Genomic DNA, 57,671 nt, shown 5'->3' on the forward strand with positions numbered 1-57,671 from the left:
CCGGCACCTCCACCCCGGTCAGGCACTGGGTCGAGGTGCTCGACGAGGCGCTCGAGGCCCGGCCCCCGGTCCGCCCCTGAGCGGGCCGGCAGATCCGTTTTCCCATCTCTTCCTCCGCCTCCATGAACCACAACCCCATCCGCTCGCTGCTGATCGCCAACCGCTCCGAGATCGCGATCCGCGTGATGCGCGCCGCCTCCGAGATGCGCATCCGCACCGTGGCGATCTACTCGCAGCAGGACCGCCACGCGCTGCACCGCTTCAAGGCCGACGAGAGCTACCTCGTCGGCGAGGGCAGGAAGCCGCTGGCGGCCTACCTCGACGGCGAGGACGTGCTGCGCATCGCGCGCCAGGCAGGCGTGGACGCGATCCACCCGGGCTACGGCTTTCTCTCCGAGAACCCGGACTTCGCCGAGGCCGTCATCGCCGCCGGCATCCGCTGGGTCGGCCCCTCGCCCGAGGTGATGAGGACGCTCGGCAACAAGGTCGCCGCGCGCCATGCGGCGGTGGAGGCCGGCGTGCCGGTGATGCCCGCGACGCCCCCGCTGCCGCGCGAGCTGGATGCGTGCATCGCGATGGCCGAGCTGATCGGCTTTCCCGTGATGCTCAAGGCGAGCTGGGGCGGCGGCGGGCGCGGGATGCGCGTGATCGAGTCGGCAGCCGAGCTGCCCGTGGCGCTGGAGGCCGCGCGCCGCGAGGCGCTGGCCGCCTTCGGCAACGACGAGGTCTACTTCGAGAAGCTGATCCGCCGCGCACGCCACGTCGAGGTGCAGATCCTCGGCGACCTGCACGGCAACGTCGTGCACCTGCACGAGCGCGACTGCACCGTGCAGCGGCGCAACCAGAAGGTGGTCGAGCGCGCGCCCGCGCCGTATCTCGATGCGCCAGCCCGCGCCCAGCTGTGCGACCACGCGCTGCGCCTGATGCGCCGGGTCGGCTACACCCATGCCGGCACGGTCGAATTCCTGATGGACGCCGACACGGGCAAGAGCTACTTCATCGAGGTCAACCCGCGCATCCAGGTCGAGCACACCGTCACCGAGATGATCACGGGCGTGGACATCGTCAAGGCGCAGATCCGCATCACCGAGGGCGGGCACATCGGCGTGGCCGAGGGCGCCAACGGCGAGCTGCACCCCACCGGCGTGCCGGTGCAGGAGGCGATCCCGCTCAACGGCCACGCGCTGCAGTGCCGCGTCACCACCGAGGACCCGGAGAACGGCTTCCTGCCCGACTATGGGCGGCTCGCCGCCTACCGCAGCGCTTCGGGCTTCGGCATCCGGCTCGACGCGGGCACGGCCTACGGCGGTGCGGTCATCACGCCCTACTACGACTCGCTGCTGGTCAAGGTCACGGCCTGGGCGCCGACCGCGGGCGAGACCGTCTCGCGCATGGACCGGGCCCTTCGCGAGTTCCGCATCCGCGGCGTCGCGACCAACCTGCAGTTCCTCGAGAACGTGATCAACCACCCGGCCTTCGCCGCCGGGGACATCACCACGCGCTTCATCGAGAACACGCCCGAGCTGCTGGAGTTCACCGCACGGCGCGACCGCGCCACGAAGCTGCTGAGCTTCCTCGGCGAGGTGGCGGTCAACGGCAACCCGGAGGTCAAGGGCCGCGTGCTGCCTGCCCTGCCCTTGCCGAAGCCCGTGTTGCCGAAGCCGGACCTCAACGCGCCGGTGCCCCCCGGCACGCGCGACCGGCTCAAGGCACTCGGCCCCGAGAAGTTCGTGCAGTGGATGCTCGAGGAGCGCCGCGTGCTGGTGACGGACACGACGATGCGCGACGCGCACCAGTCGCTGCTGGCCACGCGCATGCGCACCGCCGACATGCTGCCGATCGCGCCGCACTACGCCCGGGAGCTGTCGCAGCTGTTCTCGCTGGAGTGCTGGGGCGGCGCGACCTTCGACGTGGCGATGCGCTTCCTGAAGGAGGACCCCTGGCAGCGCCTGGCGCAGCTGCGCGAGCGCATCCCGAACGTGCTGTTCCAGATGCTGCTGCGCGGCTCCAACGCGGTGGGCTACGCCAGCTACCCCGACAACGTGGTGCGCCACTTCGTGCAGCAGGCCGCCAGCCAGGGCATCGACCTGTTCCGCGTCTTCGACTCGCTCAACTGGGTCGAGAACATGCGCGTGGCGATCGACGCGGTGCGCGAGGCCGGCGCCTTGGCCGAGGGCACGATCTGCTACAGCGGCGACCTGTTCGACGCCACGCGGCCGAAGTACGACCTGAAGTACTACGTCGGCATCGCGCGCGAGCTGCAGAGGGCGGGCGTGCACATCCTCGCCATCAAGGACATGGCCGGCATCTGCCGCCCGAAGGCCGTGGCCGCGCTCGTGAAGGCGCTCAAGGAGGAGACCGGGCTGCCGCTGCACTTCCACACCCACGACACCAGCGGCATTGCGGCAGCCTCGGTGCTGGCCGCCATCGACGCGGGCTGTGACGCGGTGGACGGCGCGCTCGACGCGATGAGCGGGCTGACCTCGCAGCCCAACCTCTCGTCGATTGCCGCAGCGCTCGCCGGCACCGAGCGCGACCCGGGCCTGAGCCAGCACGCGCTGCACGAGGCCTCGACCTACTGGGAGGGCGTGCGGCGCTTCTACGCACCCTTCGAGTCCGAGATCCGCTCCGGCACCGCCGACGTCTACCGCCATGAGATGCCGGGCGGCCAGTACACCAACCTGCGCGAGCAGGCCCGCGCGCTCGGCCTGGCGCACCGCTGGAGCGAGATCTCGCAGGCCTACGCGGACGTGAACCAGATGTTCGGCGACATCGTCAAGGTCACGCCCACCTCCAAGGTGGTCGGGGACATGGCGCTGATGATGGTGGCCAACGACCTCACGCCCGCCGACGTGTTGAGCCCCTCGCGCGAGGTGGCCTTCCCGGAGTCGGTGGTGTCGCTCTTCAAGGGCGAGCTGGGCTTCCCGCCCGACGGCTTCCCGCCCTCGCTCGGCCGCAAGGTGCTCAGGCTCGGCCCCAACGACATGCCGCCCCGGCCCTACCGCCCGGGCGACTGGCTGGAGCCCGCGGACCTGGAGGCGGTGCGCGCCCAGGCCGAGCGCGAGTGCGGGCAGCCGATCGGCGACACCGAGCTCGCCTCGTACCTGATGTACCCCAAGGTCACGCGCGACTTCCTCGCCCACCAGCGCCAGTACGGCGACACCTCGATCCTGCCCACGCCGGTGTTCTTCTACGGGCCGCAGCCGCAGCAGGAGATGGCGCTGGAGATCGACCCGGGCAAGACGCTGCTGGTGGCGCTGCAGACGGTGGCGCCCGACGGCGACGCGGCGCACAAGGTGCAGTTCGAGCTCAACGGGCAGTCGCGCACGGTGCGCGTGGCGCGGCCCGAGGCTGCGGGGGCCGCGAAAGGGCGGCCCACCGCCGATGCGACCAATCCCTGGCATGTCGCGGCACCGATGCCCGGCGCCATTGTCAGCGTGGCGGTGCAGCCCGGGCAGCGCATCAGTGCGGGCGCGACGCTTCTGGCGCTGGAGGCGATGAAGATGGAGACGCACGTGACGGCCGAGCGCGACGCGGAGGTCGAGGCGGTGCTCGTCGCGCCCGGCGACCGTGTCCAGGCCAAGGACCTGCTCATCGTGCTGCGGGCGCCCGCCCCGGGGGCTTGAGAGCCCGGCCACAGGACGCCCCGGCCGCGGCGGTGCGAAGCCGCTTCGCCCCCCCTCACTCACAGGGTGCCGGTACCCCCGAAGACGGGCGATCCTTCGTTCGCCACCTCTCCTGGGTGTGCTCCAGTCAGTGAGAAGCGTTGAGCCCCGGCACCCGCCGGGGCTTTTTTTTCGCCATCCCGGGCCCCGCCGGGATCGCGCCACGGGCGCCGCCTGCGTGGGAGGCGCTCAGCTCAGCGGCACCGCGGTGTCGGACGAGGATTCCTGCAGCCGCGCGCGGGCGGCGCGTTCCCGCAGGCCGAGCCATTCGTTGCCCACCAGCGCCGCGAGCACCAGCGTGCCGCCGCCGAGCACCGCGAGCGAGGGCTCCTCGCCGGCGCCGAGCCAGGCCCAGGCCACGCCGAACACCACCTCCAGCAGCGACAGCAGCGCGATCTCCGGCGCGGGCAGCACGCGCGCGAGGCGTACCGCGATCAGGCAGGGGATCGCGAGCTGGAACACGCCCAGGCCGGCGAGCAGGCCGAGGTCGTGCGCGGAGGCCTGCAGCGGCCAGGCGAGCGGCAGGCTCGCAAGCGAGGACAGCACGGCGCCGATCAGCACCGCCGGCAGCAGGTCCGGCGGCCGGGCGCCACCGGCCCGGGCGGAGGACGCGTGGTGGCTGATGTGCTGCGTAATGGTCCAGTTCACCGCGGCAGCCAGCGGCACGCCGAGCGCGACCAGCGTGCCGAGCAGGTGCCGGGCGTCGCCGCCGCCCGCCTCGCGGCCGTACATCCATGCGATGCCGAGCCCCGCCACCGCGATAGCGCCCCAGGTCCGCGCCGGCAGCCGGTGGCCGAGCGCGGCGCGCGCCAGCAGCGAGGTCGCCAGCGGCGCGAGCGCCATCGTCACGAGCACGTTGGCGACCGTCGTCAACGACAGCGCCAGCATGAAGCACGTGAACATCACGCCCCAGCAGGCGCCTGCCGCCCACACCGGCCAGCCGCTGCGGAACAGGCTGCGCCACAGCCCCCGACCCTGCATCGCGCCGAGCGCGACGACGAGGAAGGCGGCGTTGAAGAAGCTGCGCCAGAAGGTGATCTCGAAGCTACGCGCCGCCTCGAGCTGGCGCGTCACCAGCCCCGCGATGCTCCACAGCAGCGTGACCCCGACCATGGCCCAGACGGCATGCCGATGGGAAAGCGACGGCGAAGAAACCCTGTCCACATCCGACCCCCGGAAAACGAAACGGCCCGCCGACTGCAAAGCCGGCGGGCCGCCACGGGAAGGGGGAGAGGCGCTGCGCACCCCTGCCCCGACTCGACGGGAAACGCGCTTACGCGGCTTCGCGCTGTGCGCGCTTGCGCTCGTGCTCCGCCAGGAAGCGCTTGCGCAGGCGGATCGACTTCGGCGTGATCTCGACCAGCTCGTCGTCCTCGATGAACTCGACGCCGTACTCCAGCGTCAGGTCGATCGGCGGCGTGATCTTGATCGCGTCTTCCTTGCCGCTGACGCGGAAGTTGGTCAGCTGCTTGGTGCGCGTGGCGTTGACGACGAGGTCGTTGTCGCGGCTGTGGATGCCGACGATCATGCCTTCGTACACCGGGTCGCCCGCCTTGACGAACATGCGGCCGCGATCATCCAGCTTGCCCAGCGCGTAGGTGAAGATCTCGCCCGCGTCCATCGAGATCAGCACGCCGTTCTTGCGGCTGGCGATCTCGCCCTTGTGCGGCTCGTAGCCGTCGAAGATGTTGGAGATCAGGCCCGAGCCGCGCGTCAGGTTCAGGAACTCGTTGCTGAAGCCGATCAGGCCCCGCGCCGGGATGCGGTACTCCAGGCGCACGCGGCCGCGGCCGTCCGGCTCCATGTTCACGAGCTCGCCCTTGCGCTCGCCGAGCGCCTGCATCACGCCACCCTGGTGGCCTTCCTCGATGTCGGCGGTGACCATCTCGATCGGCTCGCACTTGACGCCGTCGATTTCCTGGAACACCACGCGCGGCTTGGAGACGGCCAGTTCGTAGCCCTCGCGGCGCATGTTCTCCAGCAGGATGGTCAGGTGCAGTTCGCCCCGGCCCGAGACCTCGAAGACGCCGTCCTCGTCGGTCTCCTTCACGCGCAGCGCGACGTTGTGCTGCAGCTCCTTCTGCAGGCGGTCCCAGATCTGGCGGCTGGTGACGAACTTGCCCTCGCGGCCGGCGAGCGGCGAGGTGTTGACGCAGAAGTTCATCGTCAGCGTCGGCTCGTCGACCTTCAGCATCGGCAGCGGCGTCGGGTTGGCCGGATCGGTCACGGTCACGCCGATGCCGATCTCGTTGATGCCGTTGATCAGCACGATGTCGCCGGGGCCGGCCTCGGTGACCTGCACGCGGTCCAGGCCCTGGAAGGTCAGCACCTGGTTGACGCGACCCTTGACGGACTTGCCCTCCGGGCCCTCCATGACCAGCACGTCCATGCCGGGCTTGACGGTGCCCGCGCTGATGCGGCCCACGCCGATGCGGCCGACGAAGGTCGAGAAGTCGAGCGCGGAGATCTGCAGCTGCAGCGGCGCCGCCGGGTCGCCCTGGTGGGCCGGCACGTGCTTCAGGATGGTGTTGAACAGCGCCGACATGTCGGGGCCCCACTGCTCGCCCGGCGCGCCCTCTTCCAGCGAGGTCCAGCCGTTGATGCCCGAGGCGTAGACCACGGGGAAGTCGAGCTGCTCGTCGGTGGCGCCGAGCTTGTCGAACAGGTCGAACGCGGCGTTGATCACGGCGTCGGGCTTGGCACCCGGCTTGTCCACCTTGTTGACCACGACGATGGGCTTCAAGCCCAGCGCGAGCGCCTTCTTGGTCACGAAGCGCGTCTGCGGCATCGGGCCTTCCTGCGCGTCGATCAGCAGCACCACGCCGTCGACCATGGAGAGCGCGCGCTCGACCTCGCCGCCGAAGTCCGCGTGCCCCGGGGTGTCGACGATGTTGATGTGGGTGCCTTCCCAGCTCACGGCGCAGTTCTTGGCCAGGATCGTGATGCCGCGCTCGCGCTCGATGGCGTTGTTGTCCATCACGGTGTCGACCACCTTCTCGTGGTCGGCGAAGGTGCCCGACTGCCGCAGCAGCTGGTCGACCATGGTGGTCTTGCCATGGTCGACGTGGGCGATGATGGCGATGTTGCGAATCTGTTTGCTCATGGGATGGCTCTGTGGCCCGGGCCGTTTCAGGCGTCGGGCGCGGTGTCGAATCCAGGGGGTGAATCGGGTCGAGTAAGGAGGCCCTGGACCTCCAGCGGACTCAACAGCCGCGTTGAAATCAGTTCTCCGGCCCGCACGCTCGCGCTGCCGAGGAAGGCCCGGGGCTCGGGGCCGTAGACGCGCACCTGCGCCGCATCCGGCAACGCCACGCGCCGGCGCATGCCGGACAGGAAGCGCCCCGCCTCCTCGGCCGACAGCCGCAGCTGCGGCCAGTCGGCCAGCAGTGCGTCCGGCGGCAGCAGCAGCGCCTCGCGCCCGGCTTCGCTCATCGCCTCGAGGGCCTCCAGCGTCACTGCGCCGGCCAGCGTCAGCGCGCCGCTGCCGGTGCGGCGCAGCGCGCTCAGATGCGCCCCGCAGCCTAAGGCTTCCCCGATGTCCTCGGCGAGCGTACGGATGTAAGTCCCCTTGCTGCACAGGACGTCGATCACGAGGCGTTCATCCTGCCACTCGACGATGTCGATGCGATGAATCGTGACGCGCCGCGTCTCGCGCTCGAGCTCGATGCCGGCGCGCGCGTACTCGTAGAGGGGCTTGCCGTCGCGCTTGAGCGCCGAGTACATCGGCGGCAGCTGCTCGATCGGGCCGGTGAAGCGCGCGCAGGCGGCGTCGATCGCCTCCCGCGTCGCCGCGACCGGGCGCGTCCTCAGCACCTCGCCCTCGGCGTCGCCGGTGGTCGTCGTCTCGCCGAGCTTCAGCGTGGCCCGGTAGGCCTTGTCGGCGTCGAGGCTGACCTGCGAGAACTTGGTCGCCGCACCGAAACAGAGCGGCAGCAGGCCGGTGGCCATCGGGTCGAGCGTGCCGGTGTGCCCGGCCTTCTCGGCGCGCAGCAGGCGCTTGGCCTTCTGCAGCGCGTCGTTGCTCGACAGGCCCAGCGGCTTGTCGAGCAGCAGCACGCCGTGCAGCGCGCGGCGCGGCACGCGCGGGCGCTGCGGCTGCGAGCCCTTCGGCGCACGCGCACGCGGCTGCGCCGCGGCGGAAGCCTCGGCTCCGGTCGCGGGCGAATCCTGCATCGGGCGTGCGTCGTCCATGCTCACTGCCTCACTGCTCGTCGGCGTCGCGGGCGCGCGTGGCGTTGGCGCGGTTGATCAGCGCATTGAGGTCCGCCGCGCGCTCGGTGGTGCGGTCGAACACGAAGTGCAGCGTCGGCACGGTATGGATCTGCAGCCGCTTGAACAGGCTGTTACGCAGGAAGCCGGCCGCCTCGTTCAGCGCCGTCTCGGTCTCCTCGGCATCGCCGACGAGCAGCGAGAAGAAGATCTTGGCATGCGCGTAGTCGGGCGTGACCTCGACCGCGTTGATCGTGACCATGCCGACGCGGGGGTCCTTGAGGTCGCGGATCAGCTCGGCCACGTCGCGCTGGATCTGGTCCGCGACGCGGAAGCTGCGGTTGGGAGTCGATTTCTTGTGTCGCATCTCACACCTCTCGCTGGAGAAGGGAGCCCTGAAAGCGACCGGACCCCGCCCTTTTCATGGGGCGGGGTCCGGTCGCTTCGCAGGACTGGGCGCCGCCTTACAGCGTGCGTGCCACTTCCTTGATCTCGAAGAACTCGAGCTGGTCGCCTTCGGCGATGTCGTTGTAGTTGCGGATGTTCAGGCCGCACTCGAAGTTCTCGCGCACTTCCTTGACGTCGTCCTTGAAGCGCTTGAGCGAATCGAGCTCGCCCGTGAAGACCACCACGTTGTCGCGCAGCAGGCGCAGGCGCGCCGTGCGGCGGACGATGCCGGAGGTGACCATGCAACCCGCGATCGCGCCGACCTTCGACGAGCGGAAGACCTGGCGGATCTCCGCGGTGCCGATGACCTCCTCGCGCTGCTCGGGCGCCAGCATGCCGGACATCGCTGCCTTCACGTCATCCACGGCGTCGTAGATGATGTTGTAGTAGCGCAGGTCGACGCCGTTGTTCTCCGCGAGCTTGCGTGCACCCGCATCGGCGCGCACGTTGAAGCCGACGATGACCGCCTTCGACGCGATCGCGAGGTTGACGTCCGATTCGCTGATGCCGCCGACCGCGGCGTGCACCACCTGCACCCGCACCTCGTCGGTGGAGAGCTTGAGCAGCGACGAGGCCAGCGCCTCCTGCGAGCCCTGCACGTCGGCCTTGATGATCAGCGGCAGCGTCTGCACGTCGCCCTGGCCCATCTGCTCGAACATGTTCTCGAGCTTGGCGGCCTGCTGCTTGGCCAGCTTCACGTCGCGGAACTTGCCCTGGCGGAACAGCGCGATCTCGCGTGCCTTGCGCTCGTCGGCCAGCACCATGAACTCGTCGCCGGCCTGCGGCACCTCGGTGAGGCCCTGGATCTCGACGGGGATCGACGGGCCGGCTTCCTGAGTCGGCTTGCCGTTCTCGTCGAGCATCGCCCGCACCCGGCCGTAGCTCGAGCCCGCCAGCACGATGTCGCCGCGCTTGAGCGTGCCGGACTGCACGAGGACCGTCGCGACCGGGCCGCGGCCCTTGTCGAGCTTGGCCTCGATCACGAGACCCTTGGCCGGCGCGTCCTTCGCCGCGGTCAGCTCCAGCACCTCGGCCTGCAGCAGCACCTGCTCGAGCAGGTCGTCGATGCCCTGGCCGGTCCGCGCCGACACCGGCACGAAGGGCGAGTCGCCGCCGAAGTCCTCGGGCACGACCTGCTCGGCCACCAGCTCGCTCTTGACGCGCTCGACGTTGGCGTCGGGCTTGTCGATCTTGTTCATCGCGACGACGATCGGCACGCCGGCCGCCTTCGCGTGGTGGATCGCCTCGCGCGTCTGCGGCATCACGCCGTCGTCGGCCGCGACCACCAGGATCACGATGTCGGTGGCCTTGGCACCGCGGGCGCGCATCGCCGTGAAGGCGGCGTGGCCCGGGGTGTCGAGGAAGGTGATCGTGCCGCGCGGCGTGTCGACGTGGTAGGCGCCGATGTGCTGCGTGATGCCGCCCGCCTCGCCCGCTGCGACGCGGGAGCGGCGGATGTAGTCCAGCAGCGAGGTCTTGCCGTGGTCGACGTGGCCCATCACGGTCACGACCGGTGCGCGCGGCAGCTGCTCGTAGTCCTGCGCCTTCTCGTCTTCCTCGAGGAAGGTCTCCGGGTCGTCCAGCTTGGCCGCGAAGGCCTTGTGGCCCATTTCCTCGACGAGGATCATGGCCGTTTCCTGGTCGAGCTGCTGGTTGATGGTGACCATCTGGCCCAGCTTCATCAGCTTCTTGATGACCTCGGAGGCCTTGACCGACATCTTGTGCGCGAGGTCCGCGACGCTGATGGTCTCGGGGACATGCACCTCGTAGACCTGCGCCTCGGACGGGGCGACGAAGTTCGACGCCGAGTCGTTGCGGTCGCCACGGCGGCCGCCAGCGCGACCGGCCGGTGCGCGCCAGCCACCCGGACGCGCCCCGCCCGTGTCGCCACGGGTCTTGAGCGCGCCGCGCTTCTTGGCGGCGTCGTCGGCCCAGCTCGACGACAGCTTCTCGGACTTGACCGACTTCTTGTCGCCGGGCTTGGCGGCACCGGCCGGCGCGGGCGCGGCTGCGCCCGGCTTCGGCGCGGCACCGGGAGCGGCGGCCGGCTTGTGGATCGTGCCCTTGATGCCTTCCTTGGGCGCCTCGGGCTTCTTCTCCTCTTCCGGCTTCTTCGCGACCATCACGCCCTTGCGGGGCGTGGCCATCATCGCGCGGATCGCCGCGGCCTCGGCCTCGGCGGCCTTGCGGCGGCGCTCCAGGTCGGCCAGGCGCTGCGCCTCGGCGGCCTCGACCTCGGCGGCCTTCACCACGCGCACGGCGGGCTTGGGCGGCTCGGCCGGCTTCGCGACCGGGGCGGGTGCGGGCGGCGGGGGCGCGGCGGGACGGCCGTTGTCGCCGCCCACGGTGGCGGTGGCGTTCTGCTTGGCGCGCGCGGCAGCGGCCTCGGCGGCGGCACGCGCGGCGGCCTCAGCGGCGGCGCGCTCGGCAGCCTCGCGCTCACGGCGCGCCTGCTCCTCGCGCTCGCGGCGCTCCTGCTCCTCGCGCTGGCGGCGCTGCTCGGCGAGCGCCTCCTCCTGCGCACGCAGGCGTTCGGCTTCCATGCGGGCCTCCTCTTCCTGGCGACGCAGCCGCTCCTCGGCTTCCGCCGCGGCCGCTTCTTCCGCCGCGAGGTCGGGCGCGCCGACGCCGCCGGCCACGGCCGGCTCGTCACGCTTCACGAACACGCGCTTCTTGCGCACCTCCACGGGGATGGTGCGTGCGCGACCGGTGGCATCGGCCTGCCGGATTTCTGTGGTCGATCTCTTGGTCAGGGTGATCTTCTTGCGATCGGCACCGCTGGTGCCGTGGGCGTTGCGTAGGTATTCGAGCAGACGTTCCTTGTCTGCATCTGTCAGCGAATCCTGCGGGGAAGCCTTCGCCACCCCGGCGGACTTGAGCTGCTCGAGCAGCGTCGTCGCGGGGCGGTTCAGCTCGGCAGCGAACTGAGCGACGGTGGTGACGGCCATTGTGTAGTCCTTGGCGAGCGGTGCTGTGTGCCTGTTGCGTGGTTCCGGGGGCGACGTCGTGCCGTTCAGGCGGTGAACCAGTGTTCACGCGCCTTCATGATCAGCGCCTTCGCCTGGGCGTCGGGCACCCCGGTGATCTCGGTGAGCTCGTCCACGGCCAGATCGGCGAGGTCGTCGCGGGTATGGATGCCCGCGCCCGCCAGCTTGGCGATCAGCTCCCCGTCGAGCCCGTCGAGATCGCGCAGATCCTGCGACACCTCGTCGAACCGCTCCTCTTTTGCGATTTCCATCGTCAACAGCACATCCTTGGCACGGTTGCGCAGTTCGTTGACGGTGTCCTCGTCGAAGGCTTCGATCTCGAGCATTTCCTGCAGCGGCACGTAGGCCACTTCCTCGAGGCTGGTGAAGCCTTCCTCGATCAGGATGTCGGCGACCTCCTGGTCCACGTCCAGCTTCTCCATGAAGAGCTGGCGGATGGCCCCGCTCTCCTCGGCCTGCTTGGCCTGGGATTCCTCGGCGGTCATGATGTTGATGCGCCAGCCGGTCAGCTCGGACGCGAGCCGAACGTTCTGGCCGCCTCGACCGATGGCGATGGCGAGGTTCTCCTCGTCCACCACCACGTCCATCGCGTGGCGCTCCTCGTCGACGACGATCGACTGCACGTTCGCCGGCGCGAGGGCACCGATCACAAATTGGGCCGGATCCTCGGACCACAAGACGATGTCGACGCGTTCGCCGGCCAACTCGTTCGTGACGCCGTTGACGCGCGAGCCGCGCACGCCGACGCAGGTGCCGATCGGGTCGACCCGCTTGTCGTGCGACAGCACCGCGATCTTGGCGCGCGAGCCGGGATCGCGTGCGCAGTTCTTGATCTCCAGCAGGCCCTGCTCGATCTCGGGAACCTCCTGGCGGAACAGCTCGATCATGAAGGCCGGGGCGCTTCTCGACAGCACGATCTGCGGGCCGCGCAGCGTCGGGTCGACCTCGAGGATGACCGCTCGCACGCGGTCGCCGGTGCGCAGGTTCTCCTTCGGGATCATCTCGGTGCGCTTCAGGCGCCCCTCGACGCGGCCCGACTCGACGATCAGGTCGCCCTTGTCCAGGCGCTTGACGGTGCCGACGAAGATCTTGTCGCCGCGGGCCAGGAAGTCGTTGAGCAGCTGCTCGCGCTCGGCGTCGCGGATCTTCTGCAGGATCACCTGCTTGGCGGCCTGCGCGCCGATGCGCCCGATCGGCACCGACTCCACCGATTCCTCGATGTAGTCGTCCACCTCGATGTCCGGGATCTGCTCGGCGGCCTCGAACAGCAGGATTTCCGACTCGGGCAGTTGCAGGCCGGCCTCGTCCGGCACCACGTGCCAGCGGCGGAAGGTCTCGTACTCGCCGGTGTCGCGGTCGATGGCGACGCGAATGTCCACCTCGCCCTCGTACAGCTTCTTGGTCGCGGAGGCGAGCGCCGCCTCCACGGCCCCGAACACCACCTCGCGGTCCACGCTCTTCTCACGCGAGATGGCGTCGACCAGCATCAACAGTTCGCGGTTCATTGCTCTTGACCTCCGTCTTTTTCTGCATCCGGCGCGGCAGCGTCGTCCGCCGCAGGCGCTGCGGTCGGCGGTGTCTGGAAGCGGCGGCCCTTGAAATCCACCACCGGCACGAGGCGTGCCTCGCGCACCTCGTCGAGCGTGAAGCCGAGCGCCTGCTCGACCTTGCCATCGGTCCAGACCAGGCGCCAGCCCTCGTCGGCCGCTTCCAGCACGCCGCGGTACTTCTTGCGATTCTGGAACGACTGCTTGAGCGTCACCTCGACCTCCTGGCCGACGAAGCGCTGGTAGTGCTCCGGCCGGCGCAGCGGCCGGTCGAGCCCGGGCGAGGACACCTCGAGCCGCTCGTAGGGCACGCCCTCGACTTCCAGCAGGTACTGCAGCTGGCGGGTGACCTTCTCGCAGTCGTCGACGGTGATGAACTCACCGTTCGGGTCGTCGGGCAGGCGGTCGATGAAGACCTGCAGCAGCCCGCGGCCGCTGCGCACGCAATCCACCAGGTCGTAGCCCAACCCGGTCACGGTGTTCTCCACCAAGGTTTGCCAACCCATGCGCTGCCCCATCCCCTGATCAGCCGGCGACGACGATTGCTCGTCCCCTCCCGGCATTCCACTCTCCGAACCGACGTTCCTGCGCTCTTTCAATCCTGCCCGCTCAATTGTGTAATGCCATGCAGGCGGCATGCCGGGCACTCCCGGCAAAAGCCCACCCCATCTGCTGCCTTGCCATTGCCTGCCTCGCCCGGAAAACCCACCCGAAGCGATCAAGCAAAAAAAATGGGCTGGATTGCTCCGCCCAAGCCGTTTTCTAGCGAAAGACGGATTGTACCAAGCAAGCGCCCCTCAAGCAAGGCAGGGCACGCTTGTCAAGCCCTGGACTTCCGCACGGGCTGCGCACCGCGTTCGGTGGCCGGCGGAGCGGATGATGCCTCATGATCCGCCCTGCCGCATCGCGGCGGCATGCGAGAATTCGCGCCGAATTTTCAGATCTGGAGAGAACATGGGATTTCTGGCGGGCAAACGCCTGTTGATCACCGGCTTGCTGTCCAACCGCTCGATCGCCTACGGCATCGCGCGCGCCTGCCGCCGCGAGGGCGCCGAACTGGCCTTCAGCTACGTCGGCGAGCGCTTCAAGGACCGCATCACGGAATTTGCACGGGAGTTCGACTCGGAACTGGTCTTCGACTGCGACGTCGGCAGCGACGAGCAGATCACCCGACTCTTTGCCGACCTCGGCCAGCACTGGCCGACCTTCGACGGCTTCGTGCACTCGATCGGCTTCGCGCCGCGCGAGGCGATCTCGGGCGAGTTCCTGGACGGCTTCTCGCGCGAGGCCTTCCGCACCGCGATGGACATCTCCGCGTACAGCTTCCCCGCGATGGCCAAGGCCGCGGCGCCGATGCTCAACGAGCGCGCCGCGCTGCTGACGCTGAGCTACCTCGGCGCGGTGCGCCACGTGCCGAGCTACAACACGATGGGCCTGGCGAAGGCGGCGCTCGAGTCGAGCGTGCGTTATCTGGCCGTGAACCTCGGCCTGAAGGGCGTGCGCGTCAACGGCATCTCCGCCGGGCCGATCAAGACGCTGGCGGCCTCGGGCATCAAGGGCTTCGGCAAGATCCTCGACGTGGTCGAGACCAACGCGCCGCTGCGCCGCAACGTGACGATCGACGACGTCGGCAACGTCGCAGCCTTCCTGATGTCGGACCTCGCGTCCGGCATCACGGCCGAGATCACCTACGTGGACGCCGGCTTCAGCCAGGTGATGGGCGGCGGCAGCGGCGGCCAGCCGCTCGAAGGCTGACCCTCCCGCCCCAGCACCCCGAACCCGCCCCGGCGGGTTTTTTCTTGCCCGGGCGCGCGAAGCAGGGGCGCCGCGAACGCGCAAGCGGCACCCGCAAAGGAAAATGCCCGCACAGCGGGCTGTGCGGGCATTCCTGGTCTGGCGGAGACGGAGGGATTCGAACCCTCGATGGAGTTTTTGACCCCATACTCCCTTAGCAGGGGAGCACCTTCGGCCTCTCGGTCACGTCTCCGAAGAAGGGCTATTCTAGCCGAGACTTCACGAAAAGATCAAGCGGCCTGGTCGAGATCGAAGGCCTTGTGCAGCGCGCGCACGGCGAGCTCCATGTACTTCTCGTCGATCACGACGCTGGTCTTGATCTCGGAGGTGGTGATCATCTGGATGTTGATGCCCTCCTCGCTCAGCGCGCGGAACATCTTGGCCGCGACGCCGGCGTGCGAGCGCATGCCGATGCCGACGATCGAGACCTTGCAGATCTTGGTGTCGCCGGTGACCTTCTCGGCGCCGAGCTGCGGCACGATCTGGCTGTTGAGCAGGTCGACCGTGCGCGCGTAGTCGTTGCGGTGCACGGTGAACGAGAAGTCGGTCTTGCCCTCGTGCGAGACGTTCTGGATGATCACGTCCACGTCGATATTGGCCTCGGCGACGCCGCCGAGGATCTGGTAGGCGATGCCGGGCTTGTCGGGCACGCCCATCACGGTGATCTTGGCCTCGTCGCGGTTGAACGCGATGCCGGACACAACGGCTTGTTCCATTTTCTCGTCTTCCTCAAAGGTGATCAGCGTTCCGGACTTCGCCTCTTCCTCGAGGTCGATGTCCCAGGGCGTGAAGCTCGACAGCACGCGCAGCGGCACCTTGTACTTGCCCGCGAACTCGACCGAGCGGATCTGCAGCACCTTGGAGCCGAGGCTGGCCATCTCCAGCATTTCCTCGAAGCTGATCGTGTGCAGGCGGCGCGCGTCGGGCACGATGCGCGGATCGGTCGTGTAGACGCCGTCGACATCGGTGTAGATCAGGCACTCGTCGGCCTTCATCGCGGCGGCGACCGCCACGGCCGAGGTGTCCGAGCCACCGCGGCCGAGCGTGGTGATGTGGCCTTCCGGGTCGATGCCCTGGAAGCCCGTGATCACCACCACCTTGCCGGCGGCGAGGTCGGCGCGCACGCGGACGTCGTCGATGCTCTCGATGCGCGCCTTCGTGAAGGCCGAATCGGTGCGCACCGGCACCTGCCAGCCGGCGTAGCTGACGGCTTCGAGCCCTTCGGCCTGCAGCGCCAGCGCCAGCAGGCCCACCGACACCTGCTCCCCGGTGGAGGCGATCATGTCGAGCTCACGCTGGTACTGCGCGCTGTGCACGCTCGGCGCCACGTCCTTGGCCAGGCCGAGCAGGCGGTTGGTTTCGCCGCTCATGGCCGAGGGGACGACGACCATCTGGTGGCCGGCCCGGTGCCATTTGGCGACGCGCTTGGCGACGTTCTTGATGCGCTCGGTCGAGCCCATCGACGTGCCGCCGTATTTGTGAACGATCAGTGCCATGGAGAGTGGTGTTGCGCGCTTCGAGGGTTGCAGAGGCTTTTTGCGGCGCAGTCGCAAAGCCCTCAATTATAGCCGCGCACCCTGCCGCCCTCCGCCGCGGCGGCCTCGCACTTTGTCACGGCGCACTGCCCCACAATCGCGGCATGACAACCCAGCCTTTTTCCCTCTGCGTGTACTGCGGCTCCCGCAACGGCGCCTTGCCCGACTACGAGGCGGCGGCCCGCGCGGTCGGCCGCGAGATCGGCCGCCGCGGCTGGCAGCTCGTCTACGGCGGCGGCAAGGTCGGCCTGATGGGCGCGGTGGCCGACGCGGTGCTCGACGCCGGCGGCCGCGCGGTGGGCGTGATCCCGCGCTCGCTGATGGACCGCGAGGTCGGCCACGCCGGCCTGCACGAGCTGCACGTGGTGGACACGATGCACCAGCGCAAGCAGATGATGGCCGAGCGCAGCGACGCCTTCCTCGCGCTGCCCGGCGGCATCGGCACCTTCGAGGAGCTGTTCGAGGTCTGGACCTGGCGCCAGCTCGGCTACCACGACAAGCCAATCGGGCTGCTCAACGCCGCCGGCTACTACGACGGCTTCGTCGACTTCATCGCGCACACGGTGCGCCAGGGCTTCCTGTCGCAGGCGCAGCAGGAGGTGCTGCTGAGCGGCACGGAGCCGGCGGAACTGCTCGAGCGCCTCGCCGCGCAGGCCGCGCGCGCCGACGCGCCCGACGACTACCGGCGCATCTGAGCCCCGCCCCGCCCCGGCCATGAAAAAGGCCCGCGCTCGGCGGGCCTTCTCTCGTGCGGGAGAGGGAGTCAGTCGGCTGCCCTCAGACCGCGTCCTCGTTCTGCTCGCCGGTGCGGATGCGCACCGCCTGCTCCACCGGCGTGACGAAGATCTTGCCGTCGCCGATCTTGCCGGTCTTGGCGGCGTTGACGATCGCCTCGATGCAGCGCTCCACCTCGCTCGAGCGCACCACCACCTCGATGCGCACCTTGGGCAGGAAGTCCACCACGTACTCGGCGCCGCGGTAGAGCTCGGTATGGCCCTTCTGGCGACCGAAGCCCTTGACCTCGGTGACCGTCAGGCCGGTCACGCCGACTTCCGCCAGCGCCTCGCGCACTTCCTCGAGCTTGAACGGTTTGATGATGGCGGTGATCAGCTTCATGGCACGGGCTCCGGGAAAGATGTGAACTGCGGCTAGTTTAAGCGGGCTTGACTGCCGGCAAGCGGCGGGCGCCGCATCGGCACCTGCGCGGTATCGGACTCGCGACGCCTCCCGCGCGCCCTCAGGGCGACGAGGGCGCGGGCGCGGCGTCCGGCACCCGCTCGAGCTCCGCCATCCACACCACCGCCTCCGAGTCGCTCGGCGCGCGCCAGTCGCCGCGTGGCGACAGCGAGCCGCCGGAGCCCACCTTGGGGGCGTTCGGCACCGCGCTGCGCTTGAACTGGCTGGTCTTGAAGAAGCGCCACACGAAGGTGCGCAGGTGGCGCTTGATCGTCGCGAGCTCGTAGGCGTTGCGCGCGACATGCCCGCCCTCGGGCCAGCGGCCGGCCTGCGCGTCGCGCCAGGCGTGCCACGCGAGGAAGGCGACCTTGGACGGCGCGAAGCCGTAGCGCAGGACGTAGTAGAGGTTGAAGTCCTGCAGCTCGTAGGGGCCGATCGCGCTCTCGGTGCTCTGCCCCGGCTGGCCGGCGGCGTCGCCGGGGACGAGCTCCGGGCTGATCTCGGTGTCGAGGATGTCGAGCAGCACCTGACTGCCCTGCCCGCCCACCTGCTTCGTCTCGGCGACCCAGCGCACCAGGTGCTTGATCAGCGTCTTCGGGACGCTCGCGTTGACGTTGTAGTGCGACATGTGGTCGCCCACGCCGTAGGTGCACCAGCCGAGCGCCAGCTCGCTGAGGTCGCCGGTGCCGACGACGATGCCGTCGTGGTGGTTGGCGAGGCGGAACAGGTGGCTGGTGCGCTCGCCGGCCTGCACGTTCTCGAAGGTGACGTCGTACTGCGGTTGCCCGTCGACGAAGGGATGGCCGATGTCCTTGAGCATCTGCAGGCAGCTCGGGCGGATGTCGATCTGCTGCGCGCTGCAGCCGATCGCCTGCATCAGCCGCAGCGCCTGGTCGAGCGTGCGCGAGCTCGTCGCGAAGCCGGGCATCGTGTAGCCGAGGATGTCGCTGCGGGGGCGGCCGAGCCGGTCCATCGCCTTGGCGCACACCAGCAGCGCGTGGGTCGAGTCGAGGCCGCCCGAGACGCCGATCACGAGCTTCCTGATGTTCGCCGCGGTCATGCGCTGCACCAACGCCTCGACCTGGATGTTGTAGACCTCCAGGCAGCGCTCGTCGCGCAGCGCCGCGTTCGACGGCACGTAGGGGAAGCGCTCGACGTGCCGCTCCAGCGGCAGCACCTCGGCGCGCGGCAGGCCGAGCGCGAAGCGCACGGTGCGGAAGCGCGCGAGCTGCTCCCTGTGGCGGCGCGCCGACGCGCCGAAGGTGGTCATGCTCATGCGCTCGCGCGACAGCCGGTCCAGGTCCACGTCGGCGCGGATCCAGTGCGAGTCGAAGGAGAAGCGCTCGGACTCGGCGAGCATCTCGCCCTTCTCGCAGATCAGCGCCTGGCCGTCCCAGCCGAGGTCGGTGGTCGATTCGCCCAGGCCCGCCGACGAGTACAGGTAGGCCGCGAGGCAGCGCGCGGACTGCTGGGCGACGAGCTGGTGGCGGTAGGCCGACTTGCCGACCGTGATGTTCGAGGCCGACAGGTTCACCAGCACCGTCGCGCCGGCGAGCGCCGCGTAGGACGAGGGCGGGATCGGCACCCAGACGTCCTCGCAGATCTCGACGTGGAAGCGGAAGTTCGGCAGGTCCTCGGCCTCGAAGATCGTCTCGGCGCCGAAAGGCACGCCCTGCTGGCCGCACAGCTCGATCGCGGTCGAGACGGCGTGGTCGGCCGGGTTGAACTGGCGGCCCTCGTAGAACTCGCCGTAGTTCGGCAGATAGCTCTTGGGCGCCACGCCGAGGATGCGGCCGCGGTGCACCACCGCCGCGCAGTTGAACAGCAGGTGGTCGACGCGCAGCGGCAGGCCGACGATCGCCACCGCCGGGCAGTCGGCGGAGGCCTCGACGACGCGCGCGAGCGCCGCCTCGCTGGCGTCGAGCAGCGCGCGCTGGTGGAACAGGTCCTCGCAGGTGTAGGCCGACAGGCCGAGCTCCGGGAAGGCCACCAGTGCGGCGCCGGAGCGCGCCGCCTCGTGCAGCAGCGCGATGGTCTGCGCGGCGTTGAACTCGGGGTCGGCGACGCGGCAGCGCGGCACCGCCACCGCGACACGGGCGAAGCCGTGGGAGTAGAGGCTGAAGAAGGGATCGCTCGGGGTCAAGGTGCAGGCTCCTGACGGTCTCGGGGAAGGCCCGGGCACGGCGGGTGTACGTCACGCCACACCAGCAGGCGCCGTGCCGTTTCAGTACGCTCGGGGGGGCCGGCAGGGCGGCGGGTCTCGTGCGCCGCCGGGCCGCGCGACACGCCCCGGCGGCACGGGGCGGGAAGAAACAGGACGGGAATGGATCGCTCGAACGATTATGTCATCCGGGTGGCGGGCAAGCCCGCCGAGGTGGACGCGGCTGCGTGGGACGCGCTCGCGGACGCGTCGCCGCTGGCGGGGCCCTTCGTGCGCCACGCCTACCTGCAGGCGCTGCACGAGTCGCGCAGCGCCGTGGCGAAGACCGGCTGGACGCCGCAGTTCCTCACCGTCTGGCTGCGCGACGCGCTCGTCGCCGCCTGCCCGCTCTACCTGAAGAGCCACTCCTACGGCGAGTACGTGTTCGACTGGGCCTGGGCCGAGGCCTACCAGCGCCACGGCCTCGACTACTACCCGAAGCTGCTCGCGGCGGTCCCCTTCACGCCGGTGCCGGGCCCCCGCCTGCTCGCGCGCGACGACGCGGCGCGGCGCGCGCTGCTGCAGGGCCTGCAGGCGCTGGCCGAGCGCGGCGGGCTGTCGTCGGCGCACGTGCTCTTCCTCGACGACGCCGACCTCGCCGCGGTGCAGGCCGCCGAGGCCGAGGGCTGGATGCTGCGCAGCACGGTGCAGTTCCACTGGTGCAACCGCGAGCCCGAGCCCTACGCCGACTTCGCCGACTTCCTCGCCGGACTGCAGCGCGACAAGCGCAAGAAGATCCAGCAGGAGAGGCGCCGCGTCGCCGAGGCCAGCGTCACCTTCCGCACGCTGCGCGGCGCCGAGATCGGGCGCGAGGACTGGGACTTCTTCCACCGCTGCTACGAGGCCACCTACCGCGCGCACTTCTCCACCCCCTACCTGACGCGCGAGTTCTTCGCGCGCATGCAGCGCGACATGCCGGAACACTGGCTGCTGTTCGTCGCCGAGCGCGGCGGCGAGCGCATCGCCGCGTCGCTGCTGGCGATCGACGCCGCGCGCGGCACCGCCTACGGGCGCTACTGGGGCGCGACCGAGTCCGTGTCCTGCCTGCACTTCGAGGCCTGCTACTACCGGCCGCTCGAGTGGTGCATCGCGCAGGGATTCCGGCGCTTCGAGGGTGGCGCGCAGGGCGAGCACAAGATGGCGCGCGGGCTGCTGCCGGTGCGGACCTGGTCGGCGCACTGGCTGAGCCACCCGGCCTTCGCCGACGCGGTGGCGCGCTTCCTCGAGCGCGAGGGCGCCGGCGTCGAGGCCTACGTGGACGAGCTGCGCGAGCGCAACCCGTTCAAGGCCGACGACCCGGCCTGAGCCACCGCCCGCCGCCTGCCACGAGCAAGCGCGGGGCGTCAGCCCCCGGCTTCCGGGATCGCACCGAGGCAGGGGGTGCCTGCATGGCCCGCCCGCCCCCTAGCATCTTCCGGCCGGACCCGACCGGGCAGGCCCGGCGCCGCCGGACCGCGCGCCGGTGGCGGCGCCGAGGGCCTCGACGCGCCCTCGCCCGGTCCCCTTCACGGCAGGAAAGGACCTCCATGTCGAAACTCCGGACCCTGGGACTGGCGGCGGCGCTGTCGTTCGCCGCGAGCGCCACCCCGGCCCAAGGGCTCAAGCACGGCAGCGCCGATCCCGTCCCCGCTCTCGCGGGCGGCATGCCGCAGGCGGATCCCGCCCCGCCGTCGCCCTTCGCCGGTGCCAGCCTGTTCGCCCTCCCGCAGGCCGGCAGCGCGCCGGCGCTGCACGCGACCTCCTTCTCGGCGCTCGCGAAGCACCCCCGCTACCTGCCCTTCGACGGCCTCGACGGCGCGCAGGCGCTGTCCGCGCCGGCCTTCGACGAGACGGGCTGGACGGACGCCGACCTGCCGCCGACCGGCACCGCGCTCGACGGCAGCGCCGCCGGCACCGCGGTGCCCTTGCGCGCCATCCCGGAGCCGAACGTCTACGCGCTGCTGCTCGCGGGCCTGGCCGCCGGCGCCTGGGCCTCGCGGCGCCGCAAGCGCTGAGGGCGGGGCCGGCCGCCGCGGCAACCGGCCCGCCGGAAGCCCGCCCGCAAGGAGGCTCAGGGCTTGAAGTCCCCGCCCACCGCGGTGACGAACTGCGAGGGGTTCACGTACTTGCGCAGCGCCGCATTCACCTGCTCCACCGTCAGGGCCTGCAGCGCCTCGTCGACGCGCTGCGAGACCGAGAAGTCGCGGTTCAGGAACAGGTTGCTCGCCAGCGCGCCGGCGAGCGTGTCGTCCTGCGCACGCGACAGCGCGCGGCGGCTCAGCAGCCCGCGCTTGCCGGCGGCGAGCTCCTCGGCGGTGAAGCCCCCCTTGAGCGCGCCCTCGACCACCTCGCGGAAGGCGGCCTCGACCTTGGCGCGGTTGGACGGCGCGAAGATCGCCGAGCCGCTCCACTGCGAGTTGGGCTCGAAGCTGTTCCACTGCATCGAGCTGCGCACGTCGTAGGACAGCCCGCCCTGCTCGCGGATGCGCTTCCACAGCCGCGAGTCGCCGCCCGCGCCAAGCAGCCAGTTGGCCATCATCAGCGCCGGGTAGTCGGGATGCAGGTCGTTGAGCGGCACGCTCAGGCGCACGCCGAGCGTCGCGTTCTGCTTGTCGGGCGTCTCGAACACCATGCGCGTCGGCGGCACCTCGACGAAGGGCGCCGGCACGCGCGTGAAGGGCAGCGGGCTCGCCCAGTTGCCGAAGGCCTTCTGCAGCGCCTCGCGCGTGGCCGACACGTCAAGGTCGCCGACCGCGCCGAACTGCGCGTGCGAGGCGCCGAGGAAGCGCTGGTGGTACTGGCTCAGCCCCTGCACCGTCACCGCCTTCAGGTCGGCCTCGATCTCGTCGAAGGTGCGCGCATGCCGCACGTCGCCGCGCGGGTAGGGATTGCCGTGGCGCGCCAGGCCGTTGGCGACCTGGGCCTCGGGCTCCTTGCGCTGCTGCTCGACCGCGGTCAGCATCTGCCGGCGCACCTCCTCGAGCGCATCGGGCGGCAGCGCCGGCTCGCGCAGCAGCTCGCCGAGGAGCTCGATCACCGCCGGCAGGTGCTGGCGCCGCGTGGTCAGCGACACCTGCAGCGCGCCGGGCGAGCCGCCGATGCCCATCTCGGTCTGCAGCTCGTCGAGGCGGTCCCGGATCTGCTGGCGCGACAGCCGGCGCGTGCCCTTGTCGAGCATCTGCGCGAGCATCGACGCCGCATCGCCGCTGCCGAACAGGCTCTTCTCGTCGCCGAAGCGCAGCACCAGCGTCGCCTGCACCAGGCTGCCGCGCGTCGGCTTGGGCAGCAGCGCCACCTCCAGCCCGCCGCGGTTCTGGTGCTCGATCACGAAGCGCTGCGTCAGCCGGTCGATGTTGGCCGGCGTCGCGACGAAGGCCGCGACCTGCCCTGCCCCCTCCTGCGGCTTGAAGTCGCGCAGCTGCTCGGCCACGTCCACCCGCTGCGGCGCCGGCGCGCGCTGCGGCGCCTCGGTGGGCAGGTAGGTGGCGAGCGTGCGGTTGGACGGCACGAAGCGCTGCGTCGCGACGCGCTGCACGTCCTCGGCCTTCAGCGCCCGCATGCGGTCGCGCAGCAGGAAGAAGAGCCGCCAGTCGCCCTGCGCGACCGACTCCGACAGCGCCACGCCGAGCGACTCGGGGTCGGCATAGAGCTGCTCCCAGGCATTGATCCAGCGCACGCGGGCGCGTTGCAGCTCGGCGGGCGTCACCGGCTCCTTCTCGAAGGATTCGAGCGTGCCGAGCAGCACCTCGCGGGCACGCGCGAGGTCCTGCCCGGGGCCGAGCTCGACCCCGGCCATCAGGAAGCCGGGGTCCGCCAGCGGCCGCGAGAAGGCGAACACCGATGAGGCGAGGCCGGCCTCGACCAGGCGCTGATGCAGCCGCCCAGCAGGCGCATCGGTCAGGATCGGTTCCAGCGCCTCGATCGCGGCGTAGTCCGGGTGCGCGCCGGGCATCACGTGGTAGCCGGCCATCACCAGCGGCGTGCCGCCGACGCGGCGCAGCGTCACCGTCCTCTCGCCGTCCTGTACCGGGTCGATGGTGTAGAGCTCGGGCAGCTCGCGCTTGGGCGCCGGGATGCGGCCGAAGTACTGCTGCACCCACTGCAGCACCTGCGCCGGCTCGAAGGCGCCGGCGACGATCAGCGTCGCGTTGTCGGGCTGGTAGTAGGTGCGGTAGAAGGCCTGCAGCCGGCCGATGTCGACGTTCTCGACGTCCGCGCGCGCCCCGATCGTCGAGTTGCCGTAGTTGTGCCACTGGTACATCGAGGCCAGCGCGCGCTGGAACAGGATGGAGCCGGGGTTGTTCTCGCCGCGCTCCATCTCGTTGCGCACCACCGTCATCTCGGTCTCGAGATCCTTCTTCGCGATGAAGCTGTTGACCATCGCGTCGGCCTGCCACGACAGGTACCAGCGCAGGTTCTCCTCGTTGGCCGAGAAGCTGGCGAAGTAGTTGGTGCGGTCGAACCAGGTGGTGCCGTTGGCGCGCATGCCGCGGCGCGTGAACTCGGCCAGGGCGTTGCGCGTGGTCGGCGTGCCCTTGAAGATCAGGTGCTCGAGCAGGTGCGCCATGCCGGTCTCGCCGTAGTTCTCGTGGCGCGAGCCGACGCGGTAGGTCAGGTTCACCGTGGTGGTGGGCTTGGAGCTGTCGGGCGCGAGCAGCACCTGCAGGCCGTTGGCGAGGCGGTACTCGGTGATGCCCTCGACCGAGGTGACGCGCTGCACGCCGCGCGGCAGCGCGGGCCCGGCCTGGGGCCTGGCCGGCGAGGGCGCCGCCTGCGGGGACGGGGTCTGCGTCTGGGCTTGCGCCGGGACGAGGACGGTGACGGTGACGGTGCACAGCAGGGCCAGCGTGGCCGGCAGCCGTTTGAGCATGGACTCTCCTTGGTTTCTCTTATGGTCGACGCAGTGTAGGCAGTTGCGCGCCCGCTGGGGAGCGCACAGGGGCATGGAGGCGCGAGCGGCAATTCCGGTTCCCGGCCCCGACGCCCTCAGTGGAAGTCGCGGCTCGCCGTCGCCAGCCGCCCGAGCAGCGGCGTCAGGTCCTCCAGGTGCCCGGCGATCAGGTGGCACACCGCGCCCTGCCGCTGCCAGCGGCCATGCACCGCGAGCAGCCGCGCCTGCAGCAGCGCGCGGCGCTGGCGCTCGCGCAGCGACTTCCAGACGATCACGTTGACGCAGCCGGTCTCGTCCTCGAGCGACACGAACACGGTGCCGTTCGCGGTGCCCGGCTGCTGGCGCATCGTGACGATGCCGCAGGCGCGCACGAGGCGGCCGTCGGGCGCGCCGGCCAGCTCCGCCGCGCTCGACAGCCGGCGCTGCGCCAGCAGCGGACGCAGCAGCGCGAGCGGATGGCGGCGCAGCGTCAGCCCGAGCGCGGCGTAGTCGAACACGATCTCCTCGCCCTCGGGCGCGGCGGGCAGATCGAGCGGCGCCTCGTCCACCGGCGCCTCACGCAGCAAGGCCTCATGCAGCAGCGCGGGCGCGGCGTGGCGCGCGCTCGCGTCCCAGAGCTGGCGGCGGCGGTGGCCGGCGAGGCTCGCGAGCGCGTCGGCCGCCGCCAGCGCCTTCAGCTCGCCCGCGTCCAGCCCGGCGCGGCGCGCGAGATCGTCCACGCCGGAGAAGGCCCCTGCGCCGCGCGCCGCCTCGATGCGCCGCGCGGCTGCCTCGCCCAGCCCCTGCACCAGCCGCAGCCCGAGGCGCACCGCGGGCTGGCGGTCCGCGAGCGGCGGCAGCGCCCAGGGCGCGGCGGGCGCGCCGCTGCCGCCGCGCCACGGCCGCTCGTCCTCGAGCGTGCAGTCCCAGCCGCTGCAGGACACGTCGGCCGGCCGCACCTCGATGCCGTGGCGGCGCGCGTCCTGCACCAGCTGCGAGGGGCTGTAGAAGCCCATGGGCTGCGAATTGATCAGCGCGGCGAGAAAGGCCGCCGGCTCGTGGCGCCGGATCCAGGCGCTGACGTAGACCAGCAGCGCGAAGCTCGCCGCGTGGCTCTCCGGGAAGCCGTACTCGCCGAAGCCCTCGATCTGGCGGAAGATCGCCTCGGCGAAGCCGCGCTCGTAGCCGCGCGCGAGCATGCCCTCGACGATGCGCTCGTGGAAGCGGTGCAGCCCGCCCTTGCGCCGCCACGCCGCCATCGCGCGGCGCAGCGCGTCGGCCTCGCCCGCCGAGAAGCCGGCGGCGATCATCGCCACCTGCATCACCTGCTCCTGGAAGATCGGCACGCCGAGCGTGCGCGCGAGCGCCGGCGCCAGCGCCGCGTCCGGCAGCGGCGGCCGCCACGCCGGGTCGCGGCGCTGCGCCTCGCGGCAGCGCAGGTAGGGATGCACCATGCCGCCCTGGATCGGGCCGGGGCGCACGATCGCGACCTCGACCACCAGGTCGTAGAAGCGGCGCGGCTGCAGCCGCGGCAGCATGCTCTGCTGCGCGCGGCTCTCGATCTGGAACACGCCGGTGGTGTCGGCACGGCAGCACATCTCGTAGGTCGCCGCGTCCTCGGCCGGGATGTCCTGCATGCGCACGGTGCGCCCGTGGCGCGTGCCGAGCAGGTCGAGCGCGCGGCGGATGGCGCTCAGCATGCCGAGCGCGAGCACGTCGACCTTCATCAGGCCGAGCGCCTCGATGTCGTCCTTGTCCCACTCGATCGTCGTGCGCCCCGCCATCGCGGCCGGCACCACCGGCACCGTCAGCGGCAGCGGCTGCTGCGTCAGCACGAAGCCGCCGACATGCTGGCTCAGGTGGCGCGGGAAGCCGAGCAGCGCCGGCACGAGTTCCAGCAGCAACCGCGCGCGGTGCTCCTGCGGGTCGAGCCCGGCCTCGGCGAGGCGCTGCGCGAGCGCGTCGCGGCCGTCCCACCACTGGTGGCTGCGTGCCAGCGCCTCGATGCGCGCGGCGTCGAGGCCGATCGCGCGGCCGACGTCGCGGATCGCGCTGCGCGGCCGGTAGCTGATGACGGTGGCGGCGAGCGCGGCGCGGTCGCGGCCGTACTTCGCGTAGAGGTGCTGGATCACCTCCTCGCGGCGCTCGTGCTCGAAGTCGACGTCGATGTCGGGCGGCTCGTCGCGCTCGCGGCTGACGAAGCGCTCGAACAGCACGCTCATGCGCGCCGGGTCGACCTCGGTGATGCCGAGGCAGAAGCACACCGCCGAGTTCGCCGCCGAGCCTCGGCCCTGGCAGAGGATGCCGCGGCCGCGCGCGAAGGCGACGACCCCGTGCACGGTCAGGAAGTAACGCTCGTAGGCCAGCTCGGCGATCAGCGCGAGCTCGTGCTCGAGCTGCGCCCGCACCTGTGGCGGCACGCCGGCGGGAAAGCGCCGCTGCGCGCCCTCCTCGGTGAGCCGGCGCAGCCAGCCCGCGGCCGTCTCGCCCGGCGGCACGACCTCCTCGGGATACTCGTAGCGCAGCTCGGCGAGGCTGAACTCGCAGCGCGCGGCGACCTCGAGCGTCGCGGCGAGCAGCGCGGGCGGGTAGATGCGCGCGAGCCGCGGGCGCGATCTCAGGTGCTGCTCGGCGTTCGGCGCGAGCGCGAAGCCGCACTCGGCCAGCGGCCGCCCGAGCCGGATCGCGGTCAGCACGTCCTGCAGCGGCTTGCGCGAGCGCAGGTGCATCAGCACGTCGCCGGCCGCCACCTGCGGCAGCCCGGTGAGCGCCGACAGCCGCGCCAGCACCTCCAGCCAGCGCGCGTCGTCGAGCGCGAGCAGCAGCTCGGCCGCGAGCCAGCAGCGCCCGGGCCACTGGCGCGCGGCCCACTGCGCCTGGGCGCGCAGCGTCTCGAAGGGCGCGTCGCGCGCCGGCACCCACAGCAGCACGCAGCCGGGCAGCGCGGCCTCGACGCGGCCGTCGCGCAGTTCGTCCCAGCCGAGCCGGTAGCGCCGGCCCTTCGGCGCGGCCAGCCGCAGCCGGCTGACGAAGCGGCTCAGCTCCCCGTAGCCGCCGCGCGTGCAGGCTAGCGCCACCAGCCGCGCCGGCTGCGGCGCGTCGATGCGGAACTCGGCGCCGACCAGCAGCTTCAGCCCGAGCCGGCGCGCCTCGACATGCGCGCGCACCACCCCCGCGAGCGAGCACTCGTCGGTGATCGCGAGCGCCGCGTAGCCGAGCGCATGCGCGCGCGCGACCAGCTCCTCGGGGTGCGAGGCGCCGCGCAGGAAGCTGAAGTTCGACGCGCAGTGCAGCTCGGCGTAGCCCGGCCCGCTCCCCTCCGGCTGCGGCACGGCCCCGTCCGCGCCGCCGGCCTCAGCCATAGAGGCCCTGCAGGAACCAGCCGGCGCCCTCCCCTTCGGCGCGGCGGCGCTCGCGGTAGATCCACAGCAGGCCGGCGCCGGGGCTGTGGGCGACGAAGTAGTCGCGCTCGGCGCGTGCCGGCGCGCCCGGCGACCCTCCCTCGCCGTCCCACCAGCCGGCCTCCAGGCGGTGCGGGCCGGCCAGCAGCTGCAGCGCGCCGTGGTAGTGAGGCCGGCCGTCGATCACGAGGAGCGGCAGCGGGACCTCGAGCAGCCAGGCCGGCTGCGGCGGGCCGGGCGGCGGCTCCGCCGCGGTGCCGCGGCGCCGCGCTCCCGCCGCCACGGGGCGAGGGCCGGCGCTGTCCGCCGCGCGCCAGCGCACGCGGCCTTCCGGCCGGTGGTCCTCGCGCGCCTGCGGCCACAGCACGCGCGCCGCGCCGAGCCGCGCCGCCAGCCGCTCGATGAGCTGCTGCAGCGGCTCGCCGCCGTCGCGGCGCGCGTCGGGCAGCAGCGAGGCGCTCGCCGGCGCCAGCGGCTCGACCTCCTCGGCGCGCAGGCGCAGCTCGTCCACAGGCGCCACGAGCCGCGTGCGCGCCAGGTGCTCGGCGAGCAGCCGCCCGAGATGCTCGACGTCGCGCGTCGCCTCGGCGGTGCGCAGCGGCAGCTCGCCGGCGCCCGCCCCGGCGCGCCGGCCCTCGCCGCGCCAGGCGAGCCGCAGCGCGCGCACGCCGGCCTGCCGCGCGGCCAGCCAGCCGGCGAGCTGCAGCAGCAGGCGGCGCGCGCCGAACATCAGCGCCGGGGCGCTCTCGACGCGGCCGGGCAGCTCCAGCCGCACGTCGAAGACCTCGGGCAGCACGAGCCAGGGATAGGCCTCGGGGCGCAGGCCGTAGGCCTGGTCGAGTGCCTCCAGCAGCAGCGCACCGGTGCGCCGTGCCAGGCCGCCGCGCGGCAGCCGGCGCAGCGCGCCGAGTGTGCGGCAGCCGAGCCGCTCGAGCAGCGGTGCGTGCGCCGCCGCGGCGCCGAGGGCCGCGAGCGGCAGCGCGTCGAGCAGTTCGGGCAGCGGCCGCGCGAAGCCGTCCGGCCCGCCGCAGCGCGCCAGCGCCAGCGCGCCCAGGCCGGTCGGCGCCCCTGCCAGCGCGGCGACGCCGAGCGCCGCGGCCTCCCGGCTCAGCCGCGCGTGCAGCGCGGCCTCGCCGCCGAACAGGCGCAGGCTCGCGGCCAGCTCCATCAGCACCGCCTCCTCGAGCAGGCAGACCCGCGGCGTGAACTGCAGCGCCCACCAGCCGAGCGGCAGGCGCGCATCGGCGGCGTCGTCGCCCCCGCCGGTCTCAGGCGACGCGCCATCGTGCGGGATCAGCGCCAGCCAGTGCATCGACCCGCTCCCCGGGCGTCGGCGCGCCGTCCTGCATCTGCGCGCCCGGCGCCGTCCCGTGCCGGGGCAGGCGCGGCGCCCGCAACGCGGGCCGCGGCACGATGCCGGCGAGCCCCGGCGGCAGCGCCGCCAGCTCGATCGGCGCGTCGAGCGCCGGGCCGCGGCGCTTGATCAGGCGCAGCTCCAGCCGCCCCGGCGCCTTCGGCGCGAGCCACAGCCGCAGCGGGGCCGGCGAGGCCTCGTCCTGCGCCGCCTCGGGCCGGAACACGAACACCGGCGCCGCGAGCAGCCGCGCCGCCGCCTGCAGCCGCCGCAACTCGGCGGCGCGGGCCTGCGGCAGCCAGATCAGCGCGGCGCCGAAGTCGCCGCTGCGCAGCACCTGCTCGGCCGCCCACAGCCGCTCGGCGGCGCTGTCGGCGCGCACCCAGAGCAGCCGCGGCAGCGCCGTCGCGCCCCAGCCCGGCCAGTGCGGCAGGTAGGGCGGGCCCACCAGCACCAGCGGGGCGCCGCCGGCCGCCAGCCGCCGCAGGGCCGGGCCGAGCAGCTGCCACTCGCCGCAGCCGGGGCGCGGCTGCAGCAGTTCGGTGATCGATTGCACCGGCCAGCCGCCGCCGGGCAACTGCGCATCGAGCGCGGCATGCCCGCTCGGCACCACCGGCAGCGCTTCGCGGCCGAGCTCGCCAGCGCGCCAGAGCCCCGCAGGCAGCTCGCCGGGCCAGCGCTGCGGCAGCGCTGCCAGGGCCTGTTCCCCACCGGGACGGGGCAGCGAATCGGGCGCGCGGGACAGGGCGGACATCGGACGTCAGGGGGCAGCGGAGAGTCGGAGGCAAGGCACAAATACTGTGTTTTCATACAGTATATGTGGACTTTTTCCGCCTGCCAGCCCCCATGCGGGGCCGGGGTGCCGGGCTGTCGCGCGAAGCCGACAGGAGCGCACCGGCAGTCATCGCGCGCAAGCTCCCGATGGCGCGCCGGGCTGCGCTCCGGGGCAGGCGCGGCCCTGCGCCGGCCCGCCTCCCGGCGCCTCGGCGAGAACGAGTTGCAGGGCGGGCTTTAGGCCCCGGGCTCGGCCGGCCGGCCGGTCTCCACCATCTTCAGCGCGTCCTGCGCGAACTTGCGGGCCTGCTCGTCCTGGTCGGCGTCGAGGTCGATCGAGGACGGCGGCACCGTGATGCCCTTCTGCACCGCGGGCCGGGCACGGATCGCCGCCAGCCAGCGCTGCAGGTGCGGCAGGTCGTCGATCTCGACCCCCGACCAGCGGTGCGTGCGCACCCAGGCCCAGTTGGCGATGTCGGCGATCGAATACTCGCCGGCCAGGTACTCGTGCTGCTGCAGCCGCGTGTCGAGCACGCGCAGGAGCCGCCGGGTCTCGCCCTGGTAGCGGTCGATCGCCGTCTGGATGCGCTCGGGCAGGTAGCGGTGGAACACGTTGGCCTGCCCCATCATCGGGCCGACCCCGCCCATCTGGAACATCAGCCACTGCACGACCTGCGAGCGGCCCTTGGCATCGGCGGGCAGCAGCCGCCCGGTCTTCTCCGCCAGGTACAGCAGGATGGCGCCGGACTCGAACACCGCGAAGTCGCCCTCGTCCCGATCGACGATGGCCGGGATGCGCCCGTTCGGATTGATGGCGAGGAACCAGGGCTCCTTCTGGTCCTTCTTCCCGAGGTCGAGCACCTGCGGCCGGTAGGGCAGCGCGAGTTCCTCCAGCGCGATGGAGATCTTGTGGCCGTTGGGCGTCGCCGCCGTGTAGAGATCGATCATCGGTGCCTGCCTTCCCGGGACGGGGCGTCCCGACGGCATCCTAAGCCCCGGGCCGACCGCCGGGCTCCCCGGGCCCGCGCCTGTGCGGGCATGAAAAAACCGGCCCTCGGGCCGGTCCTTCGTGTTGCGCGCCGCTGCCGCGGAAGCGGCCGCGGTGGGCGGCTTCTTACTTCTGGTGCGACTTGGCGAAGTTGGCGATGCCGTCGGTGACTTCCTGGCGGGCGGCCTCGGGGCCTTCCCAGCCCTGCACCTTGACCCACTTGCCGGGCTCGAGGTCCTTGTAGTGCTCGAAGAAGTGCTGGATGCGCTTGAGGATCAGCTCCTCCACGTCCTCGGGCTTCTGCAGCTTCTTGTAGATCGGCAGGATCTTGTCGGTCGGCACCGCGAGCAGCTTGGAGTCGCCGCCGGCCTCGTCCTCCATCTTCAGGATGCCGATCGGGCGGCAGGGGACCACGACGCCCGGGATCAGCGGATAGGGCGTGATCACCAGCACGTCGACCGGGTCGCCGTCGGCGGCCAGGGTCTGCGGCACGTAGCCGTAGTTGCACGGGTAGTGCATCGCGGTGCCCATGAAGCGGTCGACGAACAGCGCGCCGGTCTCCTCATCGACTTCGTACTTGATCGGGTCGGCGTTCATCGGGATCTCGATGATCACGTTGAACTGCTCGGGCGCCTTGGCGCCAGGGGTCACGTTGTGCAGGCTCATGGCGAGGGTTCTCTTCGTGCAAAAGTGGGCAAACGAGCCCGCGAGTTTACCGGGCCGGCTTGCGATCGCCTGACGCCGGTACCTGCCCCTTCCCGGGGCGACCCCGCGGAACACGCGATTGCCGCCGCCGCGGCCTTGGCATAGAGTGGGCCGGCGATCCGGCACGCAGCACCCCGGCCCCAGGGAGCGAGACCCTGCGACCGGCCGGCCGCGCCCGGCCCGACCTCCTCCCGGCGGCACAGGAGAAGCCCATGTCCGACTCCTCGATGGCGCTGTACTTCGCGCTGTTCTGCGGCCTCGCCGCGGTGGTCTACGGCTTCGCGATGCGCGGCTGGATCCTGAGGCAGCCCGCGGGCGACGCCCGCATGCGGGAGATCGCCGACGCCGTGCAGCAGGGGGCGGCGGCCTACCTGGCGCGGCAGTACCGCACGATCGCCGTCGTCGGCCTCGTGCTCGCGCTGCTGCTCGGCCTCTTCATCGGCCTCGCCACCGCCTTCGCCTTCGTGCTCGGCGCGCTGCTGTCGGGCGCCTGCGGCTTCATCGGCATGAACATCTCGGTGCGCGCCAACGTGCGCACCGCGCAGGCCGCGACGCTCGGCCTCGGCGAGGCGCTGAAGGTCGCCTTCCGCGGTGGCGCGATCACCGGCATGCTGGTGGTCGGGCTCGGGCTGCTGGGCGTCGGCGGCCTGTACGCCTACCTCGTCGCCGGCGACGTGCCGCCGCGCGATCTCGCGCACCGGCTCGCGCCGCTGATGGGCCTGGCCTTCGGCGCCTCGCTGATCTCGATCTTCGCGCGGCTCGGTGGCGGCATCTTCACCAAGGGCGCCGACGTCGGCGCCGACCTCGTCGGCAAGGTCGAGGCCGGCATCCCCGAGGACGACCCGCGCAACCCGGCGGTGATCGCCGACAACGTCGGCGACAACGTCGGCGACTGCGCCGGCATGGCCGCCGACCTGTTCGAGACCTACGCGGTGACGCTGATCGCGACGATGGTGCTCGGCGCGCTGATGCTCGGCGACGCCGCGCTCGAGGCCACCGCCTACCCGCTCGCGCTCGGCGGCGTGTCGATCCTCGCGTCGATCGTCGGCTGCAGCGTCGTGAAGGCCTCGCCCGGCATGAGGAACGTGATGCCGGCGCTCTACCGCGGGCTGGCCGTGTCGGGCCTGCTGTCGCTGGTGGGCTTCTGGTTCGCGACGAACGCCGTGATGCCCGACGACGCGCTGGGCCTCGCCGGCAGCCGGCTGCGGCTGTTCGCGGCGAGCGTGGTCGGCCTCGTGCTCACCGCGCTGCTGGTGTGGGTGACCGAGTACTACACCGGCACGCAGTACCGGCCGGTGCGCCACGTCGCGCAGGCCTCGACCACCGGGCACGGCACCAACATCATCGCGGGGCTGGGCCTGTCGATGCGCTCGACCGCCTGGCCGGTGCTGTTCGTCTGCGCGGCCATCCTCTCGGCCTTCTGGCTGGCGGGGCTCTACGGCATCGCCGTCGCCGCGACCTCGATGCTCAGCATGGCCGGCATCATCGTCGCGCTCGACGCCTACGGCCCGATCACCGACAACGCCGGCGGCATCGCCGAGATGGCCGGGCTGCCGCAGGAGGTGCGCGACGTCACCGACCCGCTCGACGCGGTCGGCAACACCACCAAGGCGGTCACCAAGGGCTACGCAATCGGCTCGGCGGGGCTGGCGGCGCTGGTGCTGTTCGCCGACTACACGCACGCGCTCGAGGCGAGCGGGCGCAGCCTGAGCTTCGACCTGTCGAACCACCTGGTGATCGTCGGTCTCTTCATCGGCGGGCTGATCCCCTACCTGTTCGGCGCGATGGCGATGGAGGCGGTCGGGCGCGCCGCGGGCGCGGTGGTCGAGGAGGTGCGGCGCCAGTTCCGCGAGATCCCCGGGATCATGGAGGGGACGGCGAAGCCCGAGTACGGCCGCGCGGTGGACATGCTGACCGGCGCGGCGATCCGGGAGATGATCGTGCCGAGCCTGCTGCCGGTGGCGGTGCCGGTCGCGGTGGGCCTGCTGCTCGGGCCGGCGGCGCTCGGCGGGCTGCTGATGGGCACCATCGTCACCGGCATCTTCGTCGCGATCTCGATGTGCACCGGCGGCGGCGCATGGGACAACGCGAAGAAGTACATCGAGGACGGCCACCACGGCGGCAAGGGCAGCGAGGCGCACAAGGCCGCCGTCACCGGCGACACGGTGGGCGACCCCTACAAGGACACCGCCGGCCCGGCCGTGAACCCGCTCATCAAGATCATCAACATCGTCGCGCTGCTGATCGTGCCGCTGCTGCCCGGCGGACTGCCGCCCGAGCTGGCCCGGCCCGAGGTCGCGCCGCCGCCCCCCTCGCAGTCGCGTGCCGGCCCGGCCCTGCCGGCGGCCGCCCGCCCCGTCCTGCCCGCCCGCGCCGGCTGAGACTGCTTCCGAGATTCCCTCCGGCCTCCGAACCCCGGCGCGGCCCCGGGCACGGGCGCCGGGGCGACGCGGCCGGCGCCAACGGTGCCGACAGGGACATCGGGCCGCAGCCGCCCTTCCTCCGCGACACTGGCCGACGTGCCCTCGAACCGCCTGCCCGGCAGCCTCGCCGCCGCCCTGATGCTCGCCCTCGTGCTGCCGGCCGACGCCGCGCTGGTGCACCGGGAGACCTCCGCCTTCGGCACCCTCTACGTCCACGATGAGGCCGGCGAGCGCTGCCTGAGCTTCAACCCCCGGCGCGACCAGCGCCAGACCTGCATCGACCTGGACGAGCCGCAGCGCCTGGTGTTCGAGTACTACAAGGGGATGATGGCGGCGCTCTACCTGAACTCCGCGCCGCGGCGCGTGCTGGTGATCGGCCTCGGCGGCGGTGCGCTGCCGGCGGCGCTGCAGCGGCTCTTCCCGGCGCTGGAGATGGACATCGTGGAGATCGACCCGGCCGTGGTGCGCGTCGCGCGGAAGTTCTTCGGCTTCCACCCGGCGGCCGGAACGCACATCCACGAGGAGGACGGCCGCGCCTTCGTGCAGCGGGCGCGCAAGGCGGGGCGGCAGTACGACCTCGTGATGCTCGACGCCTTCGACCCCGACTACATACCCGCGCACCTGATGACGCTGGAGTTCCTGCTGGAGTTGAAGGACCTGCTCGCCGAGGACGGGGTGGTCGCGGCCAACACCTTCTCGACCAGCCGACTGCAGCAGCAGGAGACCGCCACCTACTTCGGTGCCTTCGGGGCCTTCTACAACCTCAAGGGCGGCAACCGCATCATCCTCGCCACCCGGGACGGCATCCCGCCGCTGGAGAGCGTGTCGGCGAGCGCGAAGGCGCTCGACGAGCGGCTGCGGCCGCTCGGGATCGAGCGCCAGGAGTTGCTGATGCGCTTCACCCTGCAGCAGGAGATGCCGCGCAACGCGCGGGTGCTGAGCGACCGGCAACTGCCGTCCGGGACGCCGGGAAAGAAATAGCTCTCGTCCCGTCGCCCTGCCCCCGGCGGACCGCGGCCGCCCGGGCAGCGAATGCCGGGGCGGCCGCGAGAGGATGTCGGAGCGGCCGAAGCCGCGACCCGGGAACGCTGCTTACTTGCGCTGCGGCGGCAGGTCCGTGCACGAGCCGTGCGCGACCTCGGCGGCCATGCCGATCGACTCGCCCAGCGTCGGGTGCGGGTGGATGGTCTTGCCGATGTCCACCTCGTCCGCGCCCATCTCGATCGCAAGCGCGATCTCGCCGATCATGTCGCCCGCGTGCGTGCCGACGATGCCGCCGCCGACGATGCGGCCGGTCTCGGCGTCGAACAGCAGCTTCGTGAAGCCCTCGTCGCGGCCGTTGGCAATGGCGCGGCCGGAAGCGGTCCACGGGAACAGGCCCTTCTTCACTTTCCTGCCCTCGGCCTTGGCCTGGTCCTCGGTCAGGCCCACCCACGCCACCTCGGGATCGGTGTAGGCCACGCTCGGGATCACGCGCGCGTCGAACGCCGCCTTGTGGCCTGCGGCGACCTCGGCCGCCACGTGCGCCTCGTGCACCGCCTTGTGCGCGAGCATCGGCTGGCCGACGACGTCGCCGATGGCGAAGATGTGCGGCACGTTGGTGCGCATCTGGATGTCGACCGGGATGAAGCCGCGGTCGCTCACCACGACGCCGGCGTTCTCGGCGCCGATCTTCTTTCCATTCGGCGTGCGGCCGACGGCCTGCAGCACGAGGTCGTAGAGGCCCTCGCTCCTGGTGCCGTCCTGCGCCTCGAACTGCACGCGGATGCCCTCGGGCGTCGCCTCGGCGCCGACGGTCTTCGTCTTCAACATGATGTTGTCGAAGCGCGGCGCGTTCATCTTCTGCCAGACCTTGACGAGGTCGCGGTCCGCGCCCTGCATCAGGCCGTCCATCATCTCGACCACGTCCAGGCGCGCGCCGAGCGTCGAGTAGACGGTGCCCATCTCCAGGCCGATGATGCCGCCACCGATGATCAGCATCTTCTTCGGCGTCTCGCGCAGCTCCAGCGCGCCGGTCGAGTCGACGATGCGCGGGTCCTGCGGCAGGAAGGGCAGGCGCACTGCCTGCGAGCCCGCGGCGATGATCGCGTTCTTGAAGCGGATGGTCTTGCTGGCGCCGGTGCGTTCCTGGGCGTCGCCCGAGGTCTCCTCGACCTTGACGTGGTGCGGATCGACGAAGTTGCCGTAGCCGCGCACGATCGTCACCTTGCGCATCTTCGCCATCGCGGCGAGGCCGCCGGTGAGCTTGCCCACCACCTTGGCCTTGTGGCCGCGCAGCTTGTCGATGTCCACGCTCGGTTCGCCGAACGAGACGCCGAGGTCGGCGAAGTGCTTCACCTCGTCCATCACCGCCGCGACGTGCAGCAGCGCCTTCGACGGGATGCAGCCGACGTTCAGGCACACGCCGCCGAGCGTCGCGTAGCGCTCGACCAGCACCACCTTCATGCCGAGGTCGGCGGCGCGGAAGGCGGCCGAGTAGCCGCCGGGGCCGGCGCCGAGCACGAGCACGTCGCACTCGAGGTCGGCCGTGCCGGAGAAGCTCGCTGCGGCAGGCGTCGGCGCCACGGGCGCCGCCTTCGGGAAGGAGGCCTCCTGCCCCGTCGAGTAGGACTCGGGCGCGGTGGGCTGCGCCGGGGCCGGCGCGGCGGCGGCCGGCGCACCGGCTGCGGCGCCCTCGGCCTCCAGCGTCAGGATCACCGAGCCCTGGTTCACGGTGTCGCCGAGCTTGACCTTGAGCTCCTTCACCACGCCGGCGTGCGAGGAGGGAATCTCCATCGAGGCCTTGTCACTTTCCACCGTGATCAGGCTCTGCTCGGCCTTCACGGTGTCGCCGGGTTTGACCAGCACTTCGATGATCGCTACGTCCTTGAAGTCGCCGATGTCGGGGACGCTGACGTCGATGAGGGCCATGGGATCAGCCTTTCAGTTTCATGGCGTGGACCTTCACCGGTCCCGCCGAGTTCTTGTCGAATTCGCAGCCGGCCCGGCAGCCGATCTCGGCCACCTCGCGGGCAGTGCGTGCCTTGTCGTATGCGGCGTACATCGCGCCGAGCGCGAAGCTGCGCCCCGAGCCGATGCCCCAGAAGCGGTCGAACTCGAAGACCTCGCGGTAGGAGTAGATGCCGTAGATGCCGCTGGCGTTGGCGATGACGGCGGTGAACTGCGAGGACTCGTAGGGGTCGGCGTCCTCCTCGCGGGTGTTGAGGAAGAACTTCTCCTTGAGCTGCGGGTGCAGCCGCAGGAAGGTCTCGAACACCTCGTCGCGCGAGCTCAAGCGGAGCTGGTCGGCGGGCAGCGCGCCGAGCGCCTTGCGCAGCACCGCGAAGTGCGCGGTGGTGCCGGCCATGCCGATCCAGTTGTCGCCGACCTTGAACAGCTTCTCGTTGACCTCGTAGCCGTGCGCCAGCCGCGTGTCGCCGAAGGTCACCAGCGTGTCCGCGGCGATCGCCACCTGATCGCCCTTCTTCACCACCACCACGGTCGTCATGCTCGCAACCTCTCCTTCGCTTCGGGACTTCTGCCGCAGCCGGAGCACGGGACGCGCCCGCCGGGGCGCGCGCGTCCCGTTGCCGTCACAGCATCACGCGACGGAAGTCCGCGAGCACCTGGCCGAGGTAGGCGTTGAAGCGGGCCGCGGCCGCGCCGTCGATGACGCGATGGTCCCAGCTCAGGGACAGCGGCAGCATCAGGCGCGGCACGAACTGCTTGCCGTCCCACTTCGGCTCCATGCTCGACTTGCACACACCCAGGATCGCGACCTCGGGAGCGTTGATGATCGGCGTGAAGTAGCGCCCGCCGATGCCGCCGAGCGAGGAGATCGAGAAGCAGCCGCCGGTCATGTCGGCGGGGCCGAGCTTGCCGTCGCGCGCCTTCTTGGCGAGCTCGTTCATCTCCTGGCTGATCTGCAGGATGCCTTTCTTGTCGGCGTCCCGGATCACCGGCACCACCAGACCGTTGGGCGTGTCCGCCGCGAAGCCGATGTGGTAGTACTGCTTCTGGACGATCTGGTCGCCGTCGAGCGAGGCGTTGAACTCGGGGAACTTCTTCAGCGCCGCGACCGAGGCCTTGATCAGGAAGGCGAGCATCGTGACCTTGACGCCGCTCTTCTCGTTCTCCTTGTTGAGCTGCACGCGGAAGGCTTCCAGCTCGGTGATGTCCGCGTCGTCGTGGTTCGTGACGTGCGGGATGATCACCCAGTTGCGGTGCAGGTTGGCGCCGGAGATCTTCTTGATGCGCGACATCTCCTTGCGCTCGACCGGGCCGAACTTCGCGAAGTCGACCTTCGGCCAGGGCAGCAGGCCCAGGCCGCCGCCCTCGACCGCGCCGGCGGCCGCGGCCGCCGGGGCCTTGGCCTTCTGCGCCTGCGTCTGCACCTGGCCGGCCATCACGCCCTTGACGAAGCCGTGCACGTCCTGCTGGGTGATGCGGCCCTTCGGGCCGGTGCCCGGCACCTCGGCCAGCGGCACGCCGAGCTCGCGGGCGAGCGCGCGGATCGCGGGCGAGGCGTGCGGCAGCTTGCCGCTGGGAGCGGTCGGCTCGTGGGCCGGCAGCTTGGCGGTCGGCACGGTGCGCTCGACCGGCTGGCTCGCGAGGTCCGCCGGGGCGGCTGCCGCCGCGGACGGGGCCGCGGCAGGCGCCGGGGCTGCGGCGGCCGGCGCGGGCACAGGTGCGGCGGCGCCGCCGCCTGCCTGCTCGATGACCGCGACCGGCGTGCCCTTGGACACCTTGTCGCCGAGCTTGACCTTCAGCTCCTTGACCACGCCGGCGTGCGAGGACGGGATCTCCATCGAGGCCTTGTCGCTCTCGACCGTGATCAGGCTCTGCTCGACCTTGACGGTGTCGCCGACCTTGACCAGCAGCTCGATCACCGCGACCTCGTCGAAGTCGCCGATGTCGGGCACCACGGCCTCGACCCGACCACCGGAGGCGGCGGGCGCGGGCGCCGGTGCCGCGGAGGCGGCGGCCTCGGCCGCTGCGCCGGGCGCGGGCGCGACCGTCAGGGACGGCACGGGCACCGCAGGCGCCGGCGCGGCCGCCGCGTCGCTCTCGACCAGCAGCAGCAGGCTGCCCTCGCTGACCTTGTCGCCGAGCTTGACCTTCATCTCCTTGATCACGCCGGCGTGCGTCGCCGGGATCTCCATCGAGGCCTTGTCGGACTCGACCGTCACCAGGCTCTGCTCGACCTGGATCTTGTCGCCGGGCTTGACCAGGACCTCGATGACCTCGACGTCCTTGAAGTCCCCGATGTCGGGGACCTTGACTTCAACCAGTGCCATGTTCTTCTTCCTTCGGCTCGGCTCTCAGGCGTACAGCGGGTTGATCTTGTCGGCGTTGAGGCCGTACTTCGCGATCGCCTCGGCGACCTTGGCGACCGGCACCTTGCCCTCGTCGGCCAGCGTCTTCAGCGACGCGACGACGACGTAGTGGCGGTTGACCTCGAAGTGCTCGCGCAGCTTGCCGCGGAAGTCGCTGCGGCCGAAGCCGTCGGTGCCCAGCACGCGGTAGACGCGGCCCGCCGGGATGAAGGCACGGATCTGCTCCGCGAAGCTCTTCATGTAGTCGGTCGAGGCGATCACCGGGCCGTCGTGCGGCAGCAGCTGCTGCGTCACGTAGGGCACGCGCGGCGTCTCGGTCGGGTGCAGCAGGTTCCAGCGGTCGCAGTCCTGGCCTTCGCGGCCCAGCTCGTTGAAGCTCGGGCAGCTGAAGACGTTGGCCGACACGCCCCAGTCCTTGGCCAGCAGCTCGGCGGCGGCGATCGACTCGCGCAGGATGGTGCCGGAGCCGAGCAGGTTCACGCTCGGGCCGCCGTTCTTCGCGCCTTCCTGCAGCAGGTACATGCCCTTGATGATCTGCTCTTCCGTGCCCGGCTTGAGTCCCGGCTGCGCATAGTTCTCGTTGAGCAGCGTCAGGTAGAAGAAGACGTTGTCCTGCTTCTCCACCATGCGCTTGAGGCCATGGTGCAGGATCACGCCGACTTCATGCGCGAAGGTCGGGTCGTAGCTGATGCAGTTCGGGATCGTGCCGGCGAGGATGTGGCTGTGGCCGTCCTCGTGCTGCAGGCCCTCGCCGTTGAGCGTGGTGCGCCCCGAGGTGCCGCCGAGCAGGAAGCCGCGCGCCTGCATGTCGCCGGCGGCCCAGGCCAGGTCGCCGATGCGCTGGAAGCCGAACATCGAGTAGTAGACGTAGAACGGGATCATCACGCGGTTGTTCGTCGAGTACGACGTCGCCGCAGCGATCCACGAGCTCATGCCGCCCGCCTCGTTGATGCCTTCCTGCAGGATCTGGCCGGCCTTGTCCTCCTTGTAGTACATCACCTGGTCCTTGTCGACCGGGGTGTACTGCTGGCCCGCGGGGTTGTAGATGCCGATCTGGCGGAACAGGCCCTCCATGCCGAAGGTGCGCGCCTCGTCGACGAGGATCGGCACCGTGCGCGGGCCCAGCTCCTTGTCGCGCAGCAGCTGCGTCAGGAAGCGCACGTAGGCCTGCGTCGTCGAGATCTCGCGGCCCTCGGCGGTCGGCTCGAGCACAGCCTTGAAGGTCTCCAGCGGCGGCACGGTGAACTGCTCGTCGGCCTTCGGGCGGCGCTTCGGCAGGTAGCCGCCGAGCGCGGCACGGCGCTCCTGCAGGTAGCGCATCTCGGGCGTGTCGTCGGCCGGCTTGTAGAACGGCACCTCGGCGAGCTTGTCGTCGGGGATGGGGATGTTGAAGCGGTCGCGCATGCCGCGGATGTCGTCTTCCGTCAGCTTCTTGGTCTGGTGCGCGGTGTTCTTGCCCTCGCCGCTCTTGCCCATGCCGTAGCCCTTGACGGTCTTCACGAGCAGCACGGTCGGCTGGCCCTTGTGGTTGACCGCGCGGTGGTAGGCCGCGTAGACCTTCTGAGGGTCGTGGCCGCCACGGTTCAGGCGCCAGATGTCGTCGTCGCTCATCTTGGCGACCATCTCCAGCAGCTTCGGGTGCTTGCCGAAGAAGTGCTTGCGCACGAAGGCGCCGTCGTTGGCCTTCATCGCCTGGTAGTCGCCGTCGAGCGTCTCCATCATGACCTTGCGCAGCAGGCCTTCCTTGTCGCGCGCCAGCAGCGGATCCCAGTAGCCGCCCCACAGCAGCTTGATGACGTTCCAGCCCGCGCCGCGGAACTCGCCCTCGAGCTCCTGCACGATCTTGCCGTTGCCGCGCACCGGACCGTCCAGGCGCTGCAGGTTGCAGTTGACGACGAAGATCAGGTTGTCGAGCTTCTCGCGCGCGGCCAGGCCGATCGCGCCCAGGCTCTCGGGCTCGTCCATCTCGCCGTCGCCGCAGAACACCCAGACCTTGCGCTTGGAGGTGTCGGCGATGCCGCGCGCGTGCAGGTACTTCAGGAAGCGCGCCTGGTAGATCGCCATCAGCGGGCCCAGGCCCATCGACACCGTCGGGAACTGCCAGAACTCGGGCATCAGCTTCGGGTGCGGGTAGCTGGAGAGGCCCTTGCCGTCCACTTCCTGGCGGAAGTTCAGCAGCTGCTCCTCGGTGATGCGGCCTTCCATGTAGGCGCGCGCGTAGATGCCGGGCGAGGAGTGGCCCTGGATGTAGAGCAGGTCGCCGCCGTGGTCGGGCGTGTCGGCGTGCCAGAAGTGGTTGAAGCCGGCGCCGAACATCGTCGCGACCGACGCGAACGAGGAGATGTGGCCGCCGAGGTCGCCGCCGTCCGCGGGGTTGTGGCGGTTGGCCTTCACGACCATCGCCATCGCGTTCCAGCGCATGTAGGCGCGCAGCCGCTCCTCGATGTCGAGGTTGCCCGGGCAGCGCTCCTCCTGGTCGGGCGGAATGGTGTTGACGTAGGCGGTGTTGGCGGAGAACGGCATGTCGATGCCGGCCTGGCGCGCCTGGTCGATCAGCTGCTCGAGCAGGAAGTGGGCGCGCTCGGGACCTTCTGCTTCGATGACGGCGGACAGGGCATCCAGCCACTCGCGGGTTTCCTGTGCGTCGGCGTCGTTGGCCGCTGCGCCCAGGAAGGAATCAGGCAATGCAGACATGCGTGTCTCCTCGTTGGGGGGTGTTTCGGGGGCGGGCGGGAGTTTGGCACAGCCTCGAAGCTTTTTCAAATTATGCGAGTGCTTTTTGTAATGTGGAAAATTGCTGCACCTGCACATCGACGCCCCGCTTTCATCCGGTGCAAAAAACGACCCCGGCATGCCCGGGATCGATAATTCGCACCATGTCGGCCCTACCTTCCAACCCTCCCCCCGCTGCGCCTTCCGCGGCACCGCGCCCCCGTCCGCTGTTCGGGCACTGGTGGCGCAAGCAGTCGCCGGCGCGGCAGGACCGCTACGCCACGCTCGGGCCGCTCGTCTCGGTGCTGCTGTTCCTCGCGGCGATCATCACGGCCTTCTGGTACCTGCGCACCGAGGAGGTCGAGCGCGAGCAAGAGTCCGTGCGACGCGACACCGAGGTCGCGCAGCGCGAGATCCGCCTGCGCCTGATCGAGAACCAGGAGCAGCTCGTGCGCATCGCGCGCGAGATCACCACGCGCGCGATCGACCAGAACGCCTTCACCGACCAGGCCGAGCGCTTCGTGCTCGAGCGCGCCGAGGTGGTGAGCCTGAGCTGGTTCGACGCGCGCGGCACGCGCCGCGTCGCCTACGCCTCGCCCACGCATGCCTTCCAGTTCGACCGCGAGGTCGCCCCTGCCGAGAGCCCGGGAACGCCGGCGACGCCGCTGCGCGGCGAGCCGGCGCGGGCCTTCGGCGCCGCGCGAGAACTGCGCCAGCCGGTCTACTCGCGCCCCTACGCCACCGCGGAGGGCGTGGACGTGATCCAGGTGCAGGTGCCGCTGCTCGACCGCAACGGCTTCGCCGGCACCGTCGCGGCCGAGTACTCGGTGGAGGGGCTGCTGCGCCACTTCGTGCCCAAGGAGGTGGTCAAGCGCCACGCGATGAGCCTGATCGACGGCAACGGCAAGGTGCTCGCGAGCACCACCTCGTCGGCCGCGGAGAACGGGCGCGGCCCCTCGCTGTTCCACGATGTCCCGATCGCGCCGGTCGGCAACGGGCTGATGCTGCGCGGCCAGGGCTGGCGCACCTCGATCGGCCTGATCTCGAACACGCTGTTCTGGATGGTCGTCTCGCTGTCGGCGCTGACGCTGTGGATGCTGTGGGGCACCTGGCGCCACATGCGCCGGCGGCTGCAGGCGCAGAACGCGCTGGTGGCGGAGACCAACTTCCGCCGCGCGATGGAGAACTCGGTCCTCACCGGCATGCGCGCGATGGACCTGGAAGGCCGCATCACCTACGTCAACGCTGCCTACTGCTCGATGACCGGCTATTCCGAGGCCGAGCTGATCGGCCGGCTGCCGCCCTTCCCGCACTGGTCGCCCGACCGCATGGAGGAGACGCAGCGCATCCTGCAGATGGAGCTGCAGGGCCGCAGCCCGCCGGGCGGCATCGAGGTGCGGGTGCGGCGCAAGGACGGCACCGAGTTCGACGCGCGCATGTACGTCTCGCCGCTGATCGACGCGCACGGCCGCCAGACCGGCTGGATGACCTCGATGACCAACATCACCGAGGCCAAGCGCATCCGCGACCAGCTCTCGGCCTCGCACGAGCGCTTCACCACCGTGCTGGAGGGGCTCGACGCCGCGGTGTCGGTGCTGTCGGTGCACCAGGGCGAGCTGCTGTTCGCCAACCGCTCCTACCGGCTGTGGTTCGGCGCCGACGCGCAGGGGCACGAGCTGCTGGCCGGCGGCGTGCCGAGCGAGGGGGAGCTGCCCCCTGGCGCCGAGGACTCGGTGGACGACCTGGGCGGGCTGCCGACGCAGGAATTGATGGAGGCGGGCTCGGAACTGCGCGAGATCTACGTCGACTCGCTCGACAAGTGGTTCGACGTGCGCGCGCGCTACCTGCAGTGGACCGACGGGCGGCTCGCGCAGATGCTGATCGCCACCGACGTGACGGGGCGCCGCCGCGCCGAGGAGCAGGCGGCGGCGCAGGCCGAGAAGGCGCAGGTGACGAGCCGCCTCGTGACGATGGGCGAGATGGCCTCCTCGGTCGCGCACGAGCTCAACCAGCCGCTCGCCGCGATCAGCAACTACTGCAACGGCATGATCTCGCGCGTGAAGAACGACGCGATCGAGAAGGAGGCCTTGATCACCGCACTGGAGAAGACGGCCAAGCAGGCGCAGCGCGCCGGCCAGATCATCCATCGCATCCGCTCCTTCGTGAAGCGCAGCGAGCCGCAGCGCCAGCCCTCCGACGCGCGCGAGATCGTCGAGGACGCGGTCGAGCTCGCGATGTTCGAGCTGCGCCGCCGCAACGTCTCGATCCACACCTACCTCGCGCAGCGCCTGCCGACGCTGATGGTCGACCCGATCCTGATCGAGCAGGTGCTGCTGAACCTGCTGAAGAACGCCGCCGAGGCGATCGACATGGCGAAGATGCCCTCGTCGCGGCGCAACATCGAGCTGCAGGTCGTGCCGCGCCACCTCGACGAGGAAGGCGACGTGATCGAGTTCACCGTCACCGACACCGGCCCGGGCGTCAAGGAGGAGGTGCTCGCGCGCCTGTACGAGGCCTTCTTCTCGACCAAGGCCGAGGGCCTGGGGATCGGCCTGAGCCTGTGCCGCTCGATCATCGAGTCGCATCACGGCCGCATCCGGGTGGAGAACTTATACAATGGTCCGCAGGTGGTGGGCTGCCGCTTCACCTTCACCCTCCCGGTGGACGTGGTCCACCATTGACGAAGTTCCCTCATGAGCCTGATTCCGAAGAAGGGCACCGTCTACGTCGTCGATGACGACGAGGCGGTTCGTGATTCCCTGCAGTGGTTGCTCGAAGGCAAGGACTACCGCGTCAAGTGCTTCGACTCGGCCGAATCCTTCCTCTCCCGCTTCGACCCCCGGGAGGTGGCCTGCCTGATCGCCGACATCCGCATGGACGGCATGAGCGGGCTGGAGCTGCAGGACCGGCTGATCGAGCGCAAGTCGCCGCTGCCGATCGTCTTCATCACCGGGCACGGCGACGTGCCGATGGCGGTGACGACGATGAAGAAGGGTGCGGTGGACTTCATCGAGAAGCCCTTCAAGGAGGACGAGCTGGTGAACCTGGTGGAGCGCATGCTCGACCAGGCGCGCACGCTGTTCAGCCAGCAGCAGGAGGCCGCCAGCCGCGACGCGTTGCTGTCGCGCCTGACCACCCGCGAGGCGCAGGTGCTCGACCGCATCGTCGCGGGGCGCCTGAACAAGCAGATCGCCGACGACCTCGGCATCAGCATCAAGACGGTGGAGGCGCACCGCGCCAACATCATGGAGAAGCTCAACGCCAACACCGTGGCCGACCTGCTGAAGATCGCCCTCGGCGCGAACGCCCAGGCCAAGGCCTGAGCCTCCCCCCCTCCCCCGAGGCCGCTTCTTCGAAAGCGGCCTTTTGCATTCGAAAGACCGACTTCATGACCGCCCGACTCATCGACGGAAACGCCCTGTCCCGCCAGATCCGCGCCGAAGTGGCCGAACGCGCCGCCGCCCTCACCGCCCGCGGCACCACCCCGGGCCTGGCCGTCATCGTGGTCGGCGACAACCCGGCCTCGGCCGTCTACGTGCGCAACAAGGTCAAGGCCTGCCAGGACAACGGCCTGCACTCGGTGATGGAAGCCTACCCGGCGACGATGAGCGAGGCCGAACTGCTCGCGCGCGTCGAGGCGCTGAACGTCGACCCGACGATCCACGGCATCCTCGTGCAGCTGCCGCTGCCGCCGCACATCGACGCGCACAAGGTCATCGAGACCATCTCGCCGCTGAAGGACGTGGACGGCTTCCACGTCGCGAGCGCCGGCGCGCTGATGGTCGGCCAGGAGGCTTTTCGCCCCTGCACCCCCTACGGCTGCATGAAGATGCTGGAATCCATCGGCTGCGACCCCAGGGGCAAGCACGCCGTCGTGATCGGGCGCAGCAACATCGTCGGCAAGCCGATGGCGATGCTGCTGCTCGCCGCCAACGCGACCGTGACAATCTGCCACAGCGCCACGCCCGACCTCGCGCACCACACCCGCCAGGCCGACATCATCGTCGCGGCCGTCGGCCGCCGCAACGTGCTGACGGCCGACATGGTCAAGCCCGGCGCGGTGGTGATCGACGTCGGCATGAACCGCAACGACGAGGGCAAGCTCTGCGGCGACGTGGACTTCGCGGGCGTCGCCGAGGTCGCCGGCGCGATCACGCCGGTGCCGGGCGGCGTCGGGCCGATGACGATCACGATGCTGCTGGTCAACACGATCGAGGCGGCCGAGCGCGCCGCCGGCTGAGGCGGCAGCCCCACGCTGCAACCGGGCACCCGCCGCCTTCCGCCACCCCGGCGGTTGAAATCGCGCAAACTGGTTCCATCTGCAACGCACCCGGCGCGCCGCCGCACCCCGAGGCAGCGCGCCTCCGTTCACGAGGCCCCATGACGACTGCGAACAATCCCCTGCTCGACTTCACCGACCTGCCCCGGTTCAGCGAGATCCGCCCGGAACATGTCTCCCCCGCGATCGACGAGCTGCTGGCTGCCGCCGAAACGGCGCTGGAGCAGGTCGTGTCGGACGCGGTGCCGGCGCAGTACGACGCGCTGTCGGCGGTGCTCGACGTCGCCACCGAGCGGCTCGGCCGCGCATGGGGGGCGGTCGGCCACCTGAAGTCGGTCGTCGACACGCCCGAGCTGCGCGCCGCCTACAACGAGAACCTGCCCAAGGTCACCGAGTTCTACACCGCGCTCGGCGCCGACGAGCGGCTCTACGCCAAGTACAAGGCGGTCGCGCAGGGCCCCGAGGCCGAGTCGCTGTCCGCGCCGCGGCGCAAGGCGCTGTCCAACGCGATGCGCGACTTCGTGCTGTCGGGCGCCGAGCTGCAGGGCGAGGCCAGGACCCGCTTCGCCGAGCTCCAGGCGCGGCAGGCCGAGCTGGCGCAGAAGTTCTCCGAGAACGTGCTCGACGCCACCGACGCCTTCGCCTACTACGCCAGCGAGGACGAGCTCGACGGCGTGCCGCAGGACGCGAGGCACGCCGCCCGCGAGGCGGCGGAGCGCGAGGGCAAGGAGGGCTACAAGCTCACGCTGCAGTTCCCGAGCTACTTCCCGGTGCTGCAGTACGGCACCAACCGGGCGCTGCGCGAGCGGCTCTACACCGCCTACGTGACGCGCGCGTCCGACCTGGGCGAGCCGGCGCGCGACAACAGCGCGATCATGCGCGAGCTGATCGCGCTGCGGCAGGAGGAGGCGAAGCTGCTCGGCTACCGCAGCTTCGCCGAGGTCTCGCTCGTGCCGAAGATGGCCGAGAGCCCGGCGCAGGTGGTCGAGTTCCTGCACGACCTCGCGCGCCGCGCCCGCCCGCACGCCGAGCGCGACATGGCCGAGCTGCGCGAGTTCGCGCGCACCGAGCTCGGCATGGACGAGCTCGCCGCCTGGGACCTCGCCTTCGTGTCCGAGAAGCTCAAGGAGCGGCGCTACTCCTTCAGCGACCAGGAGGTGAAGCAGTACTTCACCGAGCCGAAGGTGCTCGAGGGCCTGTTCCGCATCATCGAGACGCTGTTCGAGGTGGCGATCCGCCCCGACACCGCGCCGGTCTGGCACCCCAGCGTGCGCTTCTTCCGCATCGAGCGCGGCTCGCAGCTGGTGGGCCAGTTCTACCTCGACCTGCACGCGCGCGCGGGCAAGCGCTCCGGCGCGTGGATGGACGACGTGCGCGGCCGCTGGGCACGCCCGGACGGCGCGCTGCAGACGCCGGTGGCGCAGCTGGTGTGCAACTTCGCCGAGGGCGTCAACGGCAAGCCGGCGCTGCTGACGCACGACAGCGTCACCACCCTCTTCCACGAGTTCGGCCATGGCCTGCACCACATGCTGACGCAGGTGGACGACATCGGCGTGGCGGGCATCTCAGGCGTCGAGTGGGACGCCGTGGAGCTGCCGAGCCAGTTCATGGAGAACTTCTGCTGGGAGTGGGACGTGCTGCGGCACATGACCGCCCACGTCGACACCGGCGAGCCGCTGCCGCGCGAGCTGTTCAACAAGATGCGCGCCGCGAAGAACTTCCAGGCCGGCCTGCAGACGCTGCGCCAGATCGAGTTCGGCCTGTTCGACATGCGGCTGCACGGCGAGCCGGGCCGCGAGGCGGACATCCAGAGCCTGATCGACGAGGTGCGGCAGGAGACCGCGGTGCTCAGGCCGCCGGCCTTCAACCGCATGCAGCACAGCTTCTCGCACATCTTCGCGGGCGGCTATGCGGCGGGCTACTACAGCTACAAGTGGGCCGAGGTGCTGAGCGCCGACGCCTACGGCGCCTTCGAGGAGGCCGGCGTGCTCGACGTCGAGACCGGCCGCCGCTACCGCCGCGAGATCCTCGAGGCCGGCGGCAGCCGCCCGGCGATGGAGAGCTTCAAGGCCTTCCGCGGCCGCGAGCCGAGCATCGACGCACTGCTGCGCCACGAGGGCATGGCCTAATAATGGCGGCGTGAAGTCGAGGAGAACCGGAGGGATGATGCAACGACCGCTGCGACCGCTGAGGATCGGCCTGGCGCTGCTGGGCCTGATGACGGCAATGCCAGGCTTCGCCCTCTACAAGGTGGTCGGGCCGGACGGCCGCGTGAGCTACACCGACCGGCCGCCGCAGGAGAGCGCGAAGGTCCAGCCGCTGTCCCCGGCCGGCGGCGCAGCGGCGCCCGACGCGGCGCTGCCCTTCGAGCTGCGCCAGGCGGTGCAGCGCCACCCGGTCACGCTCTACACCCGCGCCGACTGCGCGCCCTGCGACAGCGGCCGCGCGCTGCTGCGCCGCCGCGGCGTGCCCCATGTCGAGAAGTCGGTCGCCACCTCCGCCGACGCGGAGGCCTTCCGGCGGCTCGGCGGCCAGTCCCTGCCGCTGCTGCAGGTCGGCACGAAGCGCCTGGAAGGCTTCACCGAGGACGAGTGGAACAGCTACCTGGACGCGGCCGCCTACCCGGCGCAATCGCGCCTGCCGTCCAGTCACGCCTTCGGCAAGGCCACCCCGCTGGCCGCAGCCGGCGGCACGCCCGCCCCGGCCACCTCGGCCGGCCCGGCGCCGTCCCCGGCGCCGGCCGCCGCCCCCCAGCAGGCGCCGGCCGGCGGCGGCAACGCGCCGCCCGGCTTCCGTTTCTGAAGCGGCCCCGGGCGGCCGCAGCACCTCGCAAACGACAAGGCCGCCCTCGGGCGGCCTTGCTGCATCCGGGAGGGACGTTCAGAACTCGATGCTGCGCACGCCCTGCGGCGTACCGAGCAGGCAGATGCCGGCGCGGTGGCGCGCGAAGATGCCCACCGTCACGACGCCCGGCCACTGGTTGATCTCGCTCTCGAGCGCGGCCGGGTCGGCGATGGACAGGCCCGCCACGTCGAGGATCAGGTTGCCGTTGTCGGTCGTGACGCCCTCGCGCAGCTTGGGCGTTCCGCCGAGCACCGCGAACTTGCGCGCGATCTGCGCCGCCGCCATCGGGATCACCTCGACCGGCAGCGGGAAGCGCCCGAGCGTGCGCACGTACTTGCTCTCGTCGGCGATGCAGACGAAGCGCTCGGCGAGGTCCGCGACGATCTTCTCGCGCGTGAGCGCGGCGCCGCCGCCCTTGATCATGTTGCCGTGGTGGTCGATCTCGTCGGCGCCGTCGACGTAGACGGGCAGCGACTCGACCTCGGACGCCTCGAGCACCTTGATGCCGAGAGCCTGCAGCCGCTCGGTGCTCTTGACCGAGCTCGACACGGCGCCGGCGATGCGGTCCGTGATCTTCGCGAGCTCGTCGATGAAGCAGTTGACGGTGGAGCCGGTGCCGACGCCGACCACCGAGCCGGGCACGACGTGATCGATGGCGGCGCGGCCGACGAGGGCCTTGAGTTGGTCCTGGGTCATGGGAAGGGATGGGGCGCACGGCCCTCTGTTTGAGACAATCCCGCGATTATCCGAGGACCCTCCATGGCCCTGCTCCCTTATTCGCTCGCCCGCCCCTTCCTGTTCCGGCTCGACGCCGAGCAGGCCCACGAACTGACGCTCGACGCGATCGCGCGCACGCAGGACTCGCCGCTGGCCTGCCTGTGGAGCGAGGCGCGCGTCGACGACCCGGTGACGGTCGCCGGCCTGCGCTTCCCGAACCGCGTCGGCCTCGCTGCCGGCCTGGACAAGAACGGCCGCTGCATCGACGGTCTCGGCGCGATGGGCTTCGGCTTCATCGAGGTCGGGACCGTCACGCCGAAGGCGCAGCCCGGCAACCCGAAGCCGCGCATGTTCCGCCTGCCCGAGGCCGATGCGCTGATCAACCGGCTCGGCTTCAACAACGAGGGCCTCGACGCCTTCGTCGCCAACGTGCAGCGCGCGCGGCGCTTCCGCCAGGGCGGCGGCATCCTGGGTCTCAACATCGGCAAGAACGCCGCGACGCCGATCGAGCGCGCGGTCGACGACTACCTGATCTGCCTCGACGGGGTGTATCCGCACGCCGACTACGTCACCGTCAACATCTCGAGCCCGAACACGAAGAACCTGCGCGAGCTGCAGAGCGACGAGGCGCTCGACGCGCTGCTCGGCGCGATCCAGTCGCGGCGCGAGGAGCTCGCGCAGCGCAGCGGCCGGCGCGTGCCGGTGTTCGTGAAGATCGCACCCGACCTCGACGAGGCACAGGTCGGCGTGATCGCGGCGACGCTGCGGAAGAACGGCATCGATGGCGTCATCGCCACCAACACCACGATCGCGCGCGACGTCGTCAAGCACCTGCCGCACGGCGAGGAGACCGGGGGGCTGTCGGGCCGGCCGGTGTTCGAGGCCAGCAACCGCGTGATCCGCAAGCTGCGCGAGGCGCTGGGCGCCGGCTACCCGATCATCGGTGTCGGCGGCGTGATGAGCGGCGCGCACGCGAAGGCCAAGCTCGACGCGGGCGCCGACCTCGTGCAGATCTACACCGGGCTGATCTACCGCGGCCCGGCGCTGGTGCGCGAGGCGGCACAGGCGATCCGCCACGCGCGGCGCTGAGCCGGCGCGGCTGCGTCCTCAGGCGGCGTCGCCGCAGACCAGCGCGGCCGCCGCGTCGCCGAGCGCGAGCGAGGCGGTGAGCCCCGGCGACTCGATGCCGAACAGGTTCACGAGGCCCGGGATGCCGTGCGCGTCCGGGCCCTGCAGCAGGAAATCGCGCGCCGGCTCGCCCGGCGCCTGGATCTTCGGCCGCACGCCGCTGTAGGCCGGCTGCAGCGCGCCGTCGGGCAGCGCCGGCCAGTAGCGGCGGATCTCCTCGTAGAAGGCCTCGGCGCGCGCCGGGTCGACCCGGTAGTCGATCGCGCCGTCCGGCCCCGGCACGATCCATTCGACGTCCGGGCCGAAGCGCGCCTGGCCGCCGAGGTCCAGCGTCAGGTGCACGCCGAGTCCCGCCGCCTCCGGGACCGGGTAGATCAGGCGCGAGAACGGCGCGCGGCCGGCGAGCGCGTAGTAGTTGCCCTTGGCGAAGTGCGGCGTCGGCACCTGCTGCGCTTCGAGCCCCTCGAAGCGCCGCGCCAGCGCCGGCGCCCACAGCCCCGCCGCGTTGACGAGCAGTCCCGCGTGCAGCGTCATCGGCGCCTCGCCGCCCACCTCCAGCACGAAGTCATCGCCGCGGCATTGCGCGCGCCGCAGCGGCGACGCGAGCGCGACCGCGCCGCCGGCGCGCTCGAGGTCGCCCTGCAGCGCGAGCATCAGCCCGTGGCTGTCGATGATGCCAGTGGACGGCGACCACAGCGCCGCGGCGCATTCGAGCGCCGGCTCCATCGCGCGGGCCTCCTCGCGCCCGAGCAGGCGCAGGTCGTGCACGCCACAGGCCGCTGCCTGCGCGCGGATCGCCTCGAGCCGCGGCTGCTGCGCGTGCGAGCCCGCGACGATCAGCTTGCCGCAGCGTCGGTGCGCGATGCCGCGCTCCTCGCAGTAGGCGTAGAGCCGCTCGCGGCCGGCCACGCACAGCCGCGCCTTCCACGACCCCGGCGCGTAGTAGATGCCGGCGTGGATCACCTCGCTGTTGCGCGAGCTGGTGCCGGTGCCGATCGCGGTCTCCGCCTCCAGCACCACGGTCTCCAGCCCGCGCAGCGCGAGCGCGCGCGCCGTCGCCAGCCCCACCACGCCGGCGCCCACCACCACCGCATCGACGCGGTCCATCAGCGCGTCCGGCGCCCGCAGCGCCGCTTCGAGGTATCGATCTTTCGCATGACGGTGATTGTGGCCCTGACGCAAGGCGTCCCGCACGGCTTCCTCCGCGCGCCGAGGAATTGACGGCGCTCAGGAACATGCGCTTTGCGCATTTCCCCTCCAGCCTGCGGCATGCAAGGATGCGGCCCCCGATTCCTCTCAACCCAGCGAGCAAGAACGATGACACAGGACAACTGGCGCTTCGAGACCCTGTCGGTGCATGCGGGCTACAGCCCCGACCCGACCACCCGCGCCGTCGCGGTGCCGATCTACCAGACGGTGGCCTTCTCCTTCGACAGCGCGCAGCACGGCGCCGACCTCTTCGACCTGAAGGTGGCGGGCAACATCTACAGCCGCATCATGAACCCGACCTGCGACGTGCTGGAAAAGCGCATCGCGGCGCTCGAGGGCGGCATCGCCGCGCTCGCGCTGGCTTCCGGGCAGGCCGCCGTCACCTACGCGATCCAGACCATCACCGAGGCCGGCGACAACATCGTCGCGTCGAGCGCGCTCTACGGCGGCACCTACAACCTGCTCGCGCACACGCTGCCGCAGTTCGGCGTGACGACGCGCTTCGCCGACTGGCGCGACCCGGCCAGCTTCGAGCCGCTGATCGACGCGCGCACCAAGGCCGTCTTCGTCGAGTCGCTCGGCAACCCGCAGGGCAACATCACCGACTTCGAGCGCATCGCCGAGATCGCGCACCGCCACGGCGTGCCGCTGATCGTCGACAACACGGTGCCGAGCCCCTACCTGTGCCGCCCCTTCGAGCACGGCGCCGACATCGTCGTGCACTCGCTGACCAAGTACCTCGGCGGCCACGGCACGAGCCTCGGCGGCGCGATCGTCGATTCCGGCAAGTTCCCCTGGGCGCAGCACAAGGAGCGCTTCAAGCGCCTCAACGAGCCCGACGTCAGCTACCACGGCGTGGTCTATACCGAGGCGCTAGGTGCTGCGGCCTACATCGGGCGCGCACGGGTCGTGCCGCTGCGCAACACGGGTGCCGCGCTCTCGCCCTTCAACGCCTTCCAGATCCTGCAGGGCATCGAGACGCTGGCGCTGCGCATGGACCGCATCTGCGACAACGCGCTCAAGATCGCGCAGTACCTGCAAAAGCACGAGAAGGTCAGCTGGGTCAACTACGCCGGCCTCGAGGACCACCCGGACCACGGGCTGGCCCGGAAGTACCTGGGCGGCCGGGCCTCGGGCCTGTTCACCTTCGGCGTCAAGGGTGGGCGCGCCGCGGGCGAGCGCTTCCTCGACGCGCTGCGGCTCTTCACGCGGCTCGTCAACATCGGCGACGCGAAGTCGCTCGCCACGCACCCGGCCTCGACCACGCACCGCCAGCTCTCGCCCGAGGAACTGGCCCAGGCCGGCGTCACCGAGGACACGGTACGGCTGTCGATCGGCATCGAGCACGTGGACGACCTGCTCGCGGACCTCGACCAGGCGCTGGCCGCTGCCTGAAGGCTCCGGTGCGGCCGACCCCTGCCGCACGGGCTGGGGGCGGGGGGCGCGGCCGCGCCGTTTCATGCAAACTCCCGGCATGTCGTCCCCGAATCCCGCCCCGCTCCCCGACGCGCCCTCCTGGCTGGTCGCCTGCCTGTGCGCCCAGTGGTGCGGCACCTGCCGCGACTACCGCGCGGTCTTCGCGCAGGCCGAGCGCGAGTTCCCGCAGGCCCGCTTCCGCTGGATCGACATCGAGGACGAGGCCGACCTGGTCGGCCCGGTCGATGTCGAGGACTTCCCGACGCTGCTGGTCGCGCGCGGCAGCGAGGTCGCCTTCTTCGGTCCGCTGCTGCCGCATGCCGCGACGCTGCTGCGCCTGCTGCAGGCCCGGCTCGACGAGAGCGCCCCGCCGCAGCTGCGCGGCGGCGAAGTTGGCGGACTGGCATTGCGCCTTAGGAACGGCGCCTGAGAAAGTCGCGCCTATCGCAGGGAGCGTGCCGGCATTGCCGGGGCTCCTACCACTTCACGGCGCTCAATTCACGCAGCAGCCTGCGGATCTCTCCGTTGCGCGCCTGCCTCAGCTCCTCGCGCAAGGTCTCGCCCGACGTGTCGACCCCCTCGACGCCGCGCCAGACCGTGGCCTCGAACTGCTCGCGCGAGGTATGCGGCGGCACCTGCCACAAGGCTTCCGTCACGCACTCGATCGCCAGAGCGAAGGCTCGTGTTCGATCGATCTCCTGCTGCCGCCCCGTCATCACATTCAAGACCGCCTCCCTGTTCATCAACAGCGTGCGGGCAAGGGTATCCGCACCGGCGTCGGCCCTCATCCCCCGTTCCAGGGAAGGGGGTGCTGAAATATCGGGAGCGGGAAATGGAAAACAGTGGCACCGGAAGCACCACAAGGCCTGAAGGCGAACTGCCTTCAGACCGGATCGGAGGCGGCTGCGAGCCGGCCGCCTCCGGCAAGGTGAGAATCGCGGCGGCCCTGCCGAGCCGGGCCGCCCCGGGAATCAGCCGGTGATCACCAGCTGGTTGTCCACCGACTTCACGCCCTTGATCTCCTTGGCCAGCGACTCGGCCTTCCTTCGCAGCACGAGGGTCTTGACCTCGCCCTTCAGCCGGACCGCGCCTTGCATCGTGTCGACGTTGATCTTCAGTGCGCTCAGGTCCGGATCGGCGGCCAGTTTCGCCTTCAGCTGCGCGGTGATCGTCGCGTCGTCCACCACCTCGCCGGCCGTTCTCTGACTCGTGCCCTGGGAGGCGCCCCGATCACCGCCCGCCATGCCGGCGCAACCGGCAAGAAAGGTGGCGGCTGCCACGACAGCAAGCATTTTTTTCATAAGCTAAGTTCTCCAGCTGTGCCTCTATCCATCCCGCCCTCGCGAGGTGCGCAGGTGGCGCAGCCCCGCTCCGCGAAGCGCCGGGCCTCGCCATCGGCAGCGGTTTTTTCCGATGTTCCGGACTGCAGCAAGCTGCATGCCTCCGATGGGAAAGTATCCCCGGGAAAGGCGTGCGCCGCTTAGCGTGGGGTTTCCGCCACCCGACCTCGGGCTGCGGCACCCCCGCAGCGATTGTTCGCGCCCTTGCCGCGCGAAGTCCCCCGGGGTTTTCCCGCGAGTCGCTCCCCGGGCTTCCACGCCCTCGGTGACGGAAGAGCGCTGGGTCCGCGAAAACCGCGCCTCCTGAGAAAGCTGCTTTGCTCCCCCGAAGCGCCTGCTGCCCCGCACGAAGGCAGAAGAACCCGTCTTCCCGGGCAAGGGGGGAAGGTCCGGAAACGCCTTCCGCCTGGACCAGGAACGCCACGGCCGCGGTCCTCGCATGGGCCGCGGGAGCGGCCCGCCGTGCCCTCCCCCCTCGCCCCGGGCGGAGCCCCTCGGCGCGGCAGGAGCCTTCGGATAGTCTTTGGCGCTCGGGACGCCCCGAAGCACCGCAGTCAAAGGAATCCGCATGGGCAAGCGCACAGTTTTCATGGAAGGAACCTCACCCGCTCGAGCGGCTGCCGTGGAGGCAGCGAATCCGCCTGCATTCCCCGCGCCGCACGCACCGGCCGGCAACCGCGAGATGCTGTTCAAGATCGTCGAGCCGGACGGCAAGACGAAGGTCATCTACGCCGACGGCAGCACCGAGGGCTTCGACTTCCCGGCAGGAACGGCCTTCTGCAACTACCACCCGCGCCTGCTGGCCGAGGCGGTCGTGCGCCTGCGACGGGAGGCGCTGTTCCGTGCCGAGGCGGAACGGACACGGCAGCTCCCCGCCGCCTGAAGGCCGCGCGCGGCTTCACGAATGGGCGCCGGGCCGCGGCCCGGCCCCATCGAGATCGCGACCCGCAGGCGGCAAGGCCCGCGCGCTGCGCCTTGCCAGCTGCCGCCTCCTGGCCCGGCGCGGCACGCAAAGCCGCACCGAACCGTGCCACAATCCGGCCTTCGTGCCGGACCCCGGTCCCGCCTGCCTCGCCTTCGCAGAGAAGGTCGAGCGGGCCCCGGGTCCGCGGCGACCTGCTACCCGGGCTCTCTGCAGCCCGGTTTCTGCCCGTAGCTCAACTGGATAGAGCAACTGCCTTCTAAGCAGTAGGTCGGGGGTTCGAGTCCCTCCGGGCAGGCCAACAACATCAATGACTTAGCACGGCCACAGCAAAGATCCGCCTTTGCCTCTACCCGCGCGGGAACCACTTTGGGAACCGCTCTATGTGCGCGTACTTCACCATGGCGGCCCACCTCCCGGTTAGAGCCAGCTACCGCAGCCACCCGTTTTTCCTACCTCACAGTGTTGGGCGCAGTGAAGAAAGAGTCCCCTCTACCAGAACGGGTGCCCCCCAGCAAGAGCCCAAGGACGCCGAAGGCTTAAGATGGACACTGACAAGCCTTCGGAGACAGGCTCGACTGGGGCGCACTCGCTGCAGTGGAGGCACGCCTCTTACCACCCGAGACAGCTCCGATTGTTGTCCCTCTAAAGCACGGGCAGGCGAGACAAGGCCAATCGTCGGGAACGCTATAAAAATATGAAACGGCGCGCTGCCCTGCCGGGTACTGCCGTTAAAAGAAGTCGAAATGAGGGAGAGAAAATAATGGCGCCCATCCAAGCCAATCTTTCGGCAAGCATCCCGCCGGAGACTGTCGATCACGAGGCACTCTTCAAAACGCACTTCTCACCGACGGCACTTGAGCAAGCCTTCAAAGAAAAGTTCGCCACTACAACTGGCAAGGGTGTCGACCGGCTCAACGGGTTCCAGTTTGCGCCTAGGTCAGCAAGCGAGTTGGAGATTACCTCATCCAAGATTTTGGCAGGCCATTTTCGTTTCTCGCCGTACCTTGAGGTGCTACGACCAAAGGCAAGAGATAAGCATCCCCGCTTGATTGGCATTCCAACAGTGCGCGATCGCGTCGTTCTCCGTCAGCTCAACAAATACCTTGCCACGCTTTACCCGGAGCGCGTTCCTAAGAATGTGGCGAGCACATACGTCCGAGAGTTGGCGGCCGACCTCCAAGCACGCCCCTTGGACAAAACCTGGGTCTGCAGCACAGACATCCAAAAGTTCTATGACTCGATTAAGCAGGAACGACTACTGTCAGTTCTCGCGAAGCGGGTCAAATTTGATGCTGCAATCCGGCTGATTAGGCACGCCATCGCCACCCCAACGGTGCCGCGAAACACGCGACGTAATCGACACAAGGACTACCCTTCGGCAGGTGTACCGCAGGGCTTAGCGATCTCGAACATCCTTGCATCAATCTACATGCAGGACGTTGACGAGGCAATGAAAGGCTTGGGTGTTGTCTACTACCGTTATGTAGATGACGTTTTAATGTATGGAGAGCATGATGCGGTTCATATGGCGCACAAGTCGCTTCGGGCTCGCTTAAAGTATAGAGGCCTTGCACTTCACCCACTTGGCTCAGGGAAGACGCAAATTGAACCGCTGGATAAGCCTTTTGGATACCTGGGCTACACCTTTCAAATGCCCCTCATTTCCGTGAGGCCCTCGACCACCGAGCGTTTTTTGCAATCCATTGCAGCGAAGTTCAGCGACTTTTCCCAC

General features: G+C 70.6%; 41 protein-coding genes and 2 tRNA genes (1 of these 43 running past the window's edge). 18 read left to right on the forward strand and 25 right to left on the reverse strand.

The annotated features are described in order from the left end of the window. The first annotated feature begins 122 nt into the window (after window positions 1-122). Window positions 123-3,626 carry a pyruvate carboxylase gene (locus tag D3A59_RS15965; RefSeq protein WP_119156027.1) on the forward strand — a complete coding sequence of 1,168 codons (3,504 nt, stop codon included), beginning with the start codon at window positions 123-125 and terminating at the stop codon, window positions 3,624-3,626. A gap of 228 nt (window positions 3,627-3,854) precedes the next feature. On the opposite strand, the gene D3A59_RS15970 is transcribed toward D3A59_RS15965, so the two are convergent. The 7 genes from D3A59_RS15970 to rimP all read right to left on the reverse strand — a co-directional run bounded on the left by D3A59_RS15970 (window position 3,855) and on the right by rimP (window position 13,361). After that, on the reverse strand, window positions 3,855-4,778 hold the full coding sequence (locus D3A59_RS15970) for a DMT family transporter (protein ID WP_119156029.1): 924 nt from the start codon (window positions 4,776-4,778) through the stop codon (window positions 3,855-3,857). A gap of 160 nt (window positions 4,779-4,938) precedes the next feature. Then, window positions 4,939-6,768: a translational GTPase TypA gene (gene typA / locus D3A59_RS15975; protein WP_119156031.1), complete on the reverse strand. Its 1,830-nt coding sequence runs from the start codon at window positions 6,766-6,768 to the stop codon at window positions 4,939-4,941. 26 nt (window positions 6,769-6,794) lie between these two features. After that, window positions 6,795-7,856: a tRNA pseudouridine(55) synthase TruB gene (gene truB, locus D3A59_RS15980; RefSeq protein ID WP_240636082.1), complete on the reverse strand. Its 1,062-nt coding sequence runs from the start codon at window positions 7,854-7,856 to the stop codon at window positions 6,795-6,797. 10 nt (window positions 7,857-7,866) lie between these two features. Next, on the reverse strand, window positions 7,867-8,241 hold the full coding sequence (gene rbfA / locus D3A59_RS15985) for a 30S ribosome-binding factor RbfA (RefSeq protein ID WP_119156033.1): 375 nt from the start codon (window positions 8,239-8,241) through the stop codon (window positions 7,867-7,869). Window positions 8,242-8,338: 97 nt separating this feature from the next. Next, complete coding sequence (gene infB / locus D3A59_RS15990) at window positions 8,339-11,269, reverse strand: translation initiation factor IF-2 (protein WP_119156035.1); 2,931 nt, start codon at window positions 11,267-11,269, stop codon at window positions 8,339-8,341. Window positions 11,270-11,334: 65 nt separating this feature from the next. Then, window positions 11,335-12,813: a transcription termination factor NusA gene (nusA, locus tag D3A59_RS15995; protein ID WP_119156037.1), complete on the reverse strand. Its 1,479-nt coding sequence runs from the start codon at window positions 12,811-12,813 to the stop codon at window positions 11,335-11,337. After that, window positions 12,810-13,361: a ribosome maturation factor RimP gene (gene rimP / locus D3A59_RS16000; protein ID WP_119156128.1), complete on the reverse strand. Its 552-nt coding sequence runs from the start codon at window positions 13,359-13,361 to the stop codon at window positions 12,810-12,812. The genes nusA and rimP overlap by 4 nt, the downstream gene beginning before the upstream one ends. Before the next feature lie 448 nt (window positions 13,362-13,809). On the opposite strand from rimP, the gene fabI reads away from it, so the two are divergent. Then, window positions 13,810-14,610, forward strand: coding sequence for an enoyl-ACP reductase FabI (gene fabI, locus D3A59_RS16005; protein ID WP_119156039.1), 801 nt, complete (start codon window positions 13,810-13,812; stop codon window positions 14,608-14,610). A 139-nt stretch (window positions 14,611-14,749) separates the two neighbouring features. On the opposite strand, the gene D3A59_RS16010 is transcribed toward fabI, so the two are convergent. Further along, window positions 14,750-14,842 (reverse strand) — tRNA-Ser (locus D3A59_RS16010). Window positions 14,843-14,879: 37 nt separating this feature from the next. Continuing rightward, a complete protein-coding gene (locus tag D3A59_RS16015; protein WP_119156041.1) occupies window positions 14,880-16,145 on the reverse strand; it encodes an aspartate kinase in 1,266 nt (421 codons plus the stop codon). Between the two features lie 143 nt (window positions 16,146-16,288). Here D3A59_RS16015 and D3A59_RS16020 point away from each other — a divergent pair, with 143 nt between their 5' ends. Next, window positions 16,289-16,879, forward strand: coding sequence for a TIGR00730 family Rossman fold protein (locus D3A59_RS16020; RefSeq protein WP_119156043.1), 591 nt, complete (start codon window positions 16,289-16,291; stop codon window positions 16,877-16,879). 82 nt (window positions 16,880-16,961) lie between these two features. Here the strand turns inward: D3A59_RS16020 and D3A59_RS16025 are convergent, their stop codons facing one another. Then, window positions 16,962-17,300, reverse strand: coding sequence for a P-II family nitrogen regulator (locus D3A59_RS16025; RefSeq protein ID WP_119156045.1), 339 nt, complete (start codon window positions 17,298-17,300; stop codon window positions 16,962-16,964). 121 nt (window positions 17,301-17,421) lie between these two features. After that, window positions 17,422-19,503: an NAD(+) synthase gene (locus D3A59_RS16030; RefSeq protein WP_119156047.1), complete on the reverse strand. Its 2,082-nt coding sequence runs from the start codon at window positions 19,501-19,503 to the stop codon at window positions 17,422-17,424. Between the two features lie 180 nt (window positions 19,504-19,683). Between D3A59_RS16030 and D3A59_RS16035 the strand changes: the two genes are divergently transcribed. Together D3A59_RS16035 and D3A59_RS16040 are read left to right on the forward strand one after the other, a co-directional pair. Further along, window positions 19,684-20,865: a GNAT family N-acetyltransferase gene (locus D3A59_RS16035; RefSeq protein ID WP_119156049.1), complete on the forward strand. Its 1,182-nt coding sequence runs from the start codon at window positions 19,684-19,686 to the stop codon at window positions 20,863-20,865. Window positions 20,866-21,086: 221 nt separating this feature from the next. Continuing rightward, window positions 21,087-21,554 (forward strand): PEP-CTERM sorting domain-containing protein, encoded by a 468-nt coding sequence (locus D3A59_RS16040; protein ID WP_119156051.1) that lies wholly within the window; start codon window positions 21,087-21,089, stop codon window positions 21,552-21,554. Between the two features lie 56 nt (window positions 21,555-21,610). On the opposite strand, the gene D3A59_RS16045 is transcribed toward D3A59_RS16040, so the two are convergent. The 6 genes from D3A59_RS16045 to ppa all read right to left on the reverse strand — a co-directional run bounded on the left by D3A59_RS16045 (window position 21,611) and on the right by ppa (window position 31,592). Next, window positions 21,611-24,409 (reverse strand): M16 family metallopeptidase, encoded by a 2,799-nt coding sequence (locus tag D3A59_RS16045; protein ID WP_119156053.1) that lies wholly within the window; start codon window positions 24,407-24,409, stop codon window positions 21,611-21,613. A gap of 116 nt (window positions 24,410-24,525) precedes the next feature. Beyond that, the gene (locus D3A59_RS16050) at window positions 24,526-27,771 is read right to left on the reverse strand and encodes an error-prone DNA polymerase (protein WP_119156055.1); all 3,246 of its coding nucleotides are present in this window, start codon (window positions 27,769-27,771) and stop codon (window positions 24,526-24,528) included. Then, the gene (locus tag D3A59_RS16055) at window positions 27,764-29,122 is read right to left on the reverse strand and encodes a Y-family DNA polymerase (protein ID WP_240636083.1); all 1,359 of its coding nucleotides are present in this window, start codon (window positions 29,120-29,122) and stop codon (window positions 27,764-27,766) included. Before D3A59_RS16055 ends, D3A59_RS16050 begins: the two co-directional genes overlap by 8 nt. After that, window positions 29,079-29,918: a translesion DNA synthesis-associated protein ImuA gene (imuA, locus tag D3A59_RS16060; RefSeq protein ID WP_119156057.1), complete on the reverse strand. Its 840-nt coding sequence runs from the start codon at window positions 29,916-29,918 to the stop codon at window positions 29,079-29,081. The genes D3A59_RS16055 and imuA overlap by 44 nt, the downstream gene beginning before the upstream one ends. A 257-nt stretch (window positions 29,919-30,175) precedes the next feature. Further along, window positions 30,176-30,886: a glutathione S-transferase family protein gene (locus tag D3A59_RS16065; RefSeq protein ID WP_119156059.1), complete on the reverse strand. Its 711-nt coding sequence runs from the start codon at window positions 30,884-30,886 to the stop codon at window positions 30,176-30,178. Window positions 30,887-31,052: 166 nt separating this feature from the next. After that, window positions 31,053-31,592, reverse strand: a complete 540-nt coding sequence (gene ppa, locus D3A59_RS16070; RefSeq protein WP_119156060.1) for an inorganic diphosphatase — start codon at window positions 31,590-31,592, stop codon at window positions 31,053-31,055. Window positions 31,593-31,843: 251 nt separating this feature from the next. On the opposite strand from ppa, the gene D3A59_RS16075 reads away from it, so the two are divergent. Together D3A59_RS16075 and D3A59_RS16080 are read left to right on the forward strand one after the other, a co-directional pair. Next, window positions 31,844-34,012 (forward strand): sodium-translocating pyrophosphatase, encoded by a 2,169-nt coding sequence (locus tag D3A59_RS16075; RefSeq protein ID WP_119156062.1) that lies wholly within the window; start codon window positions 31,844-31,846, stop codon window positions 34,010-34,012. A 138-nt stretch (window positions 34,013-34,150) separates the two neighbouring features. Continuing rightward, window positions 34,151-35,035, forward strand: coding sequence for a spermidine synthase (locus D3A59_RS16080; RefSeq protein ID WP_119156063.1), 885 nt, complete (start codon window positions 34,151-34,153; stop codon window positions 35,033-35,035). Window positions 35,036-35,146: 111 nt separating this feature from the next. Here the strand turns inward: D3A59_RS16080 and lpdA are convergent, their stop codons facing one another. The 4 genes from lpdA to aceE all read right to left on the reverse strand — a co-directional run bounded on the left by lpdA (window position 35,147) and on the right by aceE (window position 42,063). Continuing rightward, a complete protein-coding gene (lpdA, locus tag D3A59_RS16085; protein WP_119156065.1) occupies window positions 35,147-36,964 on the reverse strand; it encodes a dihydrolipoyl dehydrogenase in 1,818 nt (605 codons plus the stop codon). A gap of 4 nt (window positions 36,965-36,968) precedes the next feature. Then, window positions 36,969-37,541 (reverse strand): Ntn hydrolase family protein, encoded by a 573-nt coding sequence (locus tag D3A59_RS16090; protein WP_119156067.1) that lies wholly within the window; start codon window positions 37,539-37,541, stop codon window positions 36,969-36,971. 85 nt (window positions 37,542-37,626) lie between these two features. After that, entirely contained in the window at window positions 37,627-39,330 is a 1,704-nt protein-coding gene (gene aceF / locus D3A59_RS16095) for a dihydrolipoyllysine-residue acetyltransferase (protein WP_119156069.1), read from the reverse strand. Between the two features lie 24 nt (window positions 39,331-39,354). Continuing rightward, window positions 39,355-42,063, reverse strand: a complete 2,709-nt coding sequence (gene aceE, locus D3A59_RS16100) for a pyruvate dehydrogenase (acetyl-transferring), homodimeric type (protein ID WP_119156071.1) — start codon at window positions 42,061-42,063, stop codon at window positions 39,355-39,357. 182 nt (window positions 42,064-42,245) lie between these two features. Here aceE and D3A59_RS16105 point away from each other — a divergent pair, with 182 nt between their 5' ends. The 5 genes from D3A59_RS16105 (at window position 42,246) to D3A59_RS16125 (ending at window position 49,162) form a co-directional block, all read left to right on the forward strand. Further along, a complete protein-coding gene (locus D3A59_RS16105) occupies window positions 42,246-44,762 on the forward strand; it encodes a PAS domain S-box protein (protein ID WP_119156073.1) in 2,517 nt (838 codons plus the stop codon). Window positions 44,763-44,774: 12 nt separating this feature from the next. Next, entirely contained in the window at window positions 44,775-45,404 is a 630-nt protein-coding gene (locus D3A59_RS16110; RefSeq protein WP_119156075.1) for a response regulator transcription factor, read from the forward strand. Between the two features lie 65 nt (window positions 45,405-45,469). After that, window positions 45,470-46,321: a bifunctional methylenetetrahydrofolate dehydrogenase/methenyltetrahydrofolate cyclohydrolase FolD gene (folD, locus tag D3A59_RS16115; RefSeq protein ID WP_119156077.1), complete on the forward strand. Its 852-nt coding sequence runs from the start codon at window positions 45,470-45,472 to the stop codon at window positions 46,319-46,321. Window positions 46,322-46,461: 140 nt separating this feature from the next. Then, on the forward strand, window positions 46,462-48,489 hold the full coding sequence (locus D3A59_RS16120; RefSeq protein ID WP_119156079.1) for a M3 family metallopeptidase: 2,028 nt from the start codon (window positions 46,462-46,464) through the stop codon (window positions 48,487-48,489). 34 nt (window positions 48,490-48,523) lie between these two features. Then, on the forward strand, window positions 48,524-49,162 hold the full coding sequence (locus D3A59_RS16125) for a DUF4124 domain-containing protein (protein ID WP_119156081.1): 639 nt from the start codon (window positions 48,524-48,526) through the stop codon (window positions 49,160-49,162). A 78-nt stretch (window positions 49,163-49,240) separates the two neighbouring features. Here the strand turns inward: D3A59_RS16125 and rpiA are convergent, their stop codons facing one another. Then, complete coding sequence (gene rpiA, locus D3A59_RS16130; RefSeq protein WP_119156083.1) at window positions 49,241-49,900, reverse strand: ribose-5-phosphate isomerase RpiA; 660 nt, start codon at window positions 49,898-49,900, stop codon at window positions 49,241-49,243. 63 nt (window positions 49,901-49,963) lie between these two features. Between rpiA and D3A59_RS16135 the strand changes: the two genes are divergently transcribed. Then, entirely contained in the window at window positions 49,964-51,010 is a 1,047-nt protein-coding gene (locus tag D3A59_RS16135) for a quinone-dependent dihydroorotate dehydrogenase (protein ID WP_119156085.1), read from the forward strand. An 18-nt stretch (window positions 51,011-51,028) separates the two neighbouring features. On the opposite strand, the gene D3A59_RS16140 is transcribed toward D3A59_RS16135, so the two are convergent. Beyond that, window positions 51,029-52,156: an NAD(P)/FAD-dependent oxidoreductase gene (locus D3A59_RS16140; RefSeq protein WP_119156087.1), complete on the reverse strand. Its 1,128-nt coding sequence runs from the start codon at window positions 52,154-52,156 to the stop codon at window positions 51,029-51,031. Between the two features lie 210 nt (window positions 52,157-52,366). Between D3A59_RS16140 and D3A59_RS16145 the strand changes: the two genes are divergently transcribed. Next, the gene (locus D3A59_RS16145) at window positions 52,367-53,653 is read left to right on the forward strand and encodes an O-acetylhomoserine aminocarboxypropyltransferase/cysteine synthase family protein (protein WP_119156089.1); all 1,287 of its coding nucleotides are present in this window, start codon (window positions 52,367-52,369) and stop codon (window positions 53,651-53,653) included. Window positions 53,654-53,732: 79 nt separating this feature from the next. Further along, the gene (locus D3A59_RS16150; RefSeq protein WP_119156091.1) at window positions 53,733-54,104 is read left to right on the forward strand and encodes a thioredoxin family protein; all 372 of its coding nucleotides are present in this window, start codon (window positions 53,733-53,735) and stop codon (window positions 54,102-54,104) included. A gap of 46 nt (window positions 54,105-54,150) precedes the next feature. Here the strand turns inward: D3A59_RS16150 and D3A59_RS16155 are convergent, their stop codons facing one another. After that, window positions 54,151-54,462 (reverse strand): hypothetical protein, encoded by a 312-nt coding sequence (locus D3A59_RS16155; protein WP_119156093.1) that lies wholly within the window; start codon window positions 54,460-54,462, stop codon window positions 54,151-54,153. 183 nt (window positions 54,463-54,645) lie between these two features. After that, window positions 54,646-54,975: a BON domain-containing protein gene (locus D3A59_RS16160; protein ID WP_119156095.1), complete on the reverse strand. Its 330-nt coding sequence runs from the start codon at window positions 54,973-54,975 to the stop codon at window positions 54,646-54,648. A 661-nt stretch (window positions 54,976-55,636) separates the two neighbouring features. Between D3A59_RS16160 and D3A59_RS16165 the strand changes: the two genes are divergently transcribed. The 3 genes from D3A59_RS16165 to D3A59_RS16175 all read left to right on the forward strand — a co-directional run. After that, window positions 55,637-55,897, forward strand: coding sequence for a hypothetical protein (locus tag D3A59_RS16165; RefSeq protein WP_119156097.1), 261 nt, complete (start codon window positions 55,637-55,639; stop codon window positions 55,895-55,897). 263 nt (window positions 55,898-56,160) lie between these two features. Next, a tRNA-Arg gene (locus D3A59_RS16170) sits at window positions 56,161-56,237 on the forward strand. 462 nt (window positions 56,238-56,699) lie between these two features. Next, window positions 56,700-57,671, forward strand: partial view of a reverse transcriptase domain-containing protein gene (locus tag D3A59_RS16175; protein ID WP_119156099.1) — the 5' portion only. Its footprint extends 468 nt past the window's final position; the window shows 972 of its 1,440 coding nt (coding positions 1-972); the start codon lies at window positions 56,700-56,702; the stop codon falls past the right edge of the window.

The organism is Caldimonas tepidiphila, from assembly GCF_003569765.1.
Lineage (GTDB): Bacteria > Pseudomonadota > Gammaproteobacteria > Burkholderiales > Burkholderiaceae_C > Caldimonas > Caldimonas tepidiphila.

Excerpts from the sequence above, each read along its gene's own strand:
- D3A59_RS15965 (WP_119156027.1), top strand. The coding sequence starts at position 123 with ATGAACCACAACCCCATCCGCTCGCTGCTGATCGCCAACCGCTCCGAG.
- D3A59_RS15970 (WP_119156029.1), bottom strand. The coding sequence starts at position 4,778 with ATGGTCGGGGTCACGCTGCTGTGGAGCATCGCGGGGCTGGTGACGCGC.
- typA (WP_119156031.1), bottom strand. The coding sequence starts at position 6,768 with ATGAGCAAACAGATTCGCAACATCGCCATCATCGCCCACGTCGACCAT.
- truB (WP_240636082.1), bottom strand. The coding sequence starts at position 7,856 with ATGGACGACGCACGCCCGATGCAGGATTCGCCCGCGACCGGAGCCGAG.
- rbfA (WP_119156033.1), bottom strand. The coding sequence starts at position 8,241 with ATGCGACACAAGAAATCGACTCCCAACCGCAGCTTCCGCGTCGCGGAC.
- infB (WP_119156035.1), bottom strand. The coding sequence starts at position 11,269 with ATGGCCGTCACCACCGTCGCTCAGTTCGCTGCCGAGCTGAACCGCCCC.
- nusA (WP_119156037.1), bottom strand. The coding sequence starts at position 12,813 with ATGAACCGCGAACTGTTGATGCTGGTCGACGCCATCTCGCGTGAGAAG.
- rimP (WP_119156128.1), bottom strand. The coding sequence starts at position 13,361 with ATGGGTTGGCAAACCTTGGTGGAGAACACCGTGACCGGGTTGGGCTAC.
- fabI (WP_119156039.1), top strand. The coding sequence starts at position 13,810 with ATGGGATTTCTGGCGGGCAAACGCCTGTTGATCACCGGCTTGCTGTCC.
- D3A59_RS16015 (WP_119156041.1), bottom strand. The coding sequence starts at position 16,145 with ATGGCACTGATCGTTCACAAATACGGCGGCACGTCGATGGGCTCGACC.
- D3A59_RS16020 (WP_119156043.1), top strand. The coding sequence starts at position 16,289 with ATGACAACCCAGCCTTTTTCCCTCTGCGTGTACTGCGGCTCCCGCAAC.
- D3A59_RS16025 (WP_119156045.1), bottom strand. The coding sequence starts at position 17,300 with ATGAAGCTGATCACCGCCATCATCAAACCGTTCAAGCTCGAGGAAGTG.
- D3A59_RS16035 (WP_119156049.1), top strand. The coding sequence starts at position 19,684 with ATGGATCGCTCGAACGATTATGTCATCCGGGTGGCGGGCAAGCCCGCC.
- D3A59_RS16040 (WP_119156051.1), top strand. The coding sequence starts at position 21,087 with ATGTCGAAACTCCGGACCCTGGGACTGGCGGCGGCGCTGTCGTTCGCC.
- D3A59_RS16045 (WP_119156053.1), bottom strand. The coding sequence starts at position 24,409 with ATGCTCAAACGGCTGCCGGCCACGCTGGCCCTGCTGTGCACCGTCACC.
- D3A59_RS16050 (WP_119156055.1), bottom strand. The coding sequence starts at position 27,771 with ATGGCTGAGGCCGGCGGCGCGGACGGGGCCGTGCCGCAGCCGGAGGGG.
- D3A59_RS16055 (WP_240636083.1), bottom strand. The coding sequence starts at position 29,122 with ATGCACTGGCTGGCGCTGATCCCGCACGATGGCGCGTCGCCTGAGACC.
- imuA (WP_119156057.1), bottom strand. The coding sequence starts at position 29,918 with ATGTCCGCCCTGTCCCGCGCGCCCGATTCGCTGCCCCGTCCCGGTGGG.
- D3A59_RS16065 (WP_119156059.1), bottom strand. The coding sequence starts at position 30,886 with ATGATCGATCTCTACACGGCGGCGACGCCCAACGGCCACAAGATCTCC.
- ppa (WP_119156060.1), bottom strand. The coding sequence starts at position 31,592 with ATGAGCCTGCACAACGTGACCCCTGGCGCCAAGGCGCCCGAGCAGTTC.
- D3A59_RS16075 (WP_119156062.1), top strand. The coding sequence starts at position 31,844 with ATGTCCGACTCCTCGATGGCGCTGTACTTCGCGCTGTTCTGCGGCCTC.
- lpdA (WP_119156065.1), bottom strand. The coding sequence starts at position 36,964 with ATGGCCCTCATCGACGTCAGCGTCCCCGACATCGGCGACTTCAAGGAC.
- D3A59_RS16090 (WP_119156067.1), bottom strand. The coding sequence starts at position 37,541 with ATGACGACCGTGGTGGTGGTGAAGAAGGGCGATCAGGTGGCGATCGCC.
- aceF (WP_119156069.1), bottom strand. The coding sequence starts at position 39,330 with ATGGCACTGGTTGAAGTCAAGGTCCCCGACATCGGGGACTTCAAGGAC.
- aceE (WP_119156071.1), bottom strand. The coding sequence starts at position 42,063 with ATGTCTGCATTGCCTGATTCCTTCCTGGGCGCAGCGGCCAACGACGCC.
- D3A59_RS16105 (WP_119156073.1), top strand. The coding sequence starts at position 42,246 with ATGTCGGCCCTACCTTCCAACCCTCCCCCCGCTGCGCCTTCCGCGGCA.
- D3A59_RS16110 (WP_119156075.1), top strand. The coding sequence starts at position 44,775 with ATGAGCCTGATTCCGAAGAAGGGCACCGTCTACGTCGTCGATGACGAC.
- folD (WP_119156077.1), top strand. The coding sequence starts at position 45,470 with ATGACCGCCCGACTCATCGACGGAAACGCCCTGTCCCGCCAGATCCGC.
- D3A59_RS16120 (WP_119156079.1), top strand. The coding sequence starts at position 46,462 with ATGACGACTGCGAACAATCCCCTGCTCGACTTCACCGACCTGCCCCGG.
- D3A59_RS16125 (WP_119156081.1), top strand. The coding sequence starts at position 48,524 with ATGATGCAACGACCGCTGCGACCGCTGAGGATCGGCCTGGCGCTGCTG.
- rpiA (WP_119156083.1), bottom strand. The coding sequence starts at position 49,900 with ATGACCCAGGACCAACTCAAGGCCCTCGTCGGCCGCGCCGCCATCGAT.
- D3A59_RS16135 (WP_119156085.1), top strand. The coding sequence starts at position 49,964 with ATGGCCCTGCTCCCTTATTCGCTCGCCCGCCCCTTCCTGTTCCGGCTC.
- D3A59_RS16140 (WP_119156087.1), bottom strand. The coding sequence starts at position 52,156 with ATGGACCGCGTCGATGCGGTGGTGGTGGGCGCCGGCGTGGTGGGGCTG.
- D3A59_RS16145 (WP_119156089.1), top strand. The coding sequence starts at position 52,367 with ATGACACAGGACAACTGGCGCTTCGAGACCCTGTCGGTGCATGCGGGC.
- D3A59_RS16150 (WP_119156091.1), top strand. The coding sequence starts at position 53,733 with ATGTCGTCCCCGAATCCCGCCCCGCTCCCCGACGCGCCCTCCTGGCTG.
- D3A59_RS16155 (WP_119156093.1), bottom strand. The coding sequence starts at position 54,462 with ATGAGGGCCGACGCCGGTGCGGATACCCTTGCCCGCACGCTGTTGATG.
- D3A59_RS16160 (WP_119156095.1), bottom strand. The coding sequence starts at position 54,975 with ATGAAAAAAATGCTTGCTGTCGTGGCAGCCGCCACCTTTCTTGCCGGT.